This is a genomic window from Amycolatopsis antarctica, from assembly GCF_002262875.1.
GTDB lineage: Bacteria > Actinomycetota > Actinomycetes > Mycobacteriales > Pseudonocardiaceae > Amycolatopsis > Amycolatopsis antarctica.
The window spans coordinates 1-56,902 of sequence record NZ_NKYE01000019.1 but is presented as its reverse complement, the minus strand read 5'-3'; the positions used below and the strand labels follow the sequence as shown (position 1 = coordinate 56,902).

Sequence of the window (56,902 nt, the reverse complement as noted above, 5' to 3'; positions counted from 1 at the left end):
ACCTTCCGCCGGACCGGAACCGTGCGCTCCGCGTGGCACCATGGCAGCGGCCGTGGAGGAGGTACGCGGATGCCCAAGATCATCGGCGGTTCGCTGACCGAGCATCGCGCCCAGGTGCGCGCCCGGGTCTTCGACGCGCTGCGCAGGCAGCTCTACGAACGCGGCTTCGAGGCGATCACCCTCGCCGGGGTGGCGGCGGAGGCGCAGGTCGGCCGGACGGCGATCTACAACCACTTCCCGGACAAGAAGGCGCTGCTGGTCGCGTTCGTCGAGGACGAGGCGGAGACGTACGTGCGCAGGCTCGCGGACGCGGTGGCGGCCGTGGACGATCCGGTGGAGCAGCTCGCGACCTACGTCCGGCTGCAGTTGCGGGTGCTCGCCGAGTACCACCTGCCGCCCGGAACCGCACTGGCCGCCGCACTGCCGACGTCGACGTACCGGCGGATCGCCGCGCACGCGGACCCGATCACCGCGCAGTTGCGGGACATCCTGGTCGCCGGAATGCGGTCGGGCAGGCTGCCCGAGGAGGACCCGGACGTGCTGCTGCCGATGATCACGGCGGCGCTGGCGAGCCGGGACATCATCGCGGTGCCCCCGGAGGAGCTCGAGGCGGCGATCGACACCGCGGTGCGCTTCGTGCTGCGTGCCGTCGGGGTGCGGTCGCTGCCCGCAAACAGAAAATAAGGGTAGCCTTACTCGCGGATTTGCCCTAGGCTCTTTTATGACAGGTTGTCAGATAGATTGCCGACGACAGGGGTGAGCGTCCGATGGCGTCCACGACCGCACCGTCCGAACTCGACGCACGACCGTTCTCCAAGGTGCTCCGCGAGTCCACCCGCGCCGTGCACGAGAAGGCCAACCACTCGACCTACATGGACGCGCTGCTCGGCGGGGAACTCCAGCTCGCCGACTACACCCGCCTCGCCGTGCAGTACTACTTCATCTACCGGACGATCGAGCAGGTCAGCGACCGGATGACCGGCGACGAGGTCGGCAGCCGGTTCGTGTTCGACGAGCTGCGCAGGCTGCCTTCGCTGCGCCGGGACCTGGCGTACCTGGTCGGCGCGGACTGGGAGTCGGCGATCGAACCCCTGCCGGCCACCATGGCGTACTGCCAGCGGATCCGCGAGGTCTCCGCGGAGTGGGCGGGCGGCTACGTGGCCCACCACTACACCCGCTACCTCGGCGACATCGCGGGCGGGCAGATCATCCGGCGCCTTCTGGAGAACACCTACGGCGTCCAGGGTCCGGGCACGCTCTTCTACCACTTCGACCGGCTCGACAGCGCCCCCGCGTTCCGCGACCGCTACCGCGCCCGGCTCGACGCCGCGCCGTGGAGCGAGGCGGAGCGCGAGCGGGTCGTCGCCGAGACCCTGATCGCGTTCGAGTGCAACGTCGCGGTCTTCGACGAACTCGACGCGGAGATCGGCGAGCGCACGCACCCCTGACGGCGCGACCCCCGTCACAGAAGCCTTGACCTCGATGTAAGTCGAGGTAGCAGGCTTGTTTGCGACGGCTCCCACCCGGGTACTGCGTATCGGGCGTAGTCCGTTCCACCGTCACCGAGGTCGGCCCCAGGTCGCCGGGAACGAGTGAGAGCTACTAGGTTCGGTAACGATAGAGGTTTGCGTCGAAACGACAAGGAGGGCTAATGGCCCTGTACGAGCTCCCCGATCTCGATTACGACTACAGCGCCCTCGCGCCGCACATCTCCGGCGAGATCAACGAGCTGCATCACAGCAAGCACCACGCGACCTACGTCAAGGGCGCGAACGACACGATGGACAAGCTCGCCGCCGCCCGCGACGCGGACGACTTCGGCTCGATCGTCGGGCTGGAGACCACGCTGGCCTTCAACCTCGCCGGCCACGCCAACCACGTCGTCTGGTGGAAGATCCTCTCCCCCAACGGCGGCGACAAGCCCACCGGCGAGCTGGCGGCGGCGATCGACGAGAGCTTCGGCTCCTTCGACAAGTTCAAGGCGCAGTTCACCGCCGTCTGCACCACGATCCAGGGCAACGGCTGGGGCGCGCTCTCCTGGGACCCGATCGGCAAGACGCTGATCACCCAGCAGCTTCGCGACCACCACAACAACCTGATCCTGCCGACGACGCCGATCCTGCTCGTCGACGTCTGGGAGCACGCGTTCTACCTGGACTACAAGAACGTCAAGCCGGACTACGTCAAGGCGCTGTGGAACATCTTCGACTGGGAAGAGATCGGCAAGCGCTTCGAGGCCGCGAAGGCGGGCGGCAACGGCCTGCTTCTCGGCTGAGCACCGGTACGACCCCGGCAAGCAGCGTCAGCACCGAAAGGGACCTCTCCACCCGGAGGGGTCCCTTTTCGCACTCCAGCGACCGCAATACGTCGACATATTGCGATGCCTCGTGCGCGATGTTTCGCAATACGTCGACGTATTGCGGTCAGGGTTGGACCTCGATCGCGGTCGAGGTGGCATCGTTGCGGTATGGACGTGAACGCCTACCTCGAGCGGATCGGCGCACATCGGCCCGATCGCCCCGACGCGGAGGCCCTGCGGGACCTGCACGAACGACACCTGCGCTCGGTGCCGTTCGAGAACCTGAGCATCCACCTCGGCGAGCCGATCGACCTCGCCGAGAGCGCGCTCGCCGAGAAGATCATCCAGCGGCGGCGCGGCGGATTCTGTTACGAACTCAACGGCCTGTTCGCCGTCCTGCTGCGCGAACTCGGCTTCGAGGTCTCCCTGCTCTCCGCGAAGGTGGCGCGCCCGGACGGAAGCCTCGGCCCGCCCTTCGACCACATGGCGCTGCGGGTCGAACTGGACGAGCCCTGGCTGGCCGACGTCGGCTTCGGCAAGCACTCGCTGCGCCCGCTCCGGCTGACGGCCGCCGAGCCGCAGCCGGACCCGTACGGCGAGTTCCTGGTCGTCGACACACCGGAGGGCGACCTCGAGGTACGCCGGGACGGTGTGGTGGCCTACGTCGCGGAGCGACGGCAGCGTGCGCTGAGCGACTTCGCACCGACCGCGTGGTGGCAGGCGACCTCGCCGGTGTCCCCGTTCCGCAAGGGGACGACCTGCTCGATGCCCTCCGGCGACGGGCGGGTGACGATCGCGGGCGGGCTGCTGATCGAGACCGGCGCGGACGGCGACCGGGCGGAGACGGCGCTGGAAACGGATGACGCGATCCTGGCCGCGTACCGGGAGCGTTTCGGTATGACGCTCGAACATGTGCCGGACCTGTTGACGCGGACGCGGGAACCGTCCACCGTGGGGACCGGACAGTGAATGAGGCCCCGGCACCGGGGTTGGCCGGTGCCGGGGCCTCATTCGTTCCCGAACTGACTGCCGCTCCCACCACGAAGCGGACATTGATGAGGTTAGCCTAACCTCACACGGAGCGCAAGGGCGCTACCGCCTGCTGAGAACGCGCAGCCTGTGCGCGGTCCGGCCGGCCGGGCGCAGGGGTCTCCTGCCGCTCCGCCGGAGCAGCACCACCGCGCAGAGCACGGCTGCCAGCGCGGACACCACACCGCCGATGAAGAACGGTGACCGTCCGCCGAAGGTGTCCGCCACCCAGCCCGTCAGCAGGCCGCCCGCCGGATTGCCGCCGACCAGCACCAGCACGTACAAGCCCATCACCCGGCCCCGCATCTCCGGGCTCACCGAGGTCTGGACGAGTGCGTTCGCGGTGTTCAGGAAGGTGATCGTGGCGAATCCGAGCGGCACGAGCGCCAGACCGAATGCCAGGTACGTGGGCATGAACCCGGCGACGAACTCCAGCGCCCCCAGCCCGAACGCCGAGACCAGCAGCAGCCGCAGCCGCGGTTCGGTACGTGATCCACGACGGGCAGCGGCCAGCGCCCCGACGAAGGTGCCCACGGCGAGCAGGGTGGACAGCAGGCCGTAACCGTCCGCGGCCGTGCCGAACACGTTGCCGGCCACGACGGCGAGCGAGGTGAAGAAGGTGATGCCGAACGTGCTGACGAAGAACACCAGCACCATCAGCGTCAGCAGGTCGCGGCGGTGCCGCACGTAGCGCAGCCCTTCGGTCAACTGCCCCTTCGCCCTGGCGACCCTCGGGCCGCGGAACAACTTGTCCGGATCCATCAGCGCCAGCCCGGCGATCACGGCGAGCGTGCTGACCGAGTTGGCGAGGAACAGCCAGCCGGTGCCCACCCAGGTGATCACGAAGCCGGCGATGGCGGGCCCGACGATACGAGCCAGGTTGAAGATCGACGAGTTCAGCGCGACGGCATTGGTGATGTGCCTGCGCCCCACCATCTCCGCGACGAACGACTGCCGGGTGGGGATCTCCAGCGCGGAGAGGGTCCCCAGCACGAAGCACAGCACGTACGCCTGCCACAGCGTGACGACCCCGGCTATGTCGAGCACACCCAGCAGGACTCCCTGCAGGCACACGCCGATCTGGATGCCGATCAGCAGCTTGCGCTTGTCCACCCGGTCGGCGAGCACGCCTGCCCACAGCGACAGCAGCAGCGTCGGCGTGAACTGCAGCGCCACGGCGATGCCGAGTGCCATCGGATCGTTGCCCGACAGCGTGAACACCAGCCAGTCCTGGGCGATGCGCTGCATCCAGGTCCCGATGTTCGACACCACCTGGCCGGAGAAGAAGAGCCGGTAGTTGCGGTTGCGCAGCGAGGCGAACGTTCCAGGACGGGGTCCGGCGGGCCGGGGTGGGTCGCCGGAGGGGTCCGAGGACGATTCCGGTGGGTTCGGCGGGCCGGGCGGATCCGGCGGCGGGTCCGGTTTCCGGGTAGCGGTGTCCGGCGGAAGTACGTGGGCCTCTTCTCGGGCGCTACCCGCAAATCCCGGCATTCGCTCTTACTGCTCCGCCATTCTCTCGATGATCTCGGCGGCGTGGGAGAGCGTCTCGCGCTCCTCCTCGCTCAGGGCTTCCAGTTGCTGTTCCAACCAGACCTCACGGGCGGAGATGACCGCCTGCACGTACTCCAGGCCCGTCGGCGACAGTTCGACGATCGACTGCCTGCCATCGGTCGGATGTGGGCTGCGATCGACGTACCCCAGGTCCTCCAGCGCCGCGATGACCCTGGTCATCGACGGGGGCTGCACGCCTTCCCGCACCGCGAGCTTCCCCGGACTCATCGGTCCACATTTGTGCAATGTGGACAGAGCCGAGACCTGCGTGAGCGAGACGTCCTGACTGGTCCGCTGTGCCCGTAACCGGCGGTTCAACCGCACCACGGAGACCCGCAGCCTGCTGGCCAGCGAGGTCTCACGTTCGACTACCGGCATATCGTTAGCATACCTCACGATCGTTGACCCTTTCTCGTGAACCTCGACACCGCACTCGCTCCCCCCGCACACGGCCACCGTCCGCCCAGCACGCGCGGGCTCAGCCGAACACCGCCCGGATCGGGCCGATCGCGAAGTAGACGACGAAGGCCGCCGAGGTGATCCACATCAGCGGATGCACCTCGCGGGCACGCCCGGTGACCGCACGAATCACCACGAAGCTGACGAAACCCGCGCCGATGCCATTGGCGATCGAGTACGTGAACGGCATGACCACGATCGTCAGGAACGCGGGCAGCGCGAGCGAGAAGTCGGCGAAGTCGATCTCGGTGATCTGCTTGATCATCAGCGCCCCGACGACCACCAGCGCGGGCGCGGCGGCCTCGACCGGGATGACCTCGTACAACGGCGTCAGGAACATCGCCGCCAGGAACAGCAGACCGGTCACCACGTTCGCCAGCCCGGTCCGCGCCCCCTCCGCGATCCCGGCGGCCGACTCGACGAACACGGTGTTGGAGCTCGTCGAGGCCGCACCGCCGGCGACCGCGCCCACCCCGTCGACGAACAGCGCCTTGCCCGCGTTCGGCAGCGTGCCGTCCTTGCCGATGGCGCCGGACTCCTTGCCCAGCCCGGTCATCGTGCCGATCGTGTCGAAGAAGTCGGTCAGTACCAGGGTGAAGACCAGCAGCGCGGCGGTGATCGCCGGGACCTGCGCCCAGGCGTCGAAGTTGAACTCCCCCAGCAGCGACAGATCCGGCAGCCCGACGACCTGTTCCGGCAGCCCGGGGTAGCCGAGGTTCCAGCCCTTCGGGTTCTCCCCCGCCGACGGGCCGACCTTGGCGATCGCCTCGACGACGATCGACAGCACCGTCGCGGACAGCACACCGATCAGGATCGCGCCCTTCACCCCGCGGGCCACCAGTACGCCGGTGAGGATCAGGCCGAAGACGAACACCGCCGTCGGCCAGGACGCGATCGAGCCGTCGATGCCGAGCGAGACCGGCACGGTCGTCTCGGCGGCGTCGGGGAGCCTGCGGACGAAACCGGCGTCCACGAAGCCGATCAGTGCGATGAACAGGCCGATCCCCACCGCGATCGCGGCCTTGAGCGGGGCGGGCACGGCGTTGAACACCATCGTCCGCACTCCGGTCACCACCAGCAGCAACACGATCAGCCCGTTCACCACCACCAGGCCCATCGCCGCCGGCCAGCTCATCTGCGGTGCGATGGTCACCGCCAGCAGCGAGTTGACGCCCAGTCCGGTGGCGATCGCGAAGGGATAGTTGGCGACGAGTCCGAACAGGATCGTCATCACGCCCGCGACCAGCGCGGTCGCCGCGGCCACCTGGTTCACCGGCAGCACGTTGCCGAAGAGGTCGGTCTTGGCCGCGGTGTCCTCGGCGGAGAAGCTGCCGATGATCAGCGGGTTGAGCACGATGATGTACGCCATCGTCACGAAGGTGACGACCCCGCCGCGAACCTCGCGCCCCGGCGTGGATCCGCGTTCGCTGATCTTGAAGAACCCGTCGAGCCGTGTTCCCGCCCTCATGCCTGCCTCCTCGAACCCGCCGCTGTCCCGGGTACCCTTCCGGACGTGGAGCGACCGAGCAACGACAGCGTGGCCACCGGCGGTCTCCGGCCCACCCCGGAGCTGACCGGAAAGCTCACCGATCTGTGGCCGATCGTCGTCGCCGGCAACGTGCTGTGGTTCCTCGCCTTCGCCGTCCTGCTCACCGTCCGGCTGGTTTCCGACGCCCGCCCGGACGTCTGGATGTGGTCCGCCGCGGCCGGTTTCCTGCTCGGCTTCCTCGGCATGGCGATCATGTACTGGCAACGCTCCGCATCCCGGCGCGGCGCCAAGGGCGCACAGCGCAACCTCTGACGCGCGCGGTCAGCCCAGCAGCGTCATCGGCTCCGGTTCCTCCAGCAGGGCCACCACCAGGTGCCGCTCGGCCCACCTGCCCGCGGTCCAGGCGAGCGCCCTGCCCAGCCCGGCCGGGGAGTCCTCTGCGTGCGGCTCACCGGCCACCCACCACGGCACCTCGTACGCAAGGCCGTGCGCGCGCACGGTCAGCACCTCGTGCACGATCACCCGGCCGTCCGGGACTCCGAAACCGAGCAGGTCGGCGACGAGGGCGACGGCGCCGAGTTCGGCCCACCGCACGGCTTCGCCGCCACCGTCCGGTTCCGCTTCGGTCTCCTCCCCGGCCAGCGGCAGGTCCAGCAGTTCGGCGAGTCGCTCCGGTGGCCCGCCCGCGACCAGCCGGTCCGCGGGCCACACCGCCGTCAGCCACGGCTCGTCCAGCACCACCGCCCGGTCCGCCGGGATCACCGAACCGTCCAGTGCGCGGACCGAGCCGGGGACGTCCACCGGCTCCACCTCCGCGAGGGCGAGCGCGGCGTGTACCCGGATCGCCAGCCCCGGCGGGATCGGCCGGTCCGGATCGGCCAGCCGGTCCAGCAGGTCGGCGGCGTCCTCGGCGTCCTCCACGGCCAGCGCCGTGCGCACCCCGGCCGCGCGCAGCACGTCCTCGCCGACCTCTCTCGCGGGCACCGCGTCGTAGAGGCCGGCGAGGTCGTTCGCCGTGGCCAGCCGCAGGTCCCGGGGCGCGTCGCCGTCGAGAAGGGCGTACCGGGAGATCCACCAGCCGGTGTGGCCGCCGGGCTCGGTCAGTGCCCGCCGGGTGGACGGGCTCGCGGCCAGCAGCCGCAGCGCGGAGGGCCAGGCGTCGTCGGCGACCAGGTCCAGGTCGCGCACGGCGAGCACCCTGGCGGGCGGGGTCGCACGCGCCTGCCACCACTCCCGCTCCTCGGGCAGGTCGTGGCCGGGCTCGGTGGGTTCCTCGTCGGTGACCACGGCGAAGCCGTCGAGCACCCCCACGGCGGTCAGCGCCTCGACGGGCAGACCTCGCGCCCCGGCCTCGTCCAGCACGTCCAGCGGACCGTCCTCGCCGAGCGCACCGGGATCCAGCACGTCGAGCAGCGCCGAGCCTGGCAGCACCAGTTCCCGCGCGGGCCGCCACCCGCCGTCCCGCGCGGGCAGGGCCAGCGCCCCGAGCCATTCCCGTCCGCCTGCCTGGGAAACCATGCGCAGCAAGGCATCCACCAGCGGGCGAACGTCCATTCCGGACAGTGCGTCGGAGACGCTGCGCTCCACCGCCTCGGCCAGCGCCGGTGTGTCGAGCAGGTCGCCGGTATCGGCCTGCCGGGCGCCGAGACGTTCCAGCAGCGGGTGGGCCGAGTCCGGATGGACCAGCCGCAGGCCGACCACCTCGGCCTCGGCCAGCACCTCGGCGAGCCCGGAGAGTTCACCGGCGAGCAGAGCGCCGCGCGGGCCGGGAAGGGTACGGCCGTCGCGCAGCGGTACCGGCAGAGCCGCGAGCTCGTCCACCGCGACCTCGCGCGCGTCGACGAGTGCGCCCAGCGCGGTGTACAGCTCGCGCCACCATGACGGCGGCCGGTCGATGCCGGTGACCGCCTCGACCACCGCCGCCCCCCCGAGACCGGATGCACCCGGGGGACCGAGCCGTCGAAGCGTTTCCGGCCCGCACAACGGGGCGGCGACCAGTCCCGGCACCACCTCGGCGAGCAGGTCGGCCAGCTCGCCGGAAGCGAGGCCGAGCACGCTGGCCTCGCTTCCGGTGAGGTCACCATCGCGTGGGGCGCGCGCCGACGGCAGCCACGGCTCGCGGGCCAGCGCGCCGAGGACCAGCCCGCGCATTGAAGCGTCCACTTCGGACAGTGGGAATCCACCGCCGGGCACCATTGACGGCCGCTGCGCGGGAGGCAGTGCCGCCGCCAGTGCCGGATATGCGGTCGCGGCACCGGCCAGCACCTCGGTCACCGCCGCCCCGGCGGCGATCCTCCTGCGGGAGGGGTCGACCGGCACCGTGGCGATGAGCCGGGCGGGCAGCGAAAGGCGCTCGTCGGTCGGCGTCGGCGCGTGCAGCACCTCGTCCGCGAGCGGGAGCAGCGCTCCACCGGCGTCGACGGGCAGCGCCCACACGCAGTTCCAGCACCTGCCCGCCGAGCCCTCGACCCCCAGCGTCGCGAGGGCCTCCGGGGTGAACTCCCCGGACACGGCCCGGGTCAGCCAGCGTTCGACGGCCCCGTCCGGGCCGGTGATCTCGACGGCGTCCCCGTCCGGGACGCGCGACCAGCCCGCCCCGCCGATCTCGACCGTCCGCAGCCAGGGCAGCGCGAGCAGCACGTCGCGGACGCCCGCCTCGATCTCCGCGAGCAGCGCGGGAACGTCCACATCGGACCGTACGGGTAGTCGGATCTCGGTGTCGAAACCTTGCGGCACCGGGGTTTCGTCCGGTTCCGGCTCCCAGAGCAGGCGGAGGACCGGTACGTCCCCTGCGCGGGCGGCGAGCTGCTCCCGAACCCCGGCGAGCTCGGCCACCGCGTCCTGGGTGCGCCGCGCGGAGAAGGCCACGCCTCGATCCCCGGACACCACCCGGGGGGCGTCGGTCACGGCGAGCACGGCGGCGAACCCGACGCCGAACCGTCCGACCGAGTCCGCTCCCGGCCGCTTGGCCGAGGCGCGCAGCGAGGCCAGCGCGGCGATCCCGGCGTCGTCGATGGGCGCGCCGGTGTTCGCGACCCGCAACTCGCCGTCCACAAAGGACACTCGAAGCGTGCCCGGTGTGCCTGCCTGCGCGGCCGCGTCCGCGGCGTTCTGCGCCAGCTCCACGAAGAGCCGATCGCGGTAGCCGCCGCGGCGCAGGTCCTCCTCGGCGTTGGCGTCCTCGGTGAACCGGGTCGGCGACTCGGCCCAGGCCCGCAGGACCGCGGCCCGCAGTGCCTCCGCCGAACCGGGTTCAGGACTCGGCGCGGTCACCCGGCGTCGTCTCGTCCGTCTCGCCATCGGCCGCCGTCGCCGGGGCCGCGCTGGCCGGGGTCACGGCGTCGTCGGCGCTGCCCGGGTTCACGCTGTCCGGGGTCGCAGCCTCGTCGGCGCTGTCCGGAGCGGCGGTCCCGGTGGTCCCGGCCGCCGGAGGGTCGGTGTCCGGCACGGCAGGCGGCACGGCCGGGGCCTCCGCCGTCACCGTGGTCTCCGGCGCCGTGGTCTCCGGCGCCGTGGCCTCGGGCGCCGTGGCCTCGGGCGCCGTGGCCTCGGGCGCCGTGGTGGTTTCCCGAACCGTGGTCTCCGACGGGGTGGCGACTTCGGCGGAGGCCTGCTCGACCGGTGCTTCCGGCGGCTCCGGCACCGTTCCGGCCTTGTCCGCGTCCGGAACGGGCTGCTCGGCCGGAAGCGCCTCCGGCCGTTCGGCGGGAGCGGCGGCGACGGCCTCAGCACCCTCGGCACCCGCACCCTCGACGTCAGCACCCTGGGTTCCGTCAGCCTCGGCGGACGTCCCCTCGGTGCCGGTGGTCGCGTTCTCGGCGGCGGCCTCCGCGCGCTCCGGGGCCTCCGGGGCGGGCTCGGTGTCCAGCAGCGAGTCGTCGTAGACCAGTTCCGCGACGGGCACCGAGGACGAGATGTCCACGGTGACCTCCGAGTGGGCGCCGCAGCCGTACTCGGCGTGCACCACATGCCCGTCGGCCGGAGCGATGTCGTTGCCACACACGCCGAACGCGGCACGCAGCGAACCGCCCAGCTCGACGTAGAAACCGCAGGTGCCACAGACGTCGGGGGCACCGCGAGCCATGTCCGACCGCGGGCCGAACTCGCCATCGCTCCAGCGGGCGGCCGCGTCCTGCCTGCCGTAGCGCGACATCACCCGCACCCGGCCGAAACCGAACTCGTACGCGACCTCCTCGACCTCGGGGTCGTCGGAGGCCAGGTACGCCGGAGCGAGCCGTTCGTCGTCGTCCGCTGCCGGGAAGATGTCGCCGACGCCGAGGTCACCGGCTCGCACGCGACGGTCCCACGGCACCCACTTCGGCGCGACGAGCGCCTCGGGCCCTGGCCGGAGGACGACCTCGCTGACCGTGACCGGGGCTCCCTCGCCGGCCGTGGCCACCGTGACCGACCAGTGCCAGCCCCGGTAACCGGGAACGTGGGCGTCGAACCGATGGGTCAGGCAGACGGCGTCCTCGTGCTCGACACCGGCGTGCTCACCGACCTGTTCGGCGCCGGCTTCCTCGACCGCCGCGGCACGCGCGATGCCGACCGCCTCGGTGAGTACCTGCCGGGTCGCGCCGTCGTCGAGAGTCAGCAGGAGCGTCATGGCGTCGATTGTGCCGTACGTCCTCGTGCCAAGCTGGGGTGGTGCGCCCTGTCACCACGTTCACCTCCGCGTTTCTCGCCGCCGCCACGCTCACCGGGTGCACCAGCGCGCCCGCACAGCCACCGCCCGGCTCGGCGCCGGAGGAACGGCTGCGGACGGAGGTCGTCGAGGTGCTCGCACACGACCCGGCGGCGTTCACCCAGGGCCTGGAACTGGTCGACGGCGTGCTGTACGAGGGCACCGGGCTGGTCGGCAGCTCCTCGATCCGCTCGGGTCCGCCCGGTCTGCCGCCGACGACGCGGGTGCCACTGGACGCCGGACTGTTCGGCGAGGGCATCACCGTCGCCGGGCCGACCCTCTGGCAGCTCACCTGGACCGACGGCTTCGCCATCCGCCGGGACGCCGCCACTCTCGCCGAGCGGGAACGGGTGCCCTTCGACGGGGAGGGCTGGGGACTGTGCCACCAGGACGGACGCGACCGGCTGGTGATGAGCGACGGCTCCGGCACGCTCACCTTCCGCGATCCCCGCACGTTCGCGCCGACCGGCACGCTGGAGGTCCGCTCGGCGGCAGGGCCGGTGGACGAGCTGAACGAGCTGGAATGCGTCGGCGAGGAGGTCTACGCGAACGTCTGGCAGACCGACACCGTGCTCCGCATCGACTCGGCGACCGGGGCCGTCACCGCCCGGATCGACGCGTCCGGCCTGCTCAGCGAGGCCGAACAGGCGCAGGCGGACGTGCTCAACGGCATCGCCGCGGTGGCCGGGACGGACCAGTTCCTGCTCACCGGCAAGCTGTGGCCGAAGATGTTCCGGACAAGACTCGTACCGTCGGGCTGACCGACCGGCGAAAACCACCCCCAGTACGGCAGGATTGACCCGTGATGCGTTCCCGTTCCCAGTCCGACCCGGACGGCCCCCGCTTCGGCCGTCGCGGGCAGGGTCGCGCGGGTCGCAAGTCGAAGCGCAAGTGGACGCCCGAGCCCGGCGCGGAGCGGTCCGCCGCGCCTCCCCCGCAGGCGCCACCGCCGCCGTCCGACCGTCCGCGCAGCCGCTTCTACGACGACGGCCAGGACACGCCGCCGCCACCCTCCCGGCCCGCCACCCGGCACATGCCGATGGAGCAGGGCCACGGGGCGCCGACCGCGGACGACGCGCCGACCGGGGCGATCCCGGCGGCCGAACGCCAGACCGTGCGGGGTGCCCGTCAGTACCGGCCACCGCGACCCGAGTTCGACCGCACCCAGCCCGTCCGGCGGGACCAGCCGCGCACCGGTGACTACGAGCGGTACGACACCGGGGGCAACTACCCGCAGCGTCCCCGCTACGACCAGTACCAGGACGAGCGGCACGACCGAGCCCCGTACGGCCACGACCGGTACGGCCGCGACCGGTACGACAACGGCCGGTACGAGAACGAGCGGCACGAACAGGATCGGTACGAGCAGGCGCCGCCGGGCGGATACCAGGACGGCCGCGAGGAGCAGGCGTCCCACCACGAAGCCGCCGCCGCGGCCGCCGCCGGGACCGTGCCCAAGCTGCCGAAGAAGATCACCGTCACCCGGGTGGCGGCACTGCGCAGCAGGCAGCTCACCGGCCAGGCCGTGGACGCCTTCCACCGGGCGCACCGCGCGGACGGGGCGGACAAGTCCGGCCTGACCTCGCTGAGCTTCTCGGTGATGCTGAACTACGCCAGCGACGCGGCGATGGCCATCGCGCTGGCGAACACCCTGTTCTTCGCCGCGAGCAGCGGTGAGAGCAAGGGCAAGGTGGCGTTGTACCTGCTGATCACCATCGCGCCCTTCGCACTCGTCGCGCCCGTCATCGGCCCCGCACTGGACAAGATCCAGCGGGGCAGGCGGCTGGCGATGTCGGTGTCCTCGGCCGGGCAGGCGCTGATGTGCGTCGTCATGGCGCTCAACTTCGACACCTGGCTCCTGTATCCGGCGGCGCTCGGCAAGATGGTGCTGTCGAAGTCGTTCATGGTGCTGAAATCCTCGGTCACCCCGAGGGTGGTGCCACCGGATATCACCCTGTCCAAGACCAACGCCCGGTTGACCGTGTTCGGCCTGGCCGCGGGCGGCATGTTCGGTGCGGTGGCGAGCGGGTTCAACGGCGTCCTCGGCTCATCCGGCGCGTTGTGGTTCACGGCCGCGATCTGCGTGGTCGGCACCTGGCAGGCGATGCGGATCCCGTCCTGGGTGGAGGTCACCGAGGGCGAGGTACCGGCGTCGCTGTCGTCGAAACCGGAGAAGAAGAAACGGCAGCCGATGGGCAGGCATGTCGTGGTTTCGTTGTGGGGCAACGGGACCGTGCGCGTGCTGACCGGGTTCCTGATGATGTTCGCGGCGTTCGCGATCAAGTCGCAGGCCGAGGCCGGCGGCCAGACGCCGTTCATGCAGTTGCTGCTGCTGGGCGTGATCGGTGCCGCCGCCGGGATCGGCGGCTTCGCCGGCAACGCGCTGGGTTCCCGGCTCCAGTTCGGCAAGCCGGACCAGGTGGTCCTCTACTGCGTCGCCGCGACGCTCGGCGCGACCGTGCTGGCTTCGGTGATCTCCGGCATCACCACCGCCGCGATCGTCGGCCTCCTCGGCTCGACGGCAAGCGCGCTCGCCAAGATCAGCCTCGACGCGGTGATCCAGCAGGATCTGCCGGAGGAGTCGCGGGCCTCGGCGTTCGGCCGGTCGGAGACCGTGCTGCAGATGGCGTGGTGCTTCGGCGGCGCCGTGGGCCTGCTGCTGCCGCCGACGTACTGGATCGGCTTCCTGGTCGTCTCCGTGCTGCTGGCGATCGGCCTGGCGCAGACCTTCCTGGTGCGCCGTGGCAGTTCGCTGATCCCCGGTCTCGGCGGCGACCGGCCGCTGCGGCCGGACCGGGCGCCCAGCACGGCGCCGCGGCGGCCCGCCGAGGGACCGGCTCCGTCCCGCGACCACTCGGGCTCGTAGTCTCTGCTGCATGCGACGACGTGCAGTGGCGGGCCTGCTGGCCGGTGCCGCCGTGACCGTGACCGGTTGTTCCGCCCCGGGTGCCCCGGAGGTCAGCTTCTACGCGGACGGCCGCACGGTCAACGCCGCGCCGTTGATCTACTGCGACGCGATCGTCAGCTCGTGCGAGCAGAACGAGGGCGCCGCCGCGAAAATCCCGGTGCGGGCGGGCATGCCGGTACAGATCTCGTTGCCGTCCGAGGTCGCGGAGACGCCGTGGGTGGTGAACGTTCAGTACACCGACGCCGAGGGCAACCTGAAGCCGATCAAGCAGGAGTTCTTCGGCCAGGACAGCAGGCTCGCCTACACCGCGACCGGGGACGCGCCGGGCGATCAGGTGCTCGTCGTGGAGATCCAGCAGCTCGGCGCCGCCTACGCCGCCGACGCCACGGGCATGCCGATCCCGGACGCCGACGGCAACCCGCAACTCGTCGTCCGCGGCGTCTGGTCGTTCCAGGTCGAACGCTGAGCCGCGGCTACCGGCGGTTCACGGATCCAGGTCCCTGGCGACGGCACGCATGATCTCGGCGATCTGCTTGGTGTTCTTGCGGTCCGGGTAGCGGCCGCGGCGCAGATCGGGCTGCACCCGGGTCTCCAGCAGCTTGATCATGTCCTCGAGCAGGACCTGGAGCTCGTCGGCGGGACGGCGGCGGGCCTCCGCGACCGACGGCGGCGGATCGAGCAGCCGGACGGACAGCGCCTGCGGGCCCCGGCGGCCGTCGGCGACGCCGAACTCGAGCCGCTGGCCGGTCTTGAGCGCCTCGACACCCTGCGGTAGCGCGGCTTTGCGGATGTAGACGTCGTCGCCACTGTCCTGGGTGACGAAGCCGAAGCCCTTGTCCGCGTCGTACCACTTGACCTTGCCGGTCGGCACTGCCCTCACCGTTCCTTCGCTCAAGTACTCCGGGTGCGTGCGCGGCCGGAGGCGGCCATGCACGACGAACGCGCGCCAGGGGCCTACCCCGAACGCGCGTCCGGCAAGCCTATCGCGACCGGCGGGCTTCGGAGAAGCCGATACCGTGCGCCGCGTCTCGTGGCTTCTCCGGCCAGGGTGCGCTGTCCTAGACTCGGGCGCATGGACGTTCCCGCCCCGCCGAAGCAGATCCGCCAGTCACCGCTGATGAAGGTCGGCGTCGTGCTGTTCGCGATCGGCATGGTGGCCGTCGTCGCCGTGTTCGTGATGTTCGCCGCCGGACTGGAGAATCTGCCGGTGTGGCTGAGCGTCGCGGCGGGTGTCATCACCCCGCTCGGACTCGGGCTCGGCCTGGTCGGACTGGTCAAGGAGGCCCGCAGGGCGCACGCCGCCGAGACGGCCGAGACCACGGCCTCGCCCGGGGCGAGCGCGAGCGGCGCGTAGTCCGGGAAACGGCCTCAGCCCGCGAGCAGTTGCCCGGCGCGCGCCAGCACCTCGCACTGCCGGAACCAGTCCGGCCCGTCCAGCGCGAAGCCGATCCGGTCCGCGCCCGCCTCGGCGTACTCGGCGATCCGGTCGGCGATCTCGGACGGTCCGCCGGTGACCGGAACGCGCTCGGCCACTGACCGGGGCATGCCGTGCGTCCGGACCAGGTCGTGGACGAACGCGTCCCGCCGTCCGCCGTCGCCCGCGGGGAGCAGGTGTGTTCCGTAGGCCACCACGGGGGTGCGGCGTCGCCGCTCGGCGGCGAGCTCCCGCAGGCTTCGCGTCCTGGCGGCCAGTTCCCCGGCGGGCAGCAGCGAGGGCATCCATCCGTCACCGAACCGGGCTGCCCGGCGCAGGGCGGCGTCCGAGGTCCCGCCGATCAGCACGGGCGGCACGGTGGCCGCGGGGGCGAGCGTGACGGTGCTGCCCCCGATCTCGGTCGGCTCGCCGGCGATCAGGCCCGGTAGCGCGGCGAGTGCGGTGTCGGTGCGCTCGCCACGGCCGCGCCGCGGCGCTCCGGCCGCCTGCCAGAACGGTGTGCCGGGGAACCCGCCGGTGCCGACGCCGAGCGCGAGGCGGTCGCCGGAGACGTGCTGCAGCGTCTGGATCTGCGCCGCGAGGTGGACCGTCGAGCGCACCGGCAGCACCAGCACGCCGAACTCGATCCCGATCCGTTCGGTGACGGCGGCGGCGGTCGCCGCGACGACGACGGCCTCCCGTGCGGGGGTGCTGTCCCCGACGATCACATCGGCGACCGACACGTCACCGAGACCGAGGTCCTCGACGTGCCGCGCGGCCGCGGCGAGGCCCCCTCCTGCGTCGAGGACGCCGAGGTCACCGATCGTCGGCAGGCTGACGGAGATTCGCGGTACGTTCATCACCCCAGCCTGTTACCTCAACTATGGTCGAGGTCAATCCGGCAGGGTCAGGACCGGTGCAGGGTGAACCTGCCGATGTTCGCCGACAGCCATGCGGGAAGTTCCCGCAGCGAGCCGAGAACGACCTCCGCGCCGGCGTCGAGCAGGTCGGCCCGCGAGCACGGACCGGTGGTCACGCCGATCCCGACCACCCCGGCCGCGAGCGCGCCCACCATGTCGCCGCGGTGGTCCCCGACGTAGACCGCGGCGCCCTGTTCGACGAGCGCCTGCGCCTTGCCCGCCGCCCACAGTTCGCCGACGAGGTGGTCCACCTCGAACCCGAGCGCGTTCACGTGCAGCTGCGCGTTGGGGCCGTACTTTCCGGTCACCACAAGGATTCTGTCCCCGTCCCGGCGGATCGCGGCGAGCGCTTCGGCGGCACCCGGCAGCGCCACCGTGGCCGGGATGACCACCTCGGGATAGAGCGCCCGGAACCTGGCGACGAACTCGTCCAGCCGGTCCTCCGGGACGCCACGTTCGCGCAGCACCATGTCGAGCGGGGGCCCGAGGTTCGCCGCGAAACGCTCACCCTGCAGGTCCATGCCGACCTCTGCGCCGAGCGTGTCCATCAGCGCGGCCATCCCTGGCCGCGGGTCGATCAGCGTCATGTCGAGGTCGAAACCGATGGTGATACCACCCGATCCACAGTAACGGCGCCCCGGCCGGGGGAAACGAGGTCCAGGATCCGGACGCTGGACGCGCACTCGTTCGACGTAGACCCTCTTGACATTGAGAGCGTTCGTGTCAAGCTGTTTGTGTGGCACAGATCACCAGCTATACCGAGCGGGTCAAGGCCTCACTGCGCGAGGAGCTGCTCGACACCGCCGCCGGGATCCTGCCCGACGTCGGCTACGCCGGGCTCCGCATGGCCGACGTCGCCGCCGGGGTCGGCGTCAGCAGGCAGACCGTCTACAACGAGTTCGGCAGCAAGTCGGCACTCGTGCGCGCGGTCGCGATGCGCACGGCGGCCGAGTTCCACGAGGGCGTGCAGGCGAGACTCGACGCGGCGGACGACCTCGTCGAGGGCACCAGGGCCGCGACCACGTACGTGATCGAGCACGCCCGCGCCGATCGGCTGGTCGCCGCGGCGCTCGGCACCGAGGCCGCCGAGGACCTGGTCCCGTTGATCACCACCCGCGGCGAGCCGATCCTGCGCCGGTCCATCGAGCAGGGCACCGCACACTTCGCCTCCCGGCTCCCTGAAGTCGACATAGCGACCTGCCGACGGCTCGCGGAGACGGTGACCCGGCTGACGATGAGTCACCTGGTCCTGCCCACCGGCACCGCGGCGGAGGCCGCCGAGGCGGTCTGCTCGGTACTGGCACCGCTGTTGGATCACTGCGTCCACGGGTCCGATTTGTCCACAGAGGACACAAAGTAACCGGCGAAATCGAGAGGTGCGAGATGACGGCGACCACCACAGCAGTGCGCACCGGGTTCGGCTCCCTCCGTCGAGGCGGGCTGAACTGGGACGCGTTTCCCCTGCGCCTCTTCGTGAAGGGAAATGCGAAGTTCTGGAATCCGGCCGACATCGACTTCTCCCGCGACCGGCACGACTGGGAGTCACTCAACGACGAGCAACGGCGGTCGGCCACCTATCTGTGCGCGCAGTTCATCGCCGGAGAGGAGGCCGTCACCGAGGACATCCAGCCGTTCATGCAGGCGATGGCGGCGGAGGGCAGGCTTGGCGACGAGATGTACCTGACCCAGTTCTGCTTCGAGGAGGCCAAGCACACCGAGGTGTTCCGGCGCTGGATGGACGCCGTCGGACTGACCGCGGACCTGCACCCCTACGTCGCCGAGAATCCCCACTACCGCAAGCTTTTCTACGAGGAACTTCCGGAATCACTGGGCGTGCTGCGGACGGATCCGAGTCCTGCCAACCAGATCCGCGCCTCCGTCACCTACAACCACGTCATCGAGGGAAGCCTCGCGCTCACCGGCTACTACGCCTGGCAGAAGGTGTGCACCGACCGCAACATTCTGCCGGGAATGCAGGAGCTGGTGCGCCGCATCGGCGACGACGAACGCAGGCACATGGCCTGGGGCACCTTCACCTGCCGCAGGCACATCGCCGCCGACGACTCGCTGTGGGAGGTGGTGCAGCAGCGCATGGGCGAGCTCCTGCCGCACGCGCTCAGCATGATCGAGTGGGTCAACGCGCAGTTCGACGAGCAGCCCTTCGGCATCGACCCGCAGGAGTTCCTGCGGTACGCGGCCGACCGGGCGCAGCGCAGGCTGGGTGCGATCGAGTCGGCGCGCGGCGCCCCCGTCGAGCAGATCGACCTCGACTACAGCCCCGAGGTACTGGAGGAGACCTTCGGCGAGGAGGACGCCCGAGCGCTGGCAGGCTGACCCGGGAGCAGGGCGCGTCCACCGGGTTCTCCCGGAAAGCCCGCCCGGTCGCCGTCGCGCCGTCTACGCTGCTGCGTACCCGGCGCGACGGAGGGAGACCCGTGCCCGTCTTTCTCGGCCGCCTGCTGGCCCGGTTCGCGATCCTGCGCTCCTGGGCGGCACCGTTCGCGGTGGTGCTGTTCGTCTTCGCGACGAGCTGGCCGGTGATGGCGCTCGTCGAGCCCGCGGGCAGCGAGGTCGTCAGCCCGGCGAACTACTGGTGGTGGTTCGTCGTCACGGCGTCCACCGTGGGATACGGCGACTTCTTCCCGGAGTCGCTGGGCGGCCACCTCGTCGGCGTGTACGTGATCATCGGCGGCATCGCCACGCTCACCGCGTTGTTCACCCAACTGGCGAGCCGGATCGAGAAGGCGAAAGGGCGGCGCATGCAGGGATCAGCACCGGTCTCGTTGTCCGGTCACATCGCCGTGCTCGGCTACCTGCCCGGCCGCAGCGAGCAGATCGTCGGCGAACTGCTCGCCGACGCGGGAAGGGCGGTGGTCCTCTGCGCGTGGGACGAGACCTCCGTGCACCCGATGGCCGACCAGGACGTCGACTTCGTTCGCGGCGATCTGACCGACTCGGTGGTACTGCGGCGTGCGGGTGTCGAGCGCGCGCACAGTGTGCTGATCGACGCGCGCGACGACAACGAGGCGCTCGCGATCGCCGTCACCGTCGACCACGTCCACGCCGGCGTCCACCTCGTCGTCGCCCTGCGGGACATGGCGCGGGCGCCGCATCTTCGCTACGTCAACGCGTCCGTCCACTGCGTCCAGTGGCACACCCCGCGGATGATCACCGAGGAACTGCAGGACCCCGGCATCTCGCAGGTGTACGAGGAGCTGGTCACCGCGGGCGGCAACAGCACGTTCTCCACGGAGATTCCGGAGTCGATGGCGGGGGTGACCTTCGGCGACTGCCAGACCGCGCTCGGCAGGCGGTACGGCGCCACCGTCCTCGCCGCCCGTACCGGTGCGAAGTTGCTCGTCAGTCCCGGCTGGGGCACCGAACTCGCGGCGGGCACCCGGCTGTACTACGTCGGGCACGAGCGCATCGCCCCGTCCGCCCTCGCCGCCGCCATCCACGCCCCGCACCCCTGACCCACCCGCGCCGTGACACGGGGTGCCGGAGCGCCCGACACGGGGTGCCGGAGCGCCTGACACGGGGTGCCGGAGCGCCTGACACGGGGTGCCGGAGGGCGTGACACGGGGTGCCGGAGCGCCTGACACGGGGTGCCGGAGGGCGTGACACGGGGTGCCGGAGCGCCTGACACGGGGTGCCGGAAAGCGCGACACGGCGGGTTTGTGTACCGGTATGGCGGGCGGGTGCGGTCCGGCCGGGTGGTCAGGCGTGCTCGGTGTTCGCGGCGGCGGAGAGGCCGAGCAGGTCGATCGACTTCTCACGCATCTCGACCTTGCGGACCTTGCCGGTGACCGTCATCGGGAACTCCTCGACGACGTGCACGTAGCGCGGGATCTTGTAGCGCGCCAGCCTGCCCTCGCAGAACGCGCGCACCGTCTCCTCGGTCAGCGGCTCGGCGCCCTCGCGCATCCGCACCCAGGCCATCAGCTCCTCGCCGTACTTGGTGTCCGGGACGCCGATGACCTGCGCGTCGAGGATGTCCGGGTGGGTGTAGAGGAACTCCTCGATCTCGCGGGGGTACAGATTCTCCCCGCCGCGGATCACCATGTCCTTGATCCGGCCGGTGATGTTGACGTACCCCTCGTCGTCCATCACCGCCAGGTCGCCGGTGTGCATCCAGCGGGCGCGGTCGATCGCCTCGTCCGTCTTGTCCGGCTGGTTCCAGTAGCCGAGCATCACCGAGTACCCACGGGTGCACAGCTCACCGGTCTGCCCGCGCGGCACGGTCAGCCCGGTCTCCGGGTCGACGACCTTGACCTCCAGATGCGGCCCGACCCGGCCGACGGTGGAGACGCGGCGCTGCACCGAGTCGTCGGCGCGGGTCTGGGTGGAGACCGGCGAGGTCTCGGTCATGCCGTAACAGATCGACACCTCGGCCATCCCCATCCGGTCGATGACCTGCTTCATCACCTCGACCGGGCACGGCGAACCGGCCATGATGCCGGTCCGCAGAGTCGACAGGTCGTAGTCGCCGAAAGTGGGCTCGGCGAGCTCGGCGATGAACATCGTCGGCACCCCGTAGAGCGAGGTGCACCGTTCGGCCGCGACGGCGGCGAGGCTGGCCTTCGGATCGAACGCGGGCGCCGGGATCACCATGGTGCTGCCGTGCGAGGTGCACGCCAGGTTTCCCATCACCATGCCGAAACAGTGGTAGAAGGGCACCGGGATGCAGACGCGGTCGGCCTCGGTGTAGTTGCACAGTTCGCCGACGAAGTAACCGTTGTTCAGGATGTTGTGGTGCGAGAGGGTGGCGCCCTTGGGGAAACCGGTGGTGCCGGAGGTGTACTGGATGTTGATCGGGTCGTCGGCACTGAGCCCGGCCCGCTTCTCCGCCAGCCTCTCGGCCGACGCCGCCGCGTCACCCTGCTTTCCCTTGTCCAGCAAGGAGTTCCAGGCATCGTGACCGAGTAGCACGACGTGCCGCAGCTCCGCGCACTTCGGCCGGACCTGCTCGATCATCGCCGCGTAGTCGGAGGTCTTGAAGCTCTCCGCGGCGACGAGCATCGTGACCCCGGCCTGGTTCAGCACGAACTCCAGCTCGTGCGAGCGGTACGCGGGGTTGATGTTGACCAGGATCGCGCCGATCTTCGCCGTGGCGTACTGCGTGAGTGTCCACTCGGCACAGTTCGGCGCCCAGATACCGACGCGGTCACCCTTGCCGATGCCGGCGTCGAGCAGGCCGAGCGCCAGCGCGTCGACGTCGGCGGCCAGTTCGCGGTACGTCCAGCGGCGCTCGGTGGCGCATTCGACGAGAGCGTCCCGGTCGCCGTGGGCGGCGACGGTGCGGTCGAGGTTGTCCCCGATGGTGTCCCCGAGCAGCGGGGCGGCGGAGATCCCGGACGCGTAACTCGGCACCGCTGGCGAGACCGGCATGGGGCCCTCCTTCTGATCGGTTCCTGGCGACACCGAGTCTAGGAACCGGAAGTGATCCGGGCCACCTCCAGGTGGAGAGGGTTACCGTGTGATCATGCGCTTCCACCTCGTCGACGCTTTCGCGGACCAGGCCTTCTCCGGCAACACGGCCGGCGTCGTACTGCTCGACGCCCCCGCCGGCGAACGGTGGATGCAGGACGTGGCGGCGGAGTTCAAGCATCCGGAGACGGCCTTCGTGGTGACCTCCGGCGAGGGCCCGGCACCGCTGCGCTGGTTCACCCCCACCGTCGAGGTCGCCCTCTGCGGGCACGCCACTCTGGCGACCGCACACGTGCTCGGCGGCGAACAGACATTCAGCACCCTCAGCGGCGAACTCCGTTGCCGGGCCGAGGACGGCTGGGTCACCCTGGACTTCCCCGCCGACCCGCCCGCCCCGGTGGCCGGAGCCGAACAGGACCGGGTGGCGCGAGCACTCGGCGGCCTGCCGGTGGAGTACCTCGGGCGCGGCGAGCACGACCTGCTGGCCGTGCTGCGCGGCGGCGCGGACGTGCGCGGCCTGCAACCCGATCTCGACGCGATCGCCGACCTCGGCCCCCGCGCCCTGATCGTCACGGCCCCCGGCGACCGGGACGGCATCGACATGGTGAGCAGGGTCTTCGGCCCCGCCGTCGGCATCGACGAGGACCCGGTGACCGGATCGGCGCACTGCACGCTCGCGCCGTACTGGGCCCGGCGGAGCGGGCGCGGCGAACTGGTCGGTGAGCAGGCGTCGGCTCGCGGCGGGATCGTCCGGATGGACCTGCGCGGGGACCGGGTGCTCCTGGCGGGCCGCGCGATCACCGTGGCCTCCGGCGAACTGCACGTCTGACGGCGGCGCGGCGCACAGCGGGACAAAGGGGACAATGGACAGATGAACCTGATCTTGAACGTGATCTGGCTGGTGCTCTCGGGTTTCTGGATGGCGATCGGATACGCGGTCGCCGGCGTCATCTGCTGCGTCCTCATCATCACGATCCCGTTCGGCATCGCGTCGTTCCGGATGGCGAACTACGCGCTGTGGCCCTTCGGCCGCACACTGATCGACCGCCGGGGGGCCGGAGCGGGCTCCCTGCTCGGCAACATCATCTGGGTGATCTTCGCGGGCTGGTGGCTGACCCTCGGCCACATCGTCACCGGCATCCTGCTGTGTATCACGATCATCGGCATCCCCCTGGGAATCGCCAACTTCAAGATGGTGCCGGTGTCGATCCTGCCGCTGGGCAAGGACATCGTCAGCGTGCCCTGAGTACCGGAACGAGAATCCCCGCCCCGGAAGGCTTTCCAGGGCGGGGATTCTCGTCTGTGATCCGGTCAGCCGACGGCGAGCGGCGTCTCGTCGAAGGTGCCGCGGAACGAGGCCGCGTCCCTCGTGCCGGCGAAGTTCTCCTCGACCTGGGCGATCTCGGCAGCGTTCGGCTGCGGGTTCTTGCACTCCGGGCCCGCGCTGGCGCCGGACATCAGGTCCTCGCACAGTCCGGTGCGATCGTCGGGAAGACCGAGGATGTGGCCGAGTTCGTGCGCGGCGATCCGGGTGGTGTCGTGGCCCTCGGTGACGGCCTGGCGGCCGAACCAGATGGTGCCGACGCCGAGTTCGATCGTCTGCGCCCGTGGCCAGCCGTCGTCGGCGACGATCTCGATGGTCGCCTCGCCGCCCTTCTCCAGCTTGATGCTCGGCACCGCCTCGTTCCACACGGCGGCACCCGCGTCCACGGCGTCCTGGAACTCCTCCGCACCGGTCGCGTCGTAGTAGATCGTCCGGACCTGCTCCGATACGGGATCCGCCGACGCCGTCGCGGGAACCGCACCGAGCGGGATCAGCAGTGCAGCCATGCCTGCGAGCAACAGGCGGACCTTCCGAGCGGCCATGACGAACTCCTCGCTGTGTCAGCGGACCCGGCAGCCGAGCCGGCGCGGGCCACGTGTTCTCGGGCCAGCCGACGGTATCCACGCCAATACCGTGCGGCCAACTGTCCGAAATACACCATCAGCACGGGTTTCCGGTGAACACGCAGGTCATACGTCCGGGGACGGAGCCGGTTCGGCAACACGTCACGACGAAAGTAGCTGCGGGCCCGCTCAGTCGACGGGTTCGAACGGCAGCTCGACGACGAGACACGGCCCGCCCACGAAGAGGCCGCCGTCGATGCCGAGCACCCGCCCGCCCGCGTAGAGGAACGGGCCCTCGATCTGCGCCGGGTGGATGCCGAGCTGATCGGCGATAACGCTGTGCCCGTGCACGATCCGCTCGCCGCCCAGGCGCTTCAGCAGCGCGTCGGCCACCTCGGGCCCGTTCGGGCCGCGGAACGCGTATCGGGTGGTCATCCGCCGCCAGACGTCCCACCAGGCAACGAGATCGTCGCTCTCCAACACTTCACGGACGGAGGCGTTGATCTCCTCGGCGCCCAGGCCCCAGTCCAGGTACTCCATCGTGTCGGAGTGCATCAGCAGGTGATCGGCGGCGTGCGCGATCAGCGGCCGGGCGGTGAGCCAGTCGACATGCTCGTCGGTGAGCGCGTCCTGGTCGGAGCGCATCCCGCCGTTGATCTCCCAGCTACGGGCGAAGCTGCGCGGGCCGAAGTCGGAGGGGACGTCGGTGTCGCCGAAGTGGTACATGCCCAGCAGCAGGATCTCGTGGTTGCCGAGCAGGCTTTCCACCTGCCCGCCCGCCGCCTCGGCCTGCTCCTGCAGGTTCATCACCAGGTCGATGGCACCCACACCGTCCGGGCCGCGGTCGACGAAGTCGCCGAGGAACCACAGGTGCGCCGTGCCGCCCGCCCAGTCGTCGGCCTCGTCGACGAGGCCCCGCGCGCGCAGCTCGTCGGCCAGCTCGTCGCGGTGGCCGTGCACATCGCCCACGACGTAGGTGGCGACCTCGTCCCCCTGTTGGTCCTCGCTCACAGGCACGACGATAAGCCTTGCTCACCGTCGTGTGGTGTCACCCCGCCCCGAACGGATCAGCGGTTCGCCCGATCAAGTCAGCGATCGAGTCGATCACCACGGTCGGCCGGTACGGATAGTGCTCGGCGGACTGACGGGTGGAGATCCCGGTGAGTACCAGCACCGTGCGCAGTCCCGCCTCGATACCGGCGTGCACGTCGGTGTCCATCCGGTCGCCGATCATCAGCGTCTCGTCCGAGTGCGCGCCGAGTGCCCGCAGCGCCGACCGCATCATCAGCGGGTTCGGCTTGCCCACGTAGTAGGGCTGGCGGCCGGTGGCCTTCTCGATCAGCGCGGCGATGGATCCGGTGGCGGGCAGCGAACCCTCCATACTCGGCCCGGTCGCGTCCGGGTTGGTGGCGATGAACTTCGCACCACCCTCGATCAGCCGGATCGCCCTGGTGATCGCGGTGAAGCTGTACGTCCGGGTCTCGCCGAGCACCACGTAGTCCGGGTCGCGGTCGGTCAGCACGTAACCCGCCTCGTGCAGCGCGGTGGTCAGGCCGGCCTCGCCGATGACGAACGCGGAGCCGCCGGGGCGCTGGTTGCGCAGGAACTCGGCGGTGGCCAGCGCCGAAGTCCAGATCGACGTCTCCGGCACGTCCAGCCCTGTACGTGCCAGCCGGGCCCGCAGGTCGCGCGGGGTGTAGATCGAGTTGTTGGTCAGCACCAGGAAGCCGATTCCGTTGCTGCGCAACTCCGCCAGGAACTCGTCCGCGCCCGGCACCAGGTGCTCCTCCCGCACCAGCACGCCGTCCATGTCCGTCAGGTAGTTCCACCGGTGCTCGGTCATGCTCTCCAGCCTAAGCCCTGGCCGGCACGATGTTCACGCACCGGAAGGGTGCACCGCGATCGTCGCGGCCTTCACCGACAGCTCGATCGCGCTGCCCGGCTGGAGTTCCAGCTCCGCGACGGCGGCGGCGGTGAGGTCGGCGGTCACCCCCTCGGCCCAGCCCGCCCCGCTCGCCCGCAGGCGCACCACCGCGCCGTGCGGCTCCAGCGAGCCGACCACGGCTGGGGCCAGGTTGCGCGGGCTGCCGGTGCCGGACGTCCCGGCCCGGTACACGGCCACCGCGGACGGCGGGAACACGGCGACCGCCGGCTCGCCCGGCACCACGTCCGCCGCGGCGATCCCGGCCAGCTCGGCACCGGAGGCGACGCGCACACCGTCCGCGTTCGCCGTGCCGGCGACCAGGTTCAACCCGGCGATGCTGGCGGTGAACGGTGTCCGGGGCGCGGCCAGCACGTCCCGGGTCGGGCCCTGCTCGACGATCCGGCCGCCGGCGAGCACCACCACCCGGTCGGCGATCGACAGCGCGTCGAGTGGATCGTGGGTGACCAGCACGCAGGCCCGCCCGGACCGTTCGGCGGCAGATCCTTCGGCAGCAGGTCCTTCGACAGCAGAGCGTTCGGCAGCAGAGCGCAGCACCCGGCGCAGCAGGGCCCGGATCGCCGGTGCCGCGTCCACGTCCAGCGCGGCGAGCGGCTCGTCCAGCAGCAGCAGGTCCGGCTCCCCGGCCAGTGCCCTGGCGAGCGCGACGCGCTGTGCCTGCCCGCCGGAGAGCTGCGCCGGCTTGCGGTCCCCGAAGCCGGCCGCGTCCACCTCCGCCAGCCAGCGCCGGGCCACCTCCCGCGCCCTCGCCTTCGGCACACCGCGCGACTGCGGCGCGAAAGCGACGTTGTCCACAATGGATAGATGCGGGAAGAGCAGGGCGTCCTGGGACAGCATGCCCACGCCCCGCGAATGCGGTGGCACGTGCGTGCGAGGGGACCGGGTCAGCACCCGTCCGCCGAGTGAGATCGTGCCGGTGTCCGGCACCAGCAGTCCCGCCAGGCATCCCAGCAGGGTGGATTTCCCGGACCCGTTCGGGCCCAGCACGGCCACCACACCGCCCGGCGGCACGTCCAGGTCGAGCTCCAGCGAGAACTCGGGCCTGCGGAAGCCGAAGCTCGCCCGCAGGCCGGTCACCTGGCCCCCTCCAGCGACCGGGGACGGGCCACGACGATCACCAGTACCGCCACCAGTACGAGCAGCAGTGCCAGCGCCACCGCACTGTCCACATCGGATTCCGACTGGGCGTACACCTCCAGCGGCAGCGTGCGGGTGACACCTTCCAGGCTGCCGGCGAAGGTAATCGTCGCACCGAACTCGCCGAGCGCCCTGGCGAAGCTCAGCACCATCCCGGAGCCGAGCGCCGGCAGCAGCAGCGGGAGGGTGACCCGCCGGAACACCGTCCACGGCCGTGCGCCGAGCGTCGCCGCGACGTTCTCGTACCGGGTACCGGCGCCCCGTAGCGCCCCTTCCAGGCTCACCACCAGGAACGGCATCGCGACGAAGGTCTGCGCGATCACCACCGCCGTCGTGGTGAACGGCACCCGCACGCCGGCCGTGACGTCCAGCAGGTAGCCGAGAAAACCGTTGCGCCCCAACAGGTACAGCAGCGCAAGCCCACCCACGACCGGAGGCAGGACCAGCGGCAGCAGCACGATCGCACGCAGCAGCCGGATCCCGCGTACCCGCGAACGTGCCAGCACCACGGCCAGCGGCACCCCGAGCAGCACGCTGAACAGCGTGGACAGGGCCGCCGTGGTCAGCGAGAGCTGGAGCGCGTTGAGCGAGGCGGGTGTGGCGATCAGTTCTGGGAACCGGGTGAGGTCGGAGCGGACCAGCAGGCCCAGCACCGGCAGTACCACCAGCCCCAGCCCGAGCCCGGCCGGAATCCACAGCACCCAGGGCACCGCGGACGAGGGCGAACGGCCGCCCGCACGGCCGTTCGCCCTCATCGCCTCCGCGCCGCCCCCGGGTCTACGGCCTGCCAAACCCGACCTTGCCGAGTTCCTCGGTGCCCGCCGCGCCCCGCACGAACTCGGTGAACTCCCGCGCCAGATCGGCCTGCGGGGCGTCGGTCAGTACGGCGATCGGGTAGCGGTTGACCGCACCCGCCGCTTCCGGGAAGTCGATCTTCTCCACCTTGCCCGCGGCCGAGGTGGCGTCGGTGACGTAGACGAGACCGGCGTCGGCCTCGCCGGCCTGCACCTTCGCCAGCACACCCTTGACGTCCTGCTCCTCGCTGACGGGAGTGAGCGCGACCCCGGCGGACTTCTCCACCGTCTCGGCGGCGGATCCGCACGGCACCTGCGGGGCGCACACCACCAGCGTCAGGCCGGGCTGGGCGAGATCGGCGAATCCCCTGACGCCCTTGGGGTTCCCCGGCGGCACGGCGATCGTCAGCGTGTTGGTGGCGAAGACGGCGGGCTCACCGTCGGCGCGGCCGGCGGCGGTCACCTTCTCCATGTTCTTCTCGTCCGCCGAGGCGAAGACGTCCGCGGCCGCGCCCTCGTCGATCTGCTGGGCGAGCTTCGAGGAGGCGCCGAGGTTGAGCGTCACGTCGACGCCGGGATGCTCGGCCTCGAAGCGCTTCTCCAGCGCGCCGAACGACTCGGTGAGCGAGGCGGCGGCGAACACCGTCAGCGTGCGCGGGGCTCCGGCCCCGTCGTCGGCTGCCCCCTCGGCGTCTCCCCCGGCCGCACCGCAGGCCGTGCTGAATAGGGCGAGCGCGGACAGCGCCACGACGGTCTTTCTCATTGCGCTCCTCCTGGGGTTTCCACCACGACATGGGTCGCCTTGACCACGGCGACGGCCAGCACGCCCGGTTCGAGACCGAGTTCGTTCACGGCCTCGGCACTCATCAGCGAGACGATCGTGTGCGGCCCGCACTGGAGCTCCACCTTCGCCATCACGCGGTCGGCGACGACGTCGGTGACCAGGCCGACGAAGCGGTTGCGGGCGGATCGGCCCACTCCGGAGGGATCGTCCGGGGCCTCGGCCTGGGCGCGGGCGAACGCGGCGAGCTTCGCGCCGTCGACGACCTTTCGGCCCGCGTGGTCCTCCTCCGCGTCGAGCGCTCCGGCGCGGACCCAGCGCCGGACGGTGTCGTCACTGACTCCGAGCAATCTGGCGGCCTCGGAGAACCGGAACTGCGGCATGGGCGGAACATTATCGCCGCAGGTGCGGAAAATCCACCCGGACAGGCGACGAAACTCCGTGTACCCCAAGGAACAACGGGGCCGCGCCGAAATAATTGTCGCTCTGCCTACAAGTCACGTTCGACCGGTTTCGGCACTACCCTAAGAGAGATGACAGCGGTACACCTCGGGCTTCCCCGGGTACCCAATGCCCAGACGGCAGCACAGCCCCGTCCGGACGACCCCGCGCTGATCGACACCTTCGGCCGGGTCGCCACCGATCTGCGGGTCTCGCTGACCGACAAGTGCAACCTCCGCTGCACCTACTGCATGCCCGCGGAGGGCCTCGACTGGATGCCCGGCGACCAGCTCCTCTCCGACGACGAGTTGGTTCACCTGCTGACGATCGCCGTCGAACGGCTCGGCGTGACCGACATCCGGCTGACCGGCGGCGAACCTCTGCTGCGCCCGGGACTGGAAGGCCTGATCGCCCGCGTCGCCGCGCTCGAACCGCGTCCGCGCATGTCCATGACCACCAACGGCATCGGGCTCGCCAAGCGCGCGAAGGGACTGGCCGAGGCCGGCCTCGACCGGATCAACGTCTCGCTGGACACCGTCGACGCGGCCACCTTCCGGGAGATCACCCGGCGCGACCGGCTGCCGCACGTACTCGCCGGGCTGGCCGCCGCGCGCGAGGCCGGGATGAACCCGGTGAAGATCAACTCGGTGCTGATGCGCGGCACCAACGAGCACCAGGCCACCTCTCTTCTGCGCTACTGCGTGGAGAACGGCTACCACCTGCGATTCATCGAGCAGATGCCGCTGGACGCGCAGCACGGCTGGATCCGCGGCGAGATGATCACCGCCGCCGAGATCCTCGACCTGCTGGGCACCGAGTTCACCCTCAGCCCGAGCCCAAGCGTGCGCGGCGGGGCTCCCGCCGAACGATGGCTGGTCGACGGCGGGCCTGCCGAGGTCGGTGTGATCGCCTCGGTGACCCGGCCGTTCTGTTCGGACTGCGAGCGCACCCGGCTGACCGCCGACGGTGCCGTCCGCTCCTGCCTGTTCTCCACCGAGGAGACGGACCTGCGGCGGCTGTTGCGCGGCGGGGCAGGCGACGAGGCCGTGGCCGAGGCGTGGCGGGCGACGATGTGGGCCAAACTGGCCGGACACGAGATCAACGAAGCCGGATTCGCACAGCCGATCCGGCCGATGAGCGCCATCGGAGGCTGAACATGACAGTGCCGCCTTCCGGAGCCACGTCCCCGGGCCCGGTGCAGCACGACCTGGCCACCGGGCACGCGACGACGGTGCTGGTCCGGTACTTCGCGGCCGCCCGTGCGGCCACCTCCATCGACGAGGAACTGGTCCAGCTGCCGGCCGGGGCGAGCGTGGCCGACGCGGTCGCCGCGCTGCGTGAGCGCCACCCCGCGGCGCTGCCCAGGATTCTCGACGCGGCCAGCTTCCTGCTCGACGGCGTGGCCGTACGGGACACCTCGGCCCGTTTGCCCGACGGCACCCAGCTCGACGTGCTGCCGCCGTTCGCGGGCGGCTGAATTTCCGGCCTTGCGACCCCACTCCCGTCGCGGCTTTTCGCCGTCGCTCGCTCACCTGAGCGTTTCCGGCGGTTCACCAGCCGGACGCTCGGCTCCGGCACCGTGTCCGGCAGCGCGATCCACCGGCTCCTCCGGCGCCACTCGAAGAGCCTCGCCGGGGCGCTCCGGAGGCGTCGCGAAGGCCTGCGGAGAGGCCGCACGGATGGCCCATTCACTCCACAATCACGTGACCCAGGCCTCACGATCAGTGAAATATCTCGGCTAGGAAACGGCCAGATAACGAGCCTCTGACCAGCATAAACAGTACGATCGCACGAGGTTGCGCACTGTTACTGTGACGTAGGTCACGGCTTGTATGATTTCCGATCACGCTCACCGTTACGTACCGTCGCTTCTCGGTTGGCCCCGACCGACCAAAGCACCACCCGGGAATCCGATGCGCCGAGCCCTGTCCGGCGGAATCCCGGCCAATACCCCGAGCGAAAGAAAACTTCCGGACAGGGACGGAGGGGGACGGAAACCGCCGCCACAAGCGACGGCCAACGTCAGCCGGCTGAAACGCCGGCCAGATCCATGTGGTCTGCCCTGTGCGAGATTTCGTAGGCGCGGAGGATGAGACCGAGTCGAAATGGCTTATCGAGGCAAGCACCGCAAGGCTTCCGCTGCTTCGCGGCACATCGCCCGCGTCGCTGTCGCGGGTATGGCCGTCGGCGCCCCGTTGGCGATCGCTGCGACCCCCGCGCAGGCCGAAGGCACCAACTGGGACGCGATCGCACAGTGCGAGAGCGGTAACAACTGGAGCACCAACACCGGCAACGGCTACTCCGGTGGTCTGCAGTTCTCCCCGAGCACCTGGAAGGCCTACGGCGGCCAGGGCAGCGCGCACAACGCGTCCCGTGACGAGCAGATCGCCGTCGCCGAGCGCGTGAAGCAGGGCCAGGGCATCGGCGCCTGGCCGGTGTGCGGCAAGAAGGCCGGCGCGTCCGGCAGCTACTCGGCCAAGAACTCCGAGGGCAGCAAGTCGCAGCAGAAGAAGAGCACCCCCAAGAAGGCCGAGAAGTCGACCTCGAAGCAGCAGAGCAAGAAGGCCGCTCCGCAGCAGAAGTCCACCGCTCCGGCCACCGGTGTCGCCACTTCGAACCCGGCCGGTGACTACACCGTCCAGGCGGGCGACACGCTGGCGAAGATCGCCCAGCAGAACAACGTCGAGGGTGGGTTCGCGAAGCTCCAGCAGCTCAACGACCAGTTCATCCCGAACGCCGACTTCATCGTCGTCGGCCAGAAGATCGCCACCAAGTGATCCGTGCGGACCACTGAGGTCCGCGCTCGCTGATCACCTGGACGAAGGCCGATCAGGCACATCGAAAGGGCCCCACCGCGAGTTCCCCCGGCGGTGGGGCCCTTTCGCGTCCGCACGCCCGCTTGCCACGTGCGGCTGCAGAGCACGTCTGCACATGCACGAGAGGCCCTTAGGGTGCCCGAGGGTGAACCAGGCCGTGGACGGCCGTTTCAGGCACTCTCCGGCGATCTCAGCGGCTTTTCGGCGTTCGCGTAGCCGCTCACACGCCCTCGGTGACCGCCGGATCCGCCGTAGACGGGAACGGCGACGTCCTGAGGTGGCATTCCGGGGCGCTGGGCGGGCCGCGCACCGGCCCGGGAACCCATCCGGTACCCGGCCCAGGGATTCAGGGCGAGTTGACCCACTCGTCCGTGCCGTCGGTGAAGCGCTGGTGCTTCCAGACCGGCAGCCGCGACTTCACCTCGTCGACCAGTTCCGCACAGGCCTCGAATGCCTCCGCCCGGTGCTCTGCCGCCACCGCGACCGCGAGTGCCACATCGCCGATCCGCAGCGCGCCGATCCGGTGGCTCACGGCCACCGCCCGCAGGCCGTTGCGCCTGCCCGCGACCTCCGCGACCACCCTCGCCAGCACGTCGCCCGCGGTCGGATGCCCTTCGTAGTCGAGGGTGCTGACCGAACGGCCGCCGTCGTGATCCCGCACCACGCCACCGAAACTGACCACCGCGCCCGCCGCCCGGTCGTCCACCAGCGCGGCGTGCTCCTCCACCGTCACCGGCGTCTCGGTGACCTGCGCCAGCGCGACGCGAGCGGGCGCACCCGCACCGGCCGCGGGCCCGCCGCCACCGTGCGTGCCGTGGTCGCCGCCGTGCAACTGATCGACGGCGTGGTCGAGAACGCCCTCCAGCACCTCGAGACCGTCCCGCACACCGCCCCGCGAACCGGGAAGGTTGACCACCAGCGTCCGGCCGGCCACCCCGGCGACGCCCCGGGACAGGATCGCGGTCGGCACCTTGCCACTCCCCGCGGCGCGAACCGCGTCGGCGACCCCGGGCAACCGGTAGTCCAGCACCGGGACCGTGGCCTCCGGCGTACGGTCGGTCGGCGAGATACCGGTGCCCCCGGTCGTGACGACCACGTGCACCTCCTCGGCCAGGCAGGCCCGCAGCGCCCGCGTCACCGGCTCGCCGTCCTCGACGACGATCGGCTCCCCCGCGTCGAAACCGTGCTCGGTGAGCCACTCCGCGATGATCGGTCCGGTGCGGTCCGGGTAGACACCCGCGGCCGCCCGGTTCGACGCCACGACCACCCGTGCGGTGCGATTCATCGCTGCTCCCCTTCCGCCGGACGGCGCCAGTCTCCCGACTTGCCGCCCTCCTTGGTCTCCAGCCGGACGCCGTCGAGAGTGGCCGCCGGGTCGACCGCCTTGATCATGTCGTGGACCGTGAGCCCGGCGACCGCCACAGCGGTCAGCGCCTCCATCTCGACGCCGGTGCGCCCGGTGGTGCGTGTCGTCGCCCGGATACGCACCTCGGCATCACCGAGTTCGAACCCGACGTCCACTCCGGACAGTGCGATCGGATGGCACAGCGGCACGAGATCGGGGGTCCGCTTGGCACCCATGATCCCGGCGATCCTGGCGGTGGCGAGCGCGTCGCCCTTCGGCAGGCCGTTGGCGGAGAGCAGCCCGATCACCTCGGCCGTGGTGCGCACGGTGCCGGTGGCGGTGGCCGTCCGGGAGGTCACGGACTTGGCGGTGATGTCGACCATGCGAGCGGCGCCCGCGTCGTCGAGATGGCTCAGTTCGCTCACCACACCACGCTAACCCGCGCGCCGGTCACCCGCTTCGATGCCGGGCCGCCGCACCAGCACTTTCCGCAATATGTCGACGTATTGCGATACCTCGTGCACAAGGCATCGCAATACGTCGACATATTGCGGTCTTGTGGTCAGGCGTTCTCGCGGCGGGCGGCGGCCTTCACTGCGTCGGCCACCGCCGGGGCGACCGCCGAGTCGAACACGCTGGGCACGATGAACGAGGCGTTCAGCCTGCCGTCCACCACCACGTCGGCGATCGCGTCGGCGGCGGCCAGCAGCATCTCGTCGTCGATCTGGTGCGCCTGCGCGTCGAGCAGCCCGCGGAACACGCCGGGGAAGGCCAGCACGTTGTTGATCTGGTTCGGGTAGTCGCTGCGGCCGGTGGCGACGACGGCGGCGTGCCGCTGAGCCTCCATCGGATCGACCTCCGGGTCCGGGTTGGCCAGCGCGAAGACGATCGGGTCGGCGGCCATGGAGCGCACCTGCTCCGCACCGAACAGGTTGGGCGCGGAGACGCCGATGAACACGTCCGCCCCGGCGAGCGCCTCGTGCAGCGTGCCCGAGACGTTCTCCTTGTTCGTCCGCTCCGCGATGGAGCGCAGGTTGTCGTCCAGGTTCGGCCGGGCGGAGTGGACGATCCCGTCGATGTCCGCGGCGACGATGTCGGCCGGGCCCTTGCGCAGCAGCAGCCGGATGATCGCCGAGCCCGCCGCTCCGACGCCGCTGATCACGATCTTGCAGTCCGCCATGTTCTTGCCGACCACGCGCAGCGCGTTGCGCAGCGCCGCGACGACGACGATCGCGGTCCCGTGCTGGTCGTCGTGGAAGACGGGGATGTCCAGCTTCTCGCGCAGCCGCGCCTCGATCTCGAAGCAGCGCGGAGCGGCGATGTCCTCCAGGTTGATGCCCGCGTACACCGGCGCGAGCGCCTTGACGATCGAGATGATCTCCTCGGTGTCCTGGGTGTCCAGGCAGACCGGCCAGGCGTCGACGTCGGCGAACTTCTTGAACAGCGCCGCCTTGCCCTCCATCACCGGCAGCGCGGCAGCGGGGCCGATGTTGCCGAGACCGAGCACGGCCGAACCGTCGGTGACCACGGCGACGGTGTTGCGCTTGATGGTCAGCCTGCGCGCGTCCTCGGGGTTCGCCGCGATCGCCTGGCAGACGCGGGCGACGCCGGGCGTGTACGCGCGGGACAGGTCGTCACGGTTGCGGAGGGCGACCTTGGGGCTGACCTCGAGCTTGCCGCCGAGGTGGATGAGGAAGGTCCGGTCGGAGACCTTGCGGACCTTCACGCCCGGCAGGGCGTCGAGGGCCTGCCGGGTGTCCTCGGCGTGATCGGCCGAGAGCACGTTGACGCTGATGTCGACGACGATCGCGTCGGCGTGCGACTCCACGACGTCGAACGCCGTGAGCACCCCGCCCACCTGGCCGACGGCGGTGGTCAGATCCCCCGCGGCACTCGACGAGGGCGGCGCCTCGACACGGACGGTGATCGAATATCCCGGACCGGGAACCGGCATGGCACTAACCCCCGCGGCGAAGCTGGACAACCTGACGGGGCAACCCTAGTCCCGTGACCGGGGCCACCTCTGACCTGGCGGTTTACCCGCCGGTAGCCGGAGGTGGCTACTTGTTGATCTCGGTTTCCGGGTGCACGTAGGGCACGTTCTCGAGCGGGAACGTGACGTCGCCGAACGGGGAGAGAGCGCCCTGCCGGTCCGCCGCCAACTCGGAGACGGGATGCTCGCCCGGTGCCACCTTCGGCCACGTCGGGTCGATCCCGTTGTTCCTGGCCTTCTCGCCCTTCGCCACGACAGTCCTCCACGCACCTGGTCCACTACGGCTTCGTCCAGTGTGCCCGACCAGCGCCGGGGGGCGGCACCCCAGGTGCCGGTATCCTCGCTCACGATGCCCGCGATCTCGCTTGCGGACTGGCTGCGCTCGCTTCCCGACGACGCGCTCGCCGCGCTGCTGCGCACCAGGCGCGACCTGGCCACGCCGCCGCCGTCCGATTCCACCGTGCTCGCCACCAGGGCGGGCACGCCGGGTTCGGTGGCGCGCGCCTGCGAGGACCTGGACACCTTCACCCTCGCCGTGCTGGAGACCCTGCTGGTGGCCGGGGCGGACACCGAGGCGGTGCCGAGGTCGGAGCTCGCCGGGCTGCTCGGCACCAGCCCCGGCGAGACACTGGATCTCCTGCGCGCCAAGGCACTCGTCTGGGGTGAGGACGAGGCGCTGCGGATCGCTCCGGCCGCCCGCGAGGTGTTCGGCCCCTACCCCGCCGGCCTCGGCCGGGCGGTACCCGCGCTGACCCCGGAGACCGTGCGCGCCGCGCTGGCAGAGACCGGCGAGGCGGAGCGCGCGCTGCTGCGCACCCTCGCCGCGGGGCCGCCGGTCGGCCGGACCAGGGACGCCGCGACCTCGCCCGCACCGGAACGAGCGGAGACCCCGGTGCACCGGTTGCTGGCCCTCGGCCTGCTGCTGCGCCGGGACGAGCAGACCGTCGAGCTGCCGAGGGAGGCCGGGATCGCGCTGCGCGACGGGCGGGTCCTTCCCGCCGGGCGGCTCACCGAACCGGACCTGCCCACCCGCTCGCACGAACAGTCCACTGTGGACTCAGCGGCAGCCGGCGAGGCGATGGAGTTCTTGCGGCACATGGAAACCCTGGTGCTGCTGTGGTCGCAGCAACCGCCGCCGGTGCTGAAATCCGGCGGGCTGGGTGTCCGGGAGCTGCGCAGGCTCGCGAAGGAGACCGAGGTCGACGACGCCGGGGCCACCCTGCTCGCCGAGCTCGCCGTCGGCGCGGGACTGGTCGCGGACAGCCAGTCGACCACCCCCGAGTGGGTACCGACCACGCTCGCCGACTCCTGGCTGGCCTCCGCGCCTGCCCAGCGCTGGGTGCCGCTGGCGCAGGCCTGGCTGGACCTGCCGCGGTTGCCGGGAATGGCCGGCGGGCGCGACGCCAAGGACAAGCCCGTCGCCCCGCTCTCCGAGGAGCTGCGCCGTCCGCAGGCCCCGGCCGTGCGCAGGCGGGTCCTGGACGCGCTCGCCGAACTGCCGAACGGCACCGGCGTGACCGCCGTCGACGACCTGGTCGCGATGCTGGCCTGGCGGGCTCCCCGCCGGGGCGGCAGGCTGCGCGACGAGACGGTCCACTGGACGATGGCGGAGGCCTCGGCACTGGGTGTGGTCGCCCTCGGCGCGCTGGGCACGGCGGCGAGCGCGCTGCTAGACGACGACCGCGCGGGCGCGACCACGGCGATGATCGACGCGCTGCCCGACCCGGTCGACCAGGTACTGGTGCAGGCAGACCTGACGGTCGTCGCGCCAGGACCGCTGGAACCCGAGCTGGCCACCAGGATCACCGCGGTCGCCGACGTGGAGTCCTCCGGGCACGCGACCGTCTACCGGATCACCGAGACCTCCGTGCGCAGGGCGCTCGACGCCGGGCGCACGGCGGACGAGCTGCACGAACTGTTCCGCGTCCACTCGGCGACCGCGGTGCCGCAGTCGCTGACGTACCTGATCGACGACGTCGCCCGCAGGCACGGCAGGCTGCGCGGCGGCGTGGCCGGCTCGTTCCTGCGCTGCGACGACGACGTGCTGATCGCGGAGGTGCTGGGCACTCCGGCCGCGGCCGACCTGGACCTGCGGCGGATCGCACCGACGGTGCTGGTCAGTCCGCTGCCGCTGGCCGAGGTGCTGGACGGGTTGCGGTCGGCCGGTTTCGCCCCGGCCGCGGAGGGCCCGGACGGCCGGGTGATCGACCTGCGCCCGGCGGGCAGGCGGGTCCCGGCCGCACCGCGGCGGGCGCGTACGGCCGTCCCGGCACCGACCGTCAACGCCGACCAGCTCGCGATGATCGTCCGGCACGTCCGCGCGGGCGACCGGGCCGCCGGGACGCGCAGGGGCGCGACGGTGGGCGCGCACCGCGGCGGCGGCACGGACACCTCGGCCACGCTCGCGCTGCTGGCCGAGGCGACCCGTGAACGGCGTGAGGTCTGGATCGGCTTCGTCGACTCGCACGGCACCGCCAGCCAGCGGGTGGTCACCCCGGTGCGGGTCGGCGGCGGCATGCTGGAGGGCAGCGGCAACGAGCGCTTTCCCTTGCACCGCATCACGTCCGCGGCGCTGGTGGAGGACTGAGGCGGAGCGGCTACAGCGAGCGCAGGCCGTGCAGTACCCGTTCCATGAACTCGCGGGAGGAACGGTCACCGAACATCAGGCCGGGCTGGTGGATCAGTACGAGTCCCGCGTCGGCCATGTCGCCCACCATCACCTTGACGACGCCGAGCGGCAGCCGCAGGTGGGCGGCGACCTCGGCGACGGATCGGGTCTCGACGCACAGGTCGCAGATGGCGCGCTGCTCGACGGAGGCGACGCCCGCGTAACGGCGGCCGCGCTCACTGGTCGAGACGAGGGCCTCCAGCGCGAGATCGTTGTCCGGGCGGGTGCGGCCGCGGGTGCGCGCGTAGGGCCGGAACCGGGAACGCGAGACCGTCTTCTTGCTCTCCTGCACCGGAACCGCGGCGAACGTGCCGCTGCCGATCAACGCGGAGACCTCGCCGAGTTCGAACCTGCCGGGCGAGTCGAGTCCCTCGCGTTCGGTTGCCCGGTGGAGCTGTTCCCAGCCCGCGGACACGGTCTGCGTGTCCGGCTCGGTCCATCGCGGTCTGCGGACCATTCGGCTACCCCCGTACCCCGTCCCCGTGCCGCACCCGCGGCCCGGGATCCACCTGCTCGCCCACGCGGTCGGCGAGAACCGTCATCTCGTACGCGACCGTGCCGATGTCGCAGCTCCGCGCCGCGAGCACGGCGAGGCAGGACCCGTCGGCAACGGTGGTGAGGAACAGGTAGCCCTGCTCCATGTCGATCACCGTCTGGGTCACCGCGCCGGCCTCGAAGCACTGGGCCGCGCCGGTGGTGAGACTGATCAGCCCGGAGGCGACGGCGGAGAGCTGCTCGCCGCGGTCCGGCGGCAACCGGTCGGAACCGGCGACCAGGAGACCGTCTGCGGAGACGAACGCGCCGTGCGCGGCCCCGGGAACGCGCCGGACCAGGTCGGAGACGAGCGAGGTGAAGGTGTCCTCGGTGGCCGTGGCCGTCACCCGCCGCACCTCCTGCCCGTCGTCGAACCCGCACGCCTCGCCCGGCGAGTGGCGACGACGCGCCGACACCGGTAATGGCGAATTTGCCTGCGCTCAGAGTATTCATCCACGGGATCGTGTCGAGTACGAGTGCTGCAACGAAGTCAACACGCAGGGTGCACGATTCACCCGCGGGCACATGGTGAACAGCCATCGGGGTGATTGTGCATCTGACGCATTGACGCAGGTCAGCGCGATTAAATCGGATCGCGGGTTCTTCTCACGGTGTGCACGTGCAGACGCGCGAGCGCCGTGATGCCACCGATCGAGGCACGGTCACGTGGACGGGTGAACCTGCCGGAGTTCACTCCAACGGCCGCATGCGTCCCGGGTTCTGGGAGGTTTCCTCCCCCTCGGGGGGCAACTTCCACGAGGTTTCTTGACATACTGCCAACGATTCCCGCCGTTCCTGGACAGGCGGGTACGCCAAGCCGGAACGGCGGGAAATCACGAACCGTCGACAGGTCCGGTCGGAAGCACACTCACGCCGGACGTCGAGTACGCACAGTCACCGGCGAAGGAGCTCAGCCGACCGGCGTCGCGGTCTGGCTGGCGATCGAGTGCTGGACGACGGAGATCAGCACCTGCTTGGCCGACTCCCGCTCCCGGGCGTCGCAGACGATGATCGGCACCGAGGGCGAGATCGTCAGCGCGTGCCGGACATCCTCGATCTGATGGTGCAGCAACCGGTCGAAGCAGTTGATCGCGACGACGTAGGGCAGGTTGCGGTTCTCGAAGAAGTCGATCGAGGCGAACGCGTCCGCCAGCCTGCGGGTGTCGAGCAGCACCACGGCGCCGATCGCGCCCAGTGCCAGGTCGTCCCACATGAACCAGAACCGGTGCTGTCCCGGCGTGCCGAAGACGTAGAGCACCACGTCGGAGTCCAGCGTGATCCGGCCGAAGTCCATGGCGACCGTGGTGGTCGTCTTGTTCGGTGTCGCCGAGAGGTCGTCGACCGAGGCGCTGGCCTCGGTCATCGACGCCTCGGTGGTGAGCGGGTCGATCTCCGAGACCGCACCCACCAGAGTCGTCTTGCCGACACCGAAACCACCCGCGACGACGATCTTCGCCGACGAGGTGGGTCCGGAGGCGGACGACGTGTTCGCTTCGCCGCTAAATTCGCCGAAGGCCACTGAGCACCCTCTCCATGAACTCGACGCTCGGCCGGTCGCCCACCGCGTAGGTCGCGGAGTGAACCATGACGAGTCCGAGACCGGCAACGTCACCAACCAGAACCCGCACCACACCGAGTGGCAGGCGCAGGTGAGCGGCCACTTCGGCCACTGAACGCGTGTCCAGGCACAGATCGCAGATCGACCTGTGCTCCGGAACCCGGACCCGTTCCAGCACCCGGCCCTGCTCGCTCGTCGAGATCAACGCCTCGATCGCAAGGTCGTAACTGGGACGGGTCCGTCCCTTGGTCCGGAAGTAGGGCCGGACCAGACCGGAGGACGTGTTGTCCTCCGGTTCGTGCTGTGCCTGTACGGGGAAGGGCTGCTGCCCCCCGAAGGCCGGGTCCTGCTCCTGCCTGGCGTCGTACGAGCCGTACAGCTCGGAGCCCGGGCCGGCCAGCAGCCGGTCCGCCGCGAACTCCGCCACGTCGAACTCGCCCGGCCCACGGCCCTGATCGGAATCAGGTGGGCGCAGCCATGCCTCCGCATCGTCCTCGGGGTGGCGGGAACCACGCCCGCCACGGCCGCCGAAGCGGCCGTCGTCCTCGTACTGCCAGCGCGACGCCTGGAAGTCGTCGCCAAGCCGGCGCTCGCCTCGCGCGCGTCCGGAGTCCACGGCATCTCCTCAGTGCTATAGGGGCGCGCCGGTCAACGGCGAGCCGCACCCTGCAGCTGGGCCCGCAACTCGGGGGTCAGTTGCTGCCCCACCCGCTCCACGAGCAATGTCATCTCGTACACGACGAGCCCGATGTCGCTGTCCGGCGAGCCGAGGACGGCCAGGCAGGAACCGTCCGAGACCGCCATCAGGAACAGGAAGCCGTTGGCCATCTCGACGACGGTCTGGGCGACCGGACCTCCGTCGAAGACCTGCGCGGCACCCCGGGCCAGACTCGTCAGTCCGGATGCGACCGCGGCGAGCTGGTCGGCGCGGTCCCTCGGCAGCCCGCGTGAGGACGCGAGCAGCAGCCCGTCCGCGGAGACCACCACGGCGTGCGCCGCACCGGGCACCCGGTGCACGAAGTCGGTGATGAGCCAGGCGAAGTTGCCCGGTTGTTTCGGCCCGATGGGCTGTGCTGTACCCGCCCGTGTCACTGTCACTCCTTAACCCCGTTCTCGGCAGATTCTTCGCCCGAGCTGGACACCGAGACGGCATCGGGCTGTCCGGCTTCCGGCGAGTCGTCCTTCAGTGCGTGACGTCCACTCTTGTAGCCACGCTGGAAACTCGCCATCCGGCTCCGTGCTGCGGTCGCCGACCTGGCGATCGACGGCTGCGCAGATTTTTCGGGTTGTGCGGAGGCACCGGCATCGGTGAACGAGCCGCCAGCACCGGAGTTGGCGCTGACCGACCCTGGCACCAGATACGCGTTGGGAACCCGTTTGGGCAGACCGGCCGGGGTGATCTCCTCGTCCTTCGAGTCGAGCAGGGCCTGCGCGGCCTGCCAGCCGTTGTCGGAGGCGCTCTGCCAACTTCCTGCCACGCCCGCCCCTTCGGGTCGTTCCTGGACATCCGGCTCGGCGGCGGGCCGCTCCGCTTCGGCCGGCACTGCCGGGCGTGCGGTGGGCGACGGCGCTGGGGAGGGCGCCGGGGACGGCGAGGGCCTGCCCGCGTCGGCGGGCGCGGAGGCCTCGGCTCCCGCCTCGCTCTGTGCCTGCGCCTCGTCCTCCTCGCTGAACCACCGGGACAGCACCGACTGGTAGATCGGCAGCCTGCGGGTCGGCACGTCGTCAGGTGCCGAACCGGGCGGCTCGGCGGCATCGGCGTCGTCCTCGGCCTGCGCGGGCGCGATCGGCGGCGTGTAGGTGGGCCTGCGCTTCGGCAGCGCGAGCGGGGAGTACTGCGTCGTCTCCTCGGCCGTGCCGTCGGCGGGAGCCTGCGCCCCGTTGCCGTTCGCGGCCCCGTTGCCGTTTCCGTTGTAGGCCCCGTTGCCCTGGGCGGGCGAGGGCCGTGCGGGCGGCGGGGCCGGGATGGTGGCCGGGTCCGGAGCGCCCGCGAACATGCCGCCGGACGAGCCCGCGACCAGGTCGTCCAGGCTGATCGGCTGGTCGAGCGGACGCAGTCCGCCCTCCTGTCCGGCCGACGAGTCCTCGGCCGGGATCGGTTCCGGCTCGGGCTCCGGCTGCCGGGGCTGCCTGGTGGGCAGCTCGGAGCGTTCCTGGGACGGCTGCGCGTCGAAGGCCGATTCGAACGTCGACGTCATCGCGCTGCGCGGCGGCGGGGTGTGCTCCATCGAGTCCCGGTGGCCGTTGGCCGAGCCGGACAGCGCCGTGGTGATCGCGTTCTCCGTCATCCAGTTCTGCGGGACGGAGTCGGACATGGCGTTCCGCGGCGGGGTGATCGGCGGCAGCGAGCGCGCGGCGTTGCCCAGCAGCTCGGCGGGCACCACCACCCGTGCGACGACACCGCCCTCGATGTCCTCGTTCTCGCGCAGCCGCACCTCGATGCCGTGCCGCTTGGCCAGCCGGGCGACCACGTACAGGCCCATCCGGCGGGTCACCGAGACGTCCAGGTCGGGCGGGTCGGCCAGCCGCTGGTTGGCATCGGCGAGCTGCGACTCGGACATCCCGACACCGCGGTCGGTGATCTGGATGGCGAGTTCGTCCCTGCGGGTCGCCACCGCGCGCACCGTCACCTTGGTCTCCGGCTCGGAGAAGTAGGTGGCGTTGTCGAGCAGTTCGGCGAGCAGGTGGACGAGGTCGTGGATCGTGCGGCCCTGGACGAGCGTGTCCGGGATGACGCCGACCTCGACGCGGGCGTACTGCTCGATCTCCGAGACCGCCGCGCCGACGACGTCGGCGGCCGGGACCGGGCGCGGCACCGACTTGGACAGACCCGCACCGGAGAGCACCAGCAGGCTCTCACCGTTGCGGCGCAGCCGGGTGGCGAGGTGGTCCAGCTCGAACAGGCTGGCGAGATGGTCCGGGTCCTGCTCATCGGCCTCGAGCCGGTCGATGACGCCGAGCTGGCGCTCCACCAGCCGCTGCGAGCGGCGGGACAGGTTCACGAAGATGCCGTTGACGTTCTCCCGCAGCATGGCCTGCTCGGCGGCCATCCGCACGGCCTGTTCGTGCACGGCGTCGAACGAGCGCGCGACCTCGCCGATCTCCTCGCGGGTGGTGATCGGCACCGGCTCGACCACGTCCTTCGAGGCGCGCAGCGGGTCCGGGTCGTCCAGGATTCGCTGCACCGTCTGCGGCAGCCGGGTGTAGGCGATGTCGAGAGCGTTGGTCCGCAGCACGCGCAGCGGGCCGAGCAGCAGCCTGGTGACCGCGATCATCAGCGCCAGCGTGGCGATGATGAGCGCGATGACGATGCCCGCCTCGACGTAGGCGGCGGTGGTCGTGCTGCCGGCCAGGTCGTCGGCGCTGACGCGCAGCCCGTCCAGCAGCGAGCTCTCCACGGTCCGCAGCTTGGCGGCGGTGGCCGTGGAGAAATCGGTGAGCTGGGGGACGTCGATCGCGACCGGCTGGCCCGCCTCGGCGGCGATGAAGGCCCCGGCGCGGATGCGCTCGCGGCTGTCCACCTCGGGGCCGGAGACGGTGTCGGAGTAGAACTGCCTGCGTTCCGGGGTGGCGCTGCCGTTGAAGTTCGCGATGGCGGCGTCGCCACCGGCGTTCGCGTCGCGCGTCTGCTCCAGCAGGTCACCGGGGAACTGGTTGCGCAGCGCGGCGATCTGCAGCGCGGCGTCCTCCCTGGTGAAGAACTCCTTCGCCTCGCTGATCGACTGGGTCGCGGTGCCCGCGCGCAGCAGGTCCCGGTCGCTGACCGCGGCGGTGACCTCCTGGCCGAGCTGCACGAGCTGCTTGAGCAGTTCGGTGTAGGTGGAGAAGGTGGCGATGTCGGAGTACGGCGAGTTGTTCGCGGCGGCGCGCAGCGGGCGCAGCGAGTCCAGCCGCTGGAGGCCACGGTCGTACCGGGCCTGCGCCTCGGTGTCGTCGGTCGCCAGGCCGGCCGTCGCGGTGCGCAGCTCGTCGACGGCACGGTCGACCTTGCCGATCTGCGCGTCGAACGCGGGCGCCCCCTGCGCCCCGCCGGAGGCGATCTTGGTGACGGCCAGGGTCCGCTCGGTCTGCAGCTCGTGGACGACGTTGGTGACCCTGATCGCCAGGCCGACCTGATCCGCGGTCTGCTGGAACTCGTCGGCCACCGACAGCTTGTCCGCGGTACGGAGTCCGCCCAGTACGAGCGCGGTGAGCGTCGGAATGATCAACACGAGCAGGAGCTTGGAACGCAGGCGCCAGTTTCTCAGCCCGCCGGACTTGCCCGCGGACTTGCTGGAGGTCGCCTGGCCGGCGGCCTCCTCGGCGGAGCCGCCGCCTAACTCCGTGGCGTCTGATCTGGACACCGATGAACCACCATTGCTGTTCGGGCTGGACAGATACTCGGCGTTCTGGTCGGGCACAACCAGCACACTCCCAAGACTTGACTCAGTAGCCGGTCACATCGTGTCCAGCTGGATCGGACGGGCACCTGACGGGCGCCCCACCCCGCGCGGCTCCGTTGCCCGCGGCCACCCGGATGCGACACTCACGACACGCTTCCCGCGACCAGGCAGTACCCAACCTCACCGAAATGCTCCGTCCGTTCGGCCGTTTAGGCACAGGCGCTCACCACATCGGTGATTCGCTGTCTGGCTGCGACGCAGAGGGTAGCGAATGCCCAAGCGGGATGTAACCCTCCAGGACGACACGGGTAAATAAGCAACGTCATCCGCCCAGGGAGCACCCACTTGGCGGGACAAGAACACCCTGCGCAACGCACACTTCGCGGAGAGCGCCGGAACGGGTGAGATTACCCACGGATAACACGTGGGTTGCCACCCATTGTGATGTCTCGGGTGAGTTCTCTACAGTACCCGCGTGGCCCCGGTACATGGGGCACGACACGCCCCCACGGTCCGCGTCCATCGCAGGACCTCTTTCGCGAGGAGTTGCCTTGCTTCGACACGCCTTCAGTAACCAGCGTGGACAGAGGAGGCGAGGCAAGTTCGGCACCGTCCTGATCGCGCTGACCATGCTCGCCTCGACCAGCGGCTGCGGGCTGCTCAGTGGCGAGGAGGAGTCCTCGAACGCCTCGGGTGAGACCACCAAGGTCAAGGTCTCGATCATGCCGACGATCGACCTGGCGCCCTTCCACCTGGCCGCGAAGAACGGCTACTTCAAAGAGGAGGGCCTCGACGTCGAGATCGTCAACGCCCCCAGCGGCCAGGCGTCGGTCACCAAGATGATCGCCGGCGAGGTCGACATCTCGTACAGCTCGTACACCCCGTTCTTCATCGCCGAGGCCGGCAAGGTCGCGGAGAAGGACGGCAACATCAAGATCGTCGCCGACGCCTCCTCCGCCGCTCCCGGCAGCACGATGGTCGTCGCGATGCCGGACTCGCCGGTCAAGAAGGTCACCGACCTGCCGGGCAAGAAGATCGCCATCACCGGTCAGAACACGATCTGCGACACGCTGATCAAGTCGGTGATGAAGACGAACGGCCTGGACTTCAACGGCATCCAGTGGGTCGACATCCCCTTCCCGGAGATGTCGAAGGCGCTCGCCAACGGTGAGGTCGACGCGGCGTTCATGACCGAGCCGTTCATCACCCAGTCCGCGAAGACCGTCGGCTCGGTCCCGGTGGTCGACACCGCGAGCGGCCCGACGCAGGACTTCCCCACCGCCGGTTACGCCTCGCTGGGCAAGTTCGCCAACGAGAACCCGAAGGCCGTCGGCGCGTTCCAGCGCGCTCTGCAGAAGGCGACCGTCGAGTCCGAGGACCGCAGCAAGATCGAGCCGCTGATGGTCGAGTTCTCGAAGGTCGACGCCGACACCGCCGCCCTGACGAAGCTGCTGCAGTTCCAGTCAAAGCCCGATCCCTCGCGCCTGCAGCGCGTCCCGGACCTGCTGCTCGAGTTCGGCACCATCGGCCAGGCCCTCGATGTCGAACAGATGATCGCCAAGGCGACGGACGCCTGATCCGACGTATTCGTGCGACCCATCCTGCGAAACCTTGCCGGTCTGCTCGGCTTCTTCCTGCTCTGGGAAGTGGCCGTGCAGGCCGGTTTGGTGAACGAAGCGTTCCTGCCACCGCCGAGCCAGGTGCTCGGTCAGACGATCGGCCTGTTCGGCGACGTCTCGTTCCTGCGTGACCTGATCGCGACGCTGCTCGCGTGGGCCATCGCCATCACGATCTCGACGGCGGTCGCCGTCCCACTGGGCCTGTTGCTCGGCAGTATTCCGGTACTGCGCGACGCCACCCGCGCGATCGTCGAGTTCCTGCGCCCGATCCCGTCGGTCGCGCTCATCCCGTTGACGATCCTGGTGATCGGCAGTGGCTGGGAGGCCAAGGTCGCGCTCGCGGTGTACGCGGCGATCTGGCCCATCCTGTTCAACACCATCTACGCGCTCGCCGAGATCGATCTGGTACTGATCGACACGGCACGGGCCTGCGGTACCAGCAGGACCCGGATCCTCAGCTCGGTCGCACTGCCGCACGCGGCACCGTTCGTCTACACCGGGTTCAAGATGTCCGCGTGGATCTCGCTGATCCTGGTTATCAGTACGGAGTTCGTGTCGGGCGCCCAGGTGGGGCTCGGCAAGTTCATCGTCGAGGCCAGTTCCGCCGGCGGGCAGATGGACCTGGTGCTGGCGGGCACGGTCGTGGCCGGGATCATCGGGTACCTGATCAACGACGGCCTCGATCGGGCGGGCAAGCGCCTGTTCCGGTGGAACTCGGCACAGGAGGCGGCGGCGTGAGCGACACTGGCGAAGCCCCGCTCACGAAAGCCGGCCGGGTGCGGGTGCCCCGCAAAACACAGGAGGCGGCGGCGTGAGCGACACTCGCGAAACCCCGCTCACCGGAGCGGAGCGGAAGACGTCCACCCTGGGTTCCCGTGGCTCCGCGGTGCTGGGCCGGGGACTGCGTGGCTTCGCCCGCAACTGGCTGCTGTTCCTCGGGCTGATCGTGCTGTGGCAACTGGTGGCGGTGCTGGCGGACGACCCGTTCTTCCCGCCCCCGACGACGATCCTGGGTGCCGCGGGTGACCTGTGGTTCTCCGGTCCCGCCTCGCAGCTCCTGCTCTCGGACGTGGTGTTCGACCATGTCCTGCCCAGCCTCGGCCGGGTGATCGGTGGCTGGCTGATCGCGGTGGTGGTCGGTGTCGCGGTGGGTACGGCGCTGGGCCGGTCGCGGACGGGCCTCGACTATGTGGGTCCGCTGTTCGCGTTCGCCAGGGCGATTCCGCCGCCGGTGCTGGCGCCGGTGTTCCTGGTGCTGTTCGGCATCGGTTCCGGCATGCAGCTCGCGACGATCATCTTCGGTGCGCTGTGGCCGGTGCTGCTGAACACGGTCGACGGGGTGCGCTCCGTGGACAAGGTCAAGGTGGAGACGGCGCGTTCGTTCCGCACCCCGGCGCCGTACTGGATCGGGATGGTCGTGCTGCCCGCCGCCTTGCCGAAGATCTTCGCGGGCCTGCGGCTGAGCCTGTCGATCTCGGTGATCCTGATGGTGGTCTCGGAACTGGTCGGTGCGCTGAACGGCATCGGCAAGCAGCTCTTCCTCGAACAGAGCAAGTACAACTTTCCCACGATGTGGGCGTGGATCGTGCTGCTCGGCATCATCGGTTTCGGGTTCAACGCCGCGCTGCTCGCCGTGGAACGGCGGGTGCTGCGCTGGCAGCCGACCCGGAACGCGCAGGACGCGAACTGACCACGGCGACGTGCGGGATCCCCGCCGTCCGCCGATGACGACGCAATCGAGAAGGGGGCTGGCGTGCCCACAATGCTCGAGGTGAACGGCCTCGACCACCGGTACGGCACCGGGGAGACGGCGCACGTGGCCGTGCGCGACCTGAACTTCACCGTCGAGGCGGGCAGCCTTGCCTGCATCGTCGGCCCGTCGGGCTGCGGCAAGTCGACGCTGCTGCGCTGCATCGCCGGGCTGATCAAGCCGAGTGGCGGCACGGTGAGCCTGCACGGCGACCGGGTCGATGGTGTGCCGGACGACCTGGCCGTGGTCTTCCAGGACTACAGCCGTTCGCTGTTCCCGTGGCTGTCCGTGCAGCGCAACGTCGAGTTCCCGCTGCGCTGGGGTTCGCTCGGCAAGGCGGAGCGGCGGCAGCGGGCGGCGGACGCGCTGGAGGCCGTCGGGCTGGCGGGCGTCGGCGGGAAGTTCCCGTGGCAGCTCTCGGGTGGCATGCAGCAGCGGGTCTCCATTGCGCGGGCGCTGGCCAGCAGGCCCGCGCTGCTGCTGATGGACGAGCCGTTCGCCTCGGTGGACGCGCAGACCCGTTTCGAGCTGGAGGACCTGCTTCGCAGGGTGCAGCGCGAGCAGGGCAGCACGGTGCTGCTGGTGACCCACGACATCGACGAGAGCGTCTATCTCAGCGACCGGGTGCTGGTGCTGTCGAAGTCTCCGGCGACGATCGTGGCGGACCTGGAGGTGGGGCTGCCGGAGGAGCGCGACCAGATCGCCACCCGGGAGTCGGCGGAGTTCGTCGCGATGCGCGGCGAGGTCGCGCGGCTGCTGCAGGTCGGTCCGACGGGCGGCGCGGGCGAGGACGCCTCCGGGGCCTCCGCGACAGCCGGAGCCGGGACCGCGGAGAAGGACCCGGCGAAGGCGTCGTCCTGACCGCCCGATCCTGGTGAGCGGAGGGTGCCCGATCCCGGGCGCCCTTTCTCGGTCAGTACAGGACGCCGGGGTCCGGGTCGACGCGGACGTGCAGCAGGTTCGGCCGGTCGTCGGCCAGCGCCGCGGTCAGCGCCGTGCCGAGTTCGGCCGGGCTCCGCACGTGGTGCCCGGTGCAGCCGAGCGAGGCGGCGAGTGCGGCGAAGTCGATGCCGCCCAGTTCGACGCCGGGCAGTTTCGCCCCGCCCGCCGCCTCACCGAGGATGCGGACGGCGGCGTACTGCGAGTTGTCCATGATCACGAACGTCACCGGCACCTGCTCGCGGGCGGCCGTCCACAGAGCCTGGATGCCGTACATCGACGAGCCGTCCCCGATCACGGCCACGACCTTGCGTTCCGGGCGCGCGATCGCGGCGCCGACGGCGGCGGGCAGGCCGTAGCCGAGGGTGCCGCTGGCGACGGTGAGGAAGCCGGTGTCGGTGGCGCGGATCGGCAGGTGGTCGTGCAGGTCGTTGCGGTGGCTGGGCGTCTCCTCGACGACGATCGCGTTGTCCGGCAACGATTCCGCCAGCGCCGCGTAGACGTAGGCGGCGGAGACGGGGGTGCTCTCCGGCGGCCGGGACGGCCGCACCCGCACGAGCGGCGCGGGCCGGTCCGTGGCGGGTACGGCGGCGGTCAGCGCGCGCACGGCCAGCCCCGCCGTCGCCCGGATCCCGATGCCCTCCGAGGCGCGGGCGAGTACCTGTTCGTCGTCGCTGATCAGGTACATGGGTGGCAGCGCGACCTCGGACTCGCCGCGGTAGACGTGGTAGGTGAAGGCGGGCGCGCCGAGCACCACCACGAGGTCGTGACCGGCCAGCACGGTGGCGGTGGCACCGCGTTCCGGTTGCAGGAACCCGAGGAACAGGGGGTGGTCCTCGGGGAACGAGCAGCGCGCCGACATCGGGCTCGCCCAGACGCCTGCGTTGAGTTTCTCGGCGAGGGCGACGACCTCGGGCACCGCACCGTCGGCGTCCACCGCCGGGCCGACGACGATGGCGGGCCGCTCGCTGGCGGCGAGCGCGGTGGTGAGGCCGGCGAGGGCCTCTGGGTCCGGGGCGAAACCGGGGATCCGCTGCCGTGCCACGACGGGCCGGTCCGCCTCGGCGTCCCAGTCGTCCACCGGCACCGAGACGAACACCGGACCCTGCGGTGCCTGGGTCGCGAGGTGGTAGGCACGGGCGATCGCCGCGGGCACGTCCTGTGCGCGGGCCGGTTCGCAGCTCCACTTCACGTAGGGCCGGGGGAAGGCGGCGGCGTCGGTCGCCCCGAGGAAGGGGTCGTCCGGCATCAGCGACCGCATCTGCTGCCCGGCGAGCACGATCATCGGCGTGCGGTTCTTGTACGCCGTGAAGACGTGCCCGAGTCCGTGCCCGACCCCGCCCGCCGAGTGCAGGTTCACCAGCACCGGCCTGCCGCCCGCCTGGGCGTATCCGTCGGCCATCGCCACGACGGACGACTCCTGCAGGCCCAGCACGTACCGGAAGTCGCCGGGCCAGTCGCTCAGGAACGGGATCTCGGTGGTGCCGGGATTGCCGAACACGGTGGTCAGGCCGAGCTCGCGGAGCAGGTCTCTGGTGACGTCCCGGATGGTGCGCGTAGGCATGGGGCAACGCTAACCCCTTCGTCACCCGATCCGGTGCGCGGCGGCGGTTTCGGCGCCCGAGACCACGGTCGCCCAGCGGCGGACCGAGGCGAGGTCCACCGGTTCGTCCCAGCCGGCGGGCCGTACGGCGCCGCCGATGTGGAACGCCCGCACCCCGGCGGCTCGCAGTCGCGTCACGTGCCCGTCCCGTAGCCCGCCGCCCGCCATCAGCTCCGGCCCACCGCCACGCGCGGCCACCGCCCGCAGCACCGGCAGGCCCTCGGTCACCCCGCCCGGATGGCCTGCCGAGAGCACCGTGTCGCAGCCCAGCCCGGCCAGTGCCGCGTGCGCGGCGTACGGGTCGGCGGCGTGGTCGACCGCGCGGTGGAAGGTCCACGGGCAGCCCGCCAGCTCCTCTGCCAGCAGCGCGCACGCCTCGGTGTCCACCGCCCCGTCCGGGGTGAGGAAACCGAGGACGAACTCGCGCGCTCCGGCGTCCAGCAGCGCCGCCGCCCCGGCCCGCAGCGTGCCGGGGCCGGTGGCCGCGAAGGACGCTGTGTGCCGCAGCATCACCCGCACCGGCAGGCCGGTCGCGGCGAGTACCGCGCGCACGGTGCGCGGCGACGGGGACAGCCCGTCGGCCGCCATGTCGGCCACCAGTTCGATCCGGTCCGCCCCGCCCGCCTCGGCACGCTCCGCGTCCACCGGGCCGAGTGCGATCACCTCGAGCAGGCTCACTCGCCGATCCCGTCCCGTTCCCCGGCCCGTTCGGTGTCGGTGGCGGCCGTGCGCGCGTCACGGCCCTGCCGGACGCCGCGTTGCAGGCTGGTCATCCGGCCCCGTACGGCCTCCGGCGAGCGGGAAAGGGGCGGGCCGTCGTAGTCGCGGCTGGTGCTGATCGCGCCCGGCAGCAGGCGCGAGTTCGGTACCCGCTTGGGCAGTCCGGCGTCGGTCTCCTCCCCGGCGGGCTGGTCCAGTTTCGCCACGGCCAGCCAGCCCTCGTCGGCGGCCGTGCGCCAGCCTTCCGGTTCGGCGGGACCGTCACCGTTGCGGCCGGGGGGTTCGGCGGCCCGGTGCGCGCCGCCGGTGCCCGGCTCGTCGGGCTCCTCCGGTGTTGCCCGCGCGGCCTGGCCGTCCGCCTGCGGCGTGGTGTCGGGGGGTGCGACGAACCATTTCGACAGCACGTCCTGGTACACGGCCATCCGCTCGGTCGGGGCGTCGTGGTCGAGGAAGTTCTCGTCCTCCTCCGGCTCGTCCGGCCACTCCGGCTCGAACGCCATCACGGGCGCGCGGCGCGGCGGGCCGGGGCCGACGATCGCACGGGCGGGCGGCTCGGGTTCGGGTTCGGGCTCGTCGGCTTCGAACGCGGGCTCGAACGCCGGCACCGGTTGCGGCGCGACCACGGGCAGCGGCACGGACACCAGTTCGGCGGGCACCTCGACGGTGGCGGTGAGCCCGCCGGTGGAGGCCGACGCCAGCCGCACCTTGATCCCGTGCAGCCCGGCGAGACGGGCGACCACGTAGAGCCCCATCCGCCGGGACACCTCGACGTCCACCTCCGGCGGGGTGGCCAGGCGCTGGTTCACGCGGTGGATCTCGGTGGCGGGCATGCCGGCGCCCTGGTCGGTGATGTCGATGCGCCACGCGCCCGTCCAGGTGGCCGAGCTGACCACGGACACCGAGCGAGCGTCGGGCGAGTACTCGGTGGCGTTCTCGAACAGTTCCGAGATGACGTGCACGAGGTCGCTGACGGCGTCACCGCGGACGGCCACGGCCGGCGTCGCCTTCACCTCGATCCGCCGGTAGTGCTCGACCTCGGACAGCGCCGCGCCGATGATCTCCTCGGCCGCGACGGGCTCGTCGAGTTCGCGGTCGAGGTCGTGGCCGGAGAGCAGCACCAGGTTCTCGCTGTTGCGGCGCATCCGGGTGGCCAGGTGGTCGAGTTCGAACAGGCCGCCGAGCGTGTCCGCGTCCTGTTCGTCGGCCTCCATCCGGTCCAGCACGGAGAGTTGGCGTTCCACCAGTTCCTGGGTGCGCCGGGAGAGGTTGACGAACATCGCGTTGACGTTCTCCCGCAGCAACGCCTGGTCCACCGCGAGCCGGACGGCCTGACCGTGCACCGCGTCGAACGCCCTGGCCACCTGCCCGAGCTCCTCCCGGCTGAACACCGGGACCGGGGCGACGGCCGGCCGGGCGGGCGCGCCACCGGTGCCCGGTTCGGGATCGGCGAGGATGCCCTCGACGGCCTCCGGCAGCCGGTGCTCCGCGACGTCCAGCGCGGTCCGCCGGAGCACCCGCAGCGGACGCAGCAGCGAGCGGGTCACGATCAGCGCCGCGACCCCGGCCACCAGCAGCACCGCGACCACGATCGCCGAGTCGCGGATCGCCGAGGCCAGCGCCTCGTCGGCGAGGGTGTCGGTGCGCCGCTGCGTCTCCTGCAGCAGCGCGTCCTGCACGCGGTTGACCAGGTTGACGGTGTAGGTGGCGGAGATGTCCCACTGGACAGGGTCGATGCCGGTCAGCGGCTGCCCGTTGCTGGCGCGCACCTGCACGGCCTCGGCGGAGTCGTTGCCGATGTCGACGATCAGCCCGATCACGGTGTCGTCGTACATCTGCTGCTGGGCGGGGGTGGCGAACTTGCCGAAGTCGCTGCGGGCGGCGTCCTGCTGCGCCTGGGCACTGAGCAGTGCGCGTTCCAGGTCGCTGGTGAACGACCCCGTCTGCAGGGCCTCGGCGATGATCGCCCGCCGCACGGACATCTGGTCCTTCACCCGGGCCAGCGCGTTGGTCGCCAGCCGCAGCCTGGCGAGTTCGGGGTCGGAGATCGTGGAGACGGACTGGTCGGCGAGATCGAGCGGACCCGCGATCAGCTCGCTGTAGGAGCGCAGCACGGCGTCCGGCGGGTAGGACGAGAACTCGCCGGAGAACCGCAGCCCGGTGAGCACGGTGAGGCGCTCCTGGATGGTGCGGAAGTCGGCGGCCGCGGCCGGGGACAGGTCCTCGCCCGCCGCGGAGAAGGTGCGGTCGAACTCGCCGATGGCGGCGCTCACCCGGTCCCGCTGGGCGCGCAGTTCGGTGTCGCCGCCCTGCCGGTCGGCCGCGACGAAGCGCACCGTCAGATCGCGTTCGCGCTGGAGCTGGTGCACGACGTCGGCGACGGTGTTGTCCACCCGGACCCGTTCGGCGAGCTGGGCGAGCTGGTCGGCCTTGTCCAGGTCGGAGCGCGCCCGGAGGCCGACCAGTGCGACGGCGGCGAGGCCGGGGATCAGCAGGATGGCCAGCAGCCGAGTGCGGAGTTTCCAGTTGCGCAGCCGCCAGCGGCCTCCGGCGTCGGGACCGGTTTCCGTTCCCGTACGTCGGTGGGAACGGCTGTCGCGACGGGTCACCTGGCTTCCTCTTCCGCGTGCGGCGCCGCGCGCTCGATCGGGGCTCCATCGCCGAACCTACCGAAGAGTAACATCTGTGAGCGTGCGGTAGTCCGACTGAAATTCGTTCACGCTCGCCGGCGATGTTATTGCGTCGAACCGCCTAAGCTCCACCCTGTCGTACGTTTCCCCTCCCGGTGGAGTCCTCGTATGCGCAAGGTCCTGGCACTTCTCGCTGTTCTCGCGCTGAGTGGCTGCGGAATCCTCACCGAGGACCAGCCGGTCGGCCAGGCGCCACCCGAACGCGGCACGCTGCGCGTCGGGGTCGGCGACGCGATCGACACCGCCCCGCTGCGCATCGCCGTGGCGGCGGGCGAGTTCAGCCGTGCCGGACTACGGGTGGAACTGGTCGAGCAGCAGAGCCAGGAGGACGGCCTCGCCCGGCTCGGCGCCGGCGAACTGGACATCGTCTTCGCCACCGACGTCGCCCTGTTCCGTGCCGCGGCGGGCGGCACCGAACTGCAGCTCCAGGGCGAGGCGTACACGGCGGGCCGGGACACGATGGCCCTGGTGACCCTGCCCGAATCCGACTACCAGGACGTCACCGCGAAGAAGGCCCCGCGCATCGCCGTCGACCTGCCGGACGATCTCGGCGCGCTGGCCGGCCGCTCGGTGCTGGCCACGGCGGGCGTGGACCCCGCGGGCGTCGAGTTCGTCACCACACCCGCCGCCGACATGGTGGAGGCCGTGCGCTCCGGCGCGGCCGACGCGGCGTGGATGGTGGAGCCCGGCATCACCACGGCGCGCAAGGAGTTCGGCGCCCGGATCCTCAGCGACGGCGCCCGGGGCGCGACCCTGGACTTCCCGGTATCGAGCTACGCCAGCAGCACCGAGTTCGCCAAGGGCAACCCGCGCGCACTGGCGATCTTCCGGGACGCCCTGGGCAGGGCCCAGGCCCGCGCGGACGACCCCGCCGTCGTCCGGCAGGCGCTGCCCGCGCTGGCCGACATCGACGCCACCACCGCCGCGCTGATCGCACTGGGCACCTACCCGAGCTCGCTCAACGGCATCCGGCTGCAGCGGGTGGCCGACCTGATGCACGCCTCGGGGTCGATTCCCGGACGGCTCGACGTCCAGTCGTTGTTGCCGCAGGTCACGCCTGACTGAGCGGCCCGTCGGGGCGGGAACGTATAAAGGAGAGCGTGACCAATGGCCCGCTGATCGTCCAGTCCGACAAGACCGTCCTGCTCGAGGTCGACCACGACCGGGCCGAGGACGCCCGGATCGCGATCGCCCCGTTCGCCGAGCTGGAACGCGCCCCCGAGCACGTGCACACCTACCGGGTCACCCCGCTGGCACTGTGGAACGCACGGGCCGCGGGCCACGACGCCGAGCAGGTCGTCGACGCGCTCACCAACTACTCCCGCTTCCCCGTCCCGCAGCCGCTGCTGATCGACGTCGTCGACACCATGGGCCGCTTCGGCAGGCTGCAGATCGCGAACAACCCCGCACACGGGCTGGTGATGTCCACAACGGACCGTGCCGTGCTGGAAGAAGTGCTGCGCAGCAAGAAAATCAGCCCAATGCTCGGCGAGCGGCTGGACGACGACACGGTGGTGATCCACCCGTCCGAACGCGGCAGACTGAAGCAGGCGCTGTTGAAGATCGGCTGGCCGGCCGAGGACCTGGCGGGCTACGTCGACGGTGAGGCGCACCCGATCGCGCTCGACGAGAGCGACTGGGAACTGCGCGAGTACCAGCGCCAGGCGGCGCAGGCGTTCTGGGCGGGCGGTTCCGGCGTCGTCGTGCTGCCCTGCGGCGCGGGCAAGACACTGGTCGGCGCGGCCGCGATGGCCGAGGCGAAGGCGACCACGCTGATCCTGGTGACGAACACCGTCGCGGGCAGGCAGTGGAAACGCGAACTGGTCGCCCGCACCTCGCTGACCGAGGAGGAGATCGGCGAGTACTCAGGGGAGCGCAAGGAGATCCGGCCGGTCACCATCGCCACGTACCAGGTGGTCACCCGCAAGACGAAGGGCGAGTACCGGCACCTGGAGCTGTTCGACTCCCGCGACTGGGGCCTGATCGTCTACGACGAGGTGCACCTGCTGCCGGCGCCGGTGTTCCGGATGACCTCGGACCTGCAGTCACGCCGCAGGCTCGGCCTCACCGCGACGCTGGTGCGCGAGGACGGCCGGGAGGGCGACGTGTTCTCACTGATCGGGCCGAAGCGCTACGACGTGCCGTGGCGCGACATCGAGGCGCAGGGCTGGATCGCCCCGGCCGAGTGCGTCGAGGTCAGGGTGACGCTCACGGACAACGAGCGGCTGGTCTACGCGACCGCGGAGGCCGAGGAGAAGTACCGGCTGGCGTCCACCGCGCACACCAAGACGGCCGTCATCAAGTCGATCGTGGACAAGCACAAGGGTGAGCCGACGCTGGTGATCGGGGCGTACCTCGATCAGCTCGAGTTGCTCGGCGACGAGCTGAACGCGCCGGTGATCCAGGGTTCGACGCGGAACAAGGAGCGGGAGAAGCTCTTCGACGAGTTCCGCCGCGGCGAGATCAGCACGCTGGTCGTGTCCAAGGTGGCGAACTTCTCCATCGACCTGCCGGAGGCGTCCGTCGCGATCCAGATCTCCGGCACCTTCGGTTCCCGGCAGGAGGAGGCGCAGCGCCTCGGCAGGCTGCTGCGCCCCAAGGGCGACGGCCGCCAGGCGCACTTCTACTCCGTCGTCGCCAGGGACACCGTCGACACCGAGTACGCGGCGCACCGGCAGCGTTTCCTCGCCGAGCAGGGATACGCGTACCTGATCACCGACGCCGACGACCTCCTGGGCCCACCCCTCCCCTGACCGCCAGGCACACCGTGTCGGGCGCCCAGGCACACCGTGTCGGGCGCTCGGGCACACCGTGTCGGGCGCTCGGGCACACCGTGTCGGGCGCTCGGGCACACCGTGTCGGGCGCCCGGGCACACCGTGTCGGGCGCCCGGGCACACCGTGTCGGGCGCCCGGGCACACCGTGTCGGGCGCCCGGGCACACCGTGTCGGGCGCCCGGGCACACCGTGTCGGGCGCCCGGGCACACCGTGTCGGGCGCCCGGGCACACCGTGTCGGGCGCTCGGGCACACCGTGTCGGGCGCTCGGGCACACCGTGTCGGGCGCTCGGGCACACCGTGTCGGGCGCTCGGGCACACCGTGTCGGGCGCTCGGGCACACCGTGTCGG

At 71.0% G+C, this 56,902-nt stretch carries 53 protein-coding genes; 24 read left to right on the top strand and 29 right to left on the bottom strand.

Annotated features, from left to right (window positions below; genetic code table 11):
- The first annotated feature begins 69 nt into the window (after positions 1–69).
- The 4 genes from CFN78_RS24535 to CFN78_RS24520 all read left to right on the top strand — a co-directional run bounded on the left by CFN78_RS24535 (position 70) and on the right by CFN78_RS24520 (position 3,268).
- The gene (locus CFN78_RS24535; protein WP_094865381.1) at positions 70–684 is read left to right on the top strand and encodes a TetR/AcrR family transcriptional regulator; all 615 of its coding nucleotides are present in this window, start codon (positions 70–72) and stop codon (positions 682–684) included.
- Between the two features lie 83 nt (positions 685–767).
- Entirely contained in the window at positions 768–1,448 is a 681-nt protein-coding gene (locus CFN78_RS24530; RefSeq protein ID WP_094865380.1) for a biliverdin-producing heme oxygenase, read from the top strand.
- 203 nt (positions 1,449–1,651) lie between these two features.
- A complete protein-coding gene (locus CFN78_RS24525; protein ID WP_094865379.1) occupies positions 1,652–2,275 on the top strand; it encodes a superoxide dismutase in 624 nt (207 codons plus the stop codon).
- 192 nt (positions 2,276–2,467) lie between these two features.
- Positions 2,468–3,268 (top strand): arylamine N-acetyltransferase family protein, encoded by an 801-nt coding sequence (locus CFN78_RS24520; protein ID WP_094865378.1) that lies wholly within the window; start codon positions 2,468–2,470, stop codon positions 3,266–3,268.
- 123 nt (positions 3,269–3,391) lie between these two features.
- Here CFN78_RS24520 and CFN78_RS24515 read toward each other — a convergent pair whose 3' ends face one another.
- From CFN78_RS24515 to CFN78_RS24505, 3 genes are all read right to left on the bottom strand, one after another.
- Positions 3,392–4,819: an MFS transporter gene (locus tag CFN78_RS24515; RefSeq protein WP_094865377.1), complete on the bottom strand. Its 1,428-nt coding sequence runs from the start codon at positions 4,817–4,819 to the stop codon at positions 3,392–3,394.
- Between the two features lie 6 nt (positions 4,820–4,825).
- Entirely contained in the window at positions 4,826–5,257 is a 432-nt protein-coding gene (locus CFN78_RS24510; protein ID WP_094865376.1) for a MarR family winged helix-turn-helix transcriptional regulator, read from the bottom strand.
- 100 nt (positions 5,258–5,357) lie between these two features.
- Positions 5,358–6,806 (bottom strand): NCS2 family permease, encoded by a 1,449-nt coding sequence (locus CFN78_RS24505; RefSeq protein ID WP_094865375.1) that lies wholly within the window; start codon positions 6,804–6,806, stop codon positions 5,358–5,360.
- Between the two features lie 45 nt (positions 6,807–6,851).
- Between CFN78_RS24505 and CFN78_RS24500 the strand changes: the two genes are divergently transcribed.
- Positions 6,852–7,139 carry a DUF2530 domain-containing protein gene (locus CFN78_RS24500; RefSeq protein WP_094865374.1) on the top strand — a complete coding sequence of 96 codons (288 nt, stop codon included), beginning with the start codon at positions 6,852–6,854 and terminating at the stop codon, positions 7,137–7,139.
- Between the two features lie 9 nt (positions 7,140–7,148).
- On the opposite strand, the gene CFN78_RS24495 is transcribed toward CFN78_RS24500, so the two are convergent.
- Together CFN78_RS24495 and CFN78_RS24490 are read right to left on the bottom strand one after the other, a co-directional pair.
- The gene (locus tag CFN78_RS24495) at positions 7,149–10,127 is read right to left on the bottom strand and encodes a sacsin N-terminal ATP-binding-like domain-containing protein (protein WP_165777691.1); all 2,979 of its coding nucleotides are present in this window, start codon (positions 10,125–10,127) and stop codon (positions 7,149–7,151) included.
- A complete protein-coding gene (locus tag CFN78_RS24490; protein ID WP_094865372.1) occupies positions 10,081–11,433 on the bottom strand; it encodes a DUF3027 domain-containing protein in 1,353 nt (450 codons plus the stop codon). Before CFN78_RS24490 ends, CFN78_RS24495 begins: the two co-directional genes overlap by 47 nt.
- A 41-nt stretch (positions 11,434–11,474) precedes the next feature.
- On the opposite strand from CFN78_RS24490, the gene CFN78_RS24485 reads away from it, so the two are divergent.
- The 3 genes from CFN78_RS24485 to CFN78_RS24475 are packed head-to-tail and all read left to right on the top strand — an operon-like array spanning position 11,475 to position 14,885.
- Positions 11,475–12,272, top strand: coding sequence for a glutaminyl-peptide cyclotransferase (locus CFN78_RS24485; protein ID WP_094865458.1), 798 nt, complete (start codon positions 11,475–11,477; stop codon positions 12,270–12,272).
- 44 nt (positions 12,273–12,316) lie between these two features.
- Positions 12,317–14,377, top strand: a complete 2,061-nt coding sequence (locus CFN78_RS24480; protein ID WP_094865371.1) for an MFS transporter — start codon at positions 12,317–12,319, stop codon at positions 14,375–14,377.
- A gap of 10 nt (positions 14,378–14,387) precedes the next feature.
- A complete protein-coding gene (locus CFN78_RS24475; protein ID WP_094865370.1) occupies positions 14,388–14,885 on the top strand; it encodes a DUF2771 family protein in 498 nt (165 codons plus the stop codon).
- Positions 14,886–14,903: 18 nt separating this feature from the next.
- Here CFN78_RS24475 and CFN78_RS24470 read toward each other — a convergent pair whose 3' ends face one another.
- Positions 14,904–15,290: a cold-shock protein gene (locus CFN78_RS24470; protein ID WP_094865369.1), complete on the bottom strand. Its 387-nt coding sequence runs from the start codon at positions 15,288–15,290 to the stop codon at positions 14,904–14,906.
- A gap of 201 nt (positions 15,291–15,491) precedes the next feature.
- On the opposite strand from CFN78_RS24470, the gene CFN78_RS24465 reads away from it, so the two are divergent.
- Entirely contained in the window at positions 15,492–15,773 is a 282-nt protein-coding gene (locus tag CFN78_RS24465) for a hypothetical protein (protein WP_094865368.1), read from the top strand.
- Between the two features lie 14 nt (positions 15,774–15,787).
- Here CFN78_RS24465 and CFN78_RS24460 read toward each other — a convergent pair whose 3' ends face one another.
- On the bottom strand, positions 15,788–16,693 hold the full coding sequence (locus CFN78_RS24460) for an LLM class flavin-dependent oxidoreductase (protein ID WP_094865367.1): 906 nt from the start codon (positions 16,691–16,693) through the stop codon (positions 15,788–15,790).
- Positions 16,694–16,740: 47 nt separating this feature from the next.
- Entirely contained in the window at positions 16,741–17,358 is a 618-nt protein-coding gene (locus CFN78_RS24455) for an HAD family hydrolase (RefSeq protein ID WP_276307378.1), read from the bottom strand.
- A 131-nt stretch (positions 17,359–17,489) separates the two neighbouring features.
- Between CFN78_RS24455 and CFN78_RS24450 the strand changes: the two genes are divergently transcribed.
- The 3 genes from CFN78_RS24450 to CFN78_RS24440 all read left to right on the top strand — a co-directional run bounded on the left by CFN78_RS24450 (position 17,490) and on the right by CFN78_RS24440 (position 20,226).
- The gene (locus tag CFN78_RS24450) at positions 17,490–18,113 is read left to right on the top strand and encodes a TetR/AcrR family transcriptional regulator (RefSeq protein WP_205660640.1); all 624 of its coding nucleotides are present in this window, start codon (positions 17,490–17,492) and stop codon (positions 18,111–18,113) included.
- Positions 18,114–18,136: 23 nt separating this feature from the next.
- Complete coding sequence (locus CFN78_RS24445; RefSeq protein WP_094865365.1) at positions 18,137–19,087, top strand: R2-like ligand-binding oxidase; 951 nt, start codon at positions 18,137–18,139, stop codon at positions 19,085–19,087.
- A gap of 101 nt (positions 19,088–19,188) precedes the next feature.
- The gene (locus CFN78_RS24440; protein WP_094865364.1) at positions 19,189–20,226 is read left to right on the top strand and encodes a potassium channel family protein; all 1,038 of its coding nucleotides are present in this window, start codon (positions 19,189–19,191) and stop codon (positions 20,224–20,226) included.
- Between the two features lie 244 nt (positions 20,227–20,470).
- On the opposite strand, the gene CFN78_RS24435 is transcribed toward CFN78_RS24440, so the two are convergent.
- On the bottom strand, positions 20,471–22,141 hold the full coding sequence (locus CFN78_RS24435; protein WP_094865363.1) for an AMP-binding protein: 1,671 nt from the start codon (positions 22,139–22,141) through the stop codon (positions 20,471–20,473).
- A 94-nt stretch (positions 22,142–22,235) separates the two neighbouring features.
- On the opposite strand from CFN78_RS24435, the gene CFN78_RS24430 reads away from it, so the two are divergent.
- Positions 22,236–23,009, top strand: a complete 774-nt coding sequence (locus CFN78_RS24430) for a PhzF family phenazine biosynthesis protein (protein ID WP_094865456.1) — start codon at positions 22,236–22,238, stop codon at positions 23,007–23,009.
- 42 nt (positions 23,010–23,051) lie between these two features.
- Entirely contained in the window at positions 23,052–23,426 is a 375-nt protein-coding gene (locus tag CFN78_RS24425) for a YccF domain-containing protein (protein WP_094865362.1), read from the top strand.
- Between the two features lie 65 nt (positions 23,427–23,491).
- Here CFN78_RS24425 and CFN78_RS24420 read toward each other — a convergent pair whose 3' ends face one another.
- From CFN78_RS24420 to CFN78_RS24390, 7 genes are all read right to left on the bottom strand, one after another.
- Complete coding sequence (locus tag CFN78_RS24420; RefSeq protein WP_094865361.1) at positions 23,492–24,046, bottom strand: snapalysin family zinc-dependent metalloprotease; 555 nt, start codon at positions 24,044–24,046, stop codon at positions 23,492–23,494.
- A 210-nt stretch (positions 24,047–24,256) separates the two neighbouring features.
- On the bottom strand, positions 24,257–25,078 hold the full coding sequence (locus tag CFN78_RS24415; RefSeq protein WP_094865360.1) for a metallophosphoesterase: 822 nt from the start codon (positions 25,076–25,078) through the stop codon (positions 24,257–24,259).
- 37 nt (positions 25,079–25,115) lie between these two features.
- Complete coding sequence (locus CFN78_RS24410; protein WP_094865359.1) at positions 25,116–25,910, bottom strand: HAD-IIA family hydrolase; 795 nt, start codon at positions 25,908–25,910, stop codon at positions 25,116–25,118.
- A 33-nt stretch (positions 25,911–25,943) separates the two neighbouring features.
- Positions 25,944–27,086, bottom strand: coding sequence for a sulfate/molybdate ABC transporter ATP-binding protein (locus CFN78_RS24405; protein ID WP_420807922.1), 1,143 nt, complete (start codon positions 27,084–27,086; stop codon positions 25,944–25,946).
- Complete coding sequence (locus CFN78_RS24400) at positions 27,083–27,901, bottom strand: ABC transporter permease (protein ID WP_094865358.1); 819 nt, start codon at positions 27,899–27,901, stop codon at positions 27,083–27,085. Before CFN78_RS24400 ends, CFN78_RS24405 begins: the two co-directional genes overlap by 4 nt.
- A 22-nt stretch (positions 27,902–27,923) precedes the next feature.
- A complete protein-coding gene (gene modA / locus CFN78_RS24395; RefSeq protein WP_094865357.1) occupies positions 27,924–28,703 on the bottom strand; it encodes a molybdate ABC transporter substrate-binding protein in 780 nt (259 codons plus the stop codon).
- On the bottom strand, positions 28,700–29,104 hold the full coding sequence (locus CFN78_RS24390; protein ID WP_094865356.1) for a TOBE domain-containing protein: 405 nt from the start codon (positions 29,102–29,104) through the stop codon (positions 28,700–28,702). Before CFN78_RS24390 ends, modA begins: the two co-directional genes overlap by 4 nt.
- Before the next feature lie 150 nt (positions 29,105–29,254).
- On the opposite strand from CFN78_RS24390, the gene moaA reads away from it, so the two are divergent.
- The 3 genes from moaA to CFN78_RS24375 all read left to right on the top strand — a co-directional run bounded on the left by moaA (position 29,255) and on the right by CFN78_RS24375 (position 31,939).
- Complete coding sequence (gene moaA, locus CFN78_RS24385) at positions 29,255–30,316, top strand: GTP 3',8-cyclase MoaA (RefSeq protein WP_094865355.1); 1,062 nt, start codon at positions 29,255–29,257, stop codon at positions 30,314–30,316.
- Between the two features lie 2 nt (positions 30,317–30,318).
- The gene (locus CFN78_RS24380) at positions 30,319–30,639 is read left to right on the top strand and encodes a MoaD/ThiS family protein (protein ID WP_094865354.1); all 321 of its coding nucleotides are present in this window, start codon (positions 30,319–30,321) and stop codon (positions 30,637–30,639) included.
- Positions 30,640–31,267: 628 nt separating this feature from the next.
- Positions 31,268–31,939, top strand: a complete 672-nt coding sequence (locus tag CFN78_RS24375; protein ID WP_094865353.1) for a LysM peptidoglycan-binding domain-containing protein — start codon at positions 31,268–31,270, stop codon at positions 31,937–31,939.
- Between the two features lie 385 nt (positions 31,940–32,324).
- Here the strand turns inward: CFN78_RS24375 and CFN78_RS24370 are convergent, their stop codons facing one another.
- The 4 genes from CFN78_RS24370 to CFN78_RS24355 all read right to left on the bottom strand — a co-directional run bounded on the left by CFN78_RS24370 (position 32,325) and on the right by CFN78_RS24355 (position 35,569).
- Complete coding sequence (locus CFN78_RS24370) at positions 32,325–33,263, bottom strand: molybdenum cofactor biosynthesis protein MoaE (protein WP_094865352.1); 939 nt, start codon at positions 33,261–33,263, stop codon at positions 32,325–32,327.
- Entirely contained in the window at positions 33,260–33,748 is a 489-nt protein-coding gene (gene moaC / locus CFN78_RS24365) for a cyclic pyranopterin monophosphate synthase MoaC (protein ID WP_094865454.1), read from the bottom strand. Before moaC ends, CFN78_RS24370 begins: the two co-directional genes overlap by 4 nt.
- A gap of 137 nt (positions 33,749–33,885) precedes the next feature.
- Positions 33,886–35,277, bottom strand: a complete 1,392-nt coding sequence (locus CFN78_RS24360; RefSeq protein WP_094865351.1) for an NAD-dependent malic enzyme — start codon at positions 35,275–35,277, stop codon at positions 33,886–33,888.
- Positions 35,278–35,383: 106 nt separating this feature from the next.
- On the bottom strand, positions 35,384–35,569 hold the full coding sequence (locus CFN78_RS24355) for a hypothetical protein (RefSeq protein WP_094865350.1): 186 nt from the start codon (positions 35,567–35,569) through the stop codon (positions 35,384–35,386).
- Positions 35,570–35,665: 96 nt separating this feature from the next.
- Between CFN78_RS24355 and CFN78_RS24350 the strand changes: the two genes are divergently transcribed.
- A complete protein-coding gene (locus CFN78_RS24350) occupies positions 35,666–37,903 on the top strand; it encodes a helicase-associated domain-containing protein (protein WP_094865349.1) in 2,238 nt (745 codons plus the stop codon).
- Positions 37,904–37,913: 10 nt separating this feature from the next.
- Here the strand turns inward: CFN78_RS24350 and CFN78_RS24345 are convergent, their stop codons facing one another.
- The 6 genes from CFN78_RS24345 to CFN78_RS24320 form a co-directional block, all read right to left on the bottom strand.
- Positions 37,914–38,441, bottom strand: a complete 528-nt coding sequence (locus CFN78_RS24345) for a DUF742 domain-containing protein (protein ID WP_094865348.1) — start codon at positions 38,439–38,441, stop codon at positions 37,914–37,916.
- Positions 38,442–38,445: 4 nt separating this feature from the next.
- Entirely contained in the window at positions 38,446–38,865 is a 420-nt protein-coding gene (locus CFN78_RS24340; protein WP_094865453.1) for a roadblock/LC7 domain-containing protein, read from the bottom strand.
- Between the two features lie 563 nt (positions 38,866–39,428).
- A complete protein-coding gene (locus tag CFN78_RS24335) occupies positions 39,429–40,037 on the bottom strand; it encodes a GTP-binding protein (protein ID WP_094865347.1) in 609 nt (202 codons plus the stop codon).
- On the bottom strand, positions 40,018–40,692 hold the full coding sequence (locus CFN78_RS24330; protein WP_094865346.1) for a DUF742 domain-containing protein: 675 nt from the start codon (positions 40,690–40,692) through the stop codon (positions 40,018–40,020). Before CFN78_RS24330 ends, CFN78_RS24335 begins: the two co-directional genes overlap by 20 nt.
- 32 nt (positions 40,693–40,724) lie before the next feature.
- Positions 40,725–41,168 (bottom strand): roadblock/LC7 domain-containing protein, encoded by a 444-nt coding sequence (locus CFN78_RS24325; RefSeq protein WP_094865345.1) that lies wholly within the window; start codon positions 41,166–41,168, stop codon positions 40,725–40,727.
- A 2-nt stretch (positions 41,169–41,170) separates the two neighbouring features.
- Positions 41,171–44,419: a sensor histidine kinase gene (locus CFN78_RS24320; protein WP_240519668.1), complete on the bottom strand. Its 3,249-nt coding sequence runs from the start codon at positions 44,417–44,419 to the stop codon at positions 41,171–41,173.
- A 590-nt stretch (positions 44,420–45,009) separates the two neighbouring features.
- Here CFN78_RS24320 and CFN78_RS24315 point away from each other — a divergent pair.
- The 4 genes from CFN78_RS24315 to CFN78_RS24300 all read left to right on the top strand — a co-directional run bounded on the left by CFN78_RS24315 (position 45,010) and on the right by CFN78_RS24300 (position 48,688).
- Positions 45,010–46,035 (top strand): ABC transporter substrate-binding protein, encoded by a 1,026-nt coding sequence (locus CFN78_RS24315; protein WP_240519667.1) that lies wholly within the window; start codon positions 45,010–45,012, stop codon positions 46,033–46,035.
- Positions 46,036–46,047: 12 nt separating this feature from the next.
- Complete coding sequence (locus CFN78_RS24310) at positions 46,048–46,815, top strand: ABC transporter permease (protein WP_094865344.1); 768 nt, start codon at positions 46,048–46,050, stop codon at positions 46,813–46,815.
- 127 nt (positions 46,816–46,942) lie between these two features.
- Complete coding sequence (locus tag CFN78_RS24305) at positions 46,943–47,767, top strand: ABC transporter permease (RefSeq protein ID WP_240519679.1); 825 nt, start codon at positions 46,943–46,945, stop codon at positions 47,765–47,767.
- Between the two features lie 63 nt (positions 47,768–47,830).
- On the top strand, positions 47,831–48,688 hold the full coding sequence (locus tag CFN78_RS24300; RefSeq protein WP_094865342.1) for an ABC transporter ATP-binding protein: 858 nt from the start codon (positions 47,831–47,833) through the stop codon (positions 48,686–48,688).
- Positions 48,689–48,740: 52 nt separating this feature from the next.
- Here the strand turns inward: CFN78_RS24300 and mdlC are convergent, their stop codons facing one another.
- The 3 genes from mdlC to CFN78_RS24285 are packed head-to-tail and all read right to left on the bottom strand — an operon-like array spanning position 48,741 to position 53,695.
- Positions 48,741–50,330 (bottom strand): benzoylformate decarboxylase, encoded by a 1,590-nt coding sequence (gene mdlC / locus CFN78_RS24295; protein ID WP_094865341.1) that lies wholly within the window; start codon positions 50,328–50,330, stop codon positions 48,741–48,743.
- Between the two features lie 21 nt (positions 50,331–50,351).
- On the bottom strand, positions 50,352–51,047 hold the full coding sequence (locus tag CFN78_RS24290; RefSeq protein WP_240519666.1) for a copper homeostasis protein CutC: 696 nt from the start codon (positions 51,045–51,047) through the stop codon (positions 50,352–50,354).
- Entirely contained in the window at positions 51,044–53,695 is a 2,652-nt protein-coding gene (locus tag CFN78_RS24285; protein ID WP_094865340.1) for a sensor histidine kinase, read from the bottom strand. The genes CFN78_RS24290 and CFN78_RS24285 overlap by 4 nt, the downstream gene beginning before the upstream one ends.
- A 189-nt stretch (positions 53,696–53,884) precedes the next feature.
- On the opposite strand from CFN78_RS24285, the gene CFN78_RS24280 reads away from it, so the two are divergent.
- A complete protein-coding gene (locus CFN78_RS24280; RefSeq protein ID WP_094865339.1) occupies positions 53,885–54,841 on the top strand; it encodes an ABC transporter substrate-binding protein in 957 nt (318 codons plus the stop codon).
- Between the two features lie 35 nt (positions 54,842–54,876).
- A complete protein-coding gene (locus CFN78_RS24275) occupies positions 54,877–56,529 on the top strand; it encodes a DNA repair helicase XPB (RefSeq protein WP_094865330.1) in 1,653 nt (550 codons plus the stop codon).
- Positions 56,530–56,902 lie beyond the last annotated feature (373 nt).

Excerpts from the sequence above, each read along its gene's own strand:
- CFN78_RS24535 (WP_094865381.1), top strand. The coding sequence starts at position 70 with ATGCCCAAGATCATCGGCGGTTCGCTGACCGAGCATCGCGCCCAGGTG.
- CFN78_RS24530 (WP_094865380.1), top strand. The coding sequence starts at position 768 with ATGGCGTCCACGACCGCACCGTCCGAACTCGACGCACGACCGTTCTCC.
- CFN78_RS24525 (WP_094865379.1), top strand. The coding sequence starts at position 1,652 with ATGGCCCTGTACGAGCTCCCCGATCTCGATTACGACTACAGCGCCCTC.
- CFN78_RS24520 (WP_094865378.1), top strand. The coding sequence starts at position 2,468 with ATGGACGTGAACGCCTACCTCGAGCGGATCGGCGCACATCGGCCCGAT.
- CFN78_RS24515 (WP_094865377.1), bottom strand. The coding sequence starts at position 4,819 with ATGCCGGGATTTGCGGGTAGCGCCCGAGAAGAGGCCCACGTACTTCCG.
- CFN78_RS24510 (WP_094865376.1), bottom strand. The coding sequence starts at position 5,257 with ATGCCGGTAGTCGAACGTGAGACCTCGCTGGCCAGCAGGCTGCGGGTC.
- CFN78_RS24505 (WP_094865375.1), bottom strand. The coding sequence starts at position 6,806 with ATGAGGGCGGGAACACGGCTCGACGGGTTCTTCAAGATCAGCGAACGC.
- CFN78_RS24495 (WP_165777691.1), bottom strand. The coding sequence starts at position 10,127 with ATGGCGAGACGGACGAGACGACGCCGGGTGACCGCGCCGAGTCCTGAA.
- CFN78_RS24490 (WP_094865372.1), bottom strand. The coding sequence starts at position 11,433 with ATGACGCTCCTGCTGACTCTCGACGACGGCGCGACCCGGCAGGTACTC.
- CFN78_RS24480 (WP_094865371.1), top strand. The coding sequence starts at position 12,317 with ATGCGTTCCCGTTCCCAGTCCGACCCGGACGGCCCCCGCTTCGGCCGT.
- CFN78_RS24475 (WP_094865370.1), top strand. The coding sequence starts at position 14,388 with ATGCGACGACGTGCAGTGGCGGGCCTGCTGGCCGGTGCCGCCGTGACC.
- CFN78_RS24465 (WP_094865368.1), top strand. The coding sequence starts at position 15,492 with ATGGACGTTCCCGCCCCGCCGAAGCAGATCCGCCAGTCACCGCTGATG.
- CFN78_RS24460 (WP_094865367.1), bottom strand. The coding sequence starts at position 16,693 with ATGAACGTACCGCGAATCTCCGTCAGCCTGCCGACGATCGGTGACCTC.
- CFN78_RS24445 (WP_094865365.1), top strand. The coding sequence starts at position 18,137 with ATGACGGCGACCACCACAGCAGTGCGCACCGGGTTCGGCTCCCTCCGT.
- CFN78_RS24435 (WP_094865363.1), bottom strand. The coding sequence starts at position 22,141 with ATGCCGGTCTCGCCAGCGGTGCCGAGTTACGCGTCCGGGATCTCCGCC.
- CFN78_RS24430 (WP_094865456.1), top strand. The coding sequence starts at position 22,236 with ATGCGCTTCCACCTCGTCGACGCTTTCGCGGACCAGGCCTTCTCCGGC.
- CFN78_RS24425 (WP_094865362.1), top strand. The coding sequence starts at position 23,052 with ATGAACCTGATCTTGAACGTGATCTGGCTGGTGCTCTCGGGTTTCTGG.
- CFN78_RS24420 (WP_094865361.1), bottom strand. The coding sequence starts at position 24,046 with ATGGCCGCTCGGAAGGTCCGCCTGTTGCTCGCAGGCATGGCTGCACTG.
- CFN78_RS24410 (WP_094865359.1), bottom strand. The coding sequence starts at position 25,910 with ATGACCGAGCACCGGTGGAACTACCTGACGGACATGGACGGCGTGCTG.
- CFN78_RS24400 (WP_094865358.1), bottom strand. The coding sequence starts at position 27,901 with ATGAGGGCGAACGGCCGTGCGGGCGGCCGTTCGCCCTCGTCCGCGGTG.
- modA (WP_094865357.1), bottom strand. The coding sequence starts at position 28,703 with ATGAGAAAGACCGTCGTGGCGCTGTCCGCGCTCGCCCTATTCAGCACG.
- CFN78_RS24390 (WP_094865356.1), bottom strand. The coding sequence starts at position 29,104 with ATGCCGCAGTTCCGGTTCTCCGAGGCCGCCAGATTGCTCGGAGTCAGT.
- moaA (WP_094865355.1), top strand. The coding sequence starts at position 29,255 with ATGACAGCGGTACACCTCGGGCTTCCCCGGGTACCCAATGCCCAGACG.
- CFN78_RS24380 (WP_094865354.1), top strand. The coding sequence starts at position 30,319 with ATGACAGTGCCGCCTTCCGGAGCCACGTCCCCGGGCCCGGTGCAGCAC.
- CFN78_RS24375 (WP_094865353.1), top strand. The coding sequence starts at position 31,268 with ATGGCTTATCGAGGCAAGCACCGCAAGGCTTCCGCTGCTTCGCGGCAC.
- CFN78_RS24370 (WP_094865352.1), bottom strand. The coding sequence starts at position 33,263 with ATGAATCGCACCGCACGGGTGGTCGTGGCGTCGAACCGGGCGGCCGCG.
- CFN78_RS24360 (WP_094865351.1), bottom strand. The coding sequence starts at position 35,277 with ATGCCGGTTCCCGGTCCGGGATATTCGATCACCGTCCGTGTCGAGGCG.
- CFN78_RS24350 (WP_094865349.1), top strand. The coding sequence starts at position 35,666 with ATGCCCGCGATCTCGCTTGCGGACTGGCTGCGCTCGCTTCCCGACGAC.
- CFN78_RS24345 (WP_094865348.1), bottom strand. The coding sequence starts at position 38,441 with ATGGTCCGCAGACCGCGATGGACCGAGCCGGACACGCAGACCGTGTCC.
- mdlC (WP_094865341.1), bottom strand. The coding sequence starts at position 50,330 with ATGCCTACGCGCACCATCCGGGACGTCACCAGAGACCTGCTCCGCGAG.
- CFN78_RS24280 (WP_094865339.1), top strand. The coding sequence starts at position 53,885 with ATGCGCAAGGTCCTGGCACTTCTCGCTGTTCTCGCGCTGAGTGGCTGC.